General features: G+C 39.6%; 53 protein-coding genes and 1 tRNA gene (2 of these 54 running past the window's edge). 25 read left to right on the top strand and 29 right to left on the bottom strand.

The features are described 5' to 3' along the window. The 9 genes from CLV81_RS07470 to CLV81_RS07510 form a co-directional block, all read right to left on the bottom strand. A protein-coding gene (locus tag CLV81_RS07470; protein ID WP_106144398.1) for a nuclear transport factor 2 family protein crosses the window boundary here: on the bottom strand, nt 1-81 show its 5' portion. It extends 345 nt beyond the left edge of the window; the window shows 81 of its 426 coding nt (coding positions 1-81); its start codon is at nt 79-81; the stop codon falls past the left edge of the window. 267 nt (nt 82-348) lie between these two features. Further along, on the bottom strand, nt 349-1,632 hold the full coding sequence (locus CLV81_RS07475) for a Kelch repeat-containing protein (RefSeq protein WP_146129858.1): 1,284 nt from the start codon (nt 1,630-1,632) through the stop codon (nt 349-351). Nucleotides 1,633-1,752: 120 nt separating this feature from the next. Next, a complete protein-coding gene (locus tag CLV81_RS07480; RefSeq protein ID WP_146129859.1) occupies nt 1,753-2,823 on the bottom strand; it encodes a leucine-rich repeat domain-containing protein in 1,071 nt (356 codons plus the stop codon). A 30-nt stretch (nt 2,824-2,853) separates the two neighbouring features. Further along, nucleotides 2,854-4,179: a leucine-rich repeat domain-containing protein gene (locus tag CLV81_RS07485; protein ID WP_106144401.1), complete on the bottom strand. Its 1,326-nt coding sequence runs from the start codon at nt 4,177-4,179 to the stop codon at nt 2,854-2,856. Nucleotides 4,180-4,207: 28 nt separating this feature from the next. Continuing rightward, on the bottom strand, nt 4,208-4,972 hold the full coding sequence (gene mddA, locus CLV81_RS07490; RefSeq protein ID WP_106144402.1) for a methanethiol S-methyltransferase: 765 nt from the start codon (nt 4,970-4,972) through the stop codon (nt 4,208-4,210). An 18-nt stretch (nt 4,973-4,990) separates the two neighbouring features. Then, nucleotides 4,991-5,644 (bottom strand): cupin domain-containing protein, encoded by a 654-nt coding sequence (locus CLV81_RS07495; RefSeq protein WP_106144403.1) that lies wholly within the window; start codon nt 5,642-5,644, stop codon nt 4,991-4,993. Nucleotides 5,645-5,950: 306 nt separating this feature from the next. After that, on the bottom strand, nt 5,951-9,967 hold the full coding sequence (locus CLV81_RS07500) for a hybrid sensor histidine kinase/response regulator transcription factor (RefSeq protein ID WP_146129860.1): 4,017 nt from the start codon (nt 9,965-9,967) through the stop codon (nt 5,951-5,953). 455 nt (nt 9,968-10,422) lie between these two features. Next, nucleotides 10,423-12,729, bottom strand: coding sequence for a relaxase/mobilization nuclease domain-containing protein (locus CLV81_RS07505; RefSeq protein WP_106144405.1), 2,307 nt, complete (start codon nt 12,727-12,729; stop codon nt 10,423-10,425). After that, nucleotides 12,726-13,112 carry a MobC domain-containing protein gene (locus CLV81_RS07510; RefSeq protein ID WP_106144406.1) on the bottom strand — a complete coding sequence of 129 codons (387 nt, stop codon included), beginning with the start codon at nt 13,110-13,112 and terminating at the stop codon, nt 12,726-12,728. The genes CLV81_RS07505 and CLV81_RS07510 overlap by 4 nt, the downstream gene beginning before the upstream one ends. 204 nt (nt 13,113-13,316) lie before the next feature. Between CLV81_RS07510 and CLV81_RS07515 the strand changes: the two genes are divergently transcribed. Beyond that, nucleotides 13,317-13,601: a hypothetical protein gene (locus CLV81_RS07515; protein ID WP_146129861.1), complete on the top strand. Its 285-nt coding sequence runs from the start codon at nt 13,317-13,319 to the stop codon at nt 13,599-13,601. A gap of 168 nt (nt 13,602-13,769) precedes the next feature. Here CLV81_RS07515 and CLV81_RS07520 read toward each other — a convergent pair whose 3' ends face one another. Then, nucleotides 13,770-14,024 carry a hypothetical protein gene (locus CLV81_RS07520; protein ID WP_106144408.1) on the bottom strand — a complete coding sequence of 85 codons (255 nt, stop codon included), beginning with the start codon at nt 14,022-14,024 and terminating at the stop codon, nt 13,770-13,772. Nucleotides 14,025-14,026: 2 nt separating this feature from the next. Then, on the bottom strand, nt 14,027-14,296 hold the full coding sequence (locus CLV81_RS07525) for a helix-turn-helix domain-containing protein (RefSeq protein WP_106144409.1): 270 nt from the start codon (nt 14,294-14,296) through the stop codon (nt 14,027-14,029). Between the two features lie 296 nt (nt 14,297-14,592). Between CLV81_RS07525 and CLV81_RS07530 the strand changes: the two genes are divergently transcribed. Continuing rightward, a complete protein-coding gene (locus CLV81_RS07530; protein WP_245911956.1) occupies nt 14,593-15,324 on the top strand; it encodes a DUF6577 family protein in 732 nt (243 codons plus the stop codon). A 24-nt stretch (nt 15,325-15,348) separates the two neighbouring features. Next, nucleotides 15,349-16,413 (top strand): nucleotidyl transferase AbiEii/AbiGii toxin family protein, encoded by a 1,065-nt coding sequence (locus CLV81_RS07535; RefSeq protein ID WP_106144411.1) that lies wholly within the window; start codon nt 15,349-15,351, stop codon nt 16,411-16,413. Between the two features lie 85 nt (nt 16,414-16,498). On the opposite strand, the gene CLV81_RS07540 is transcribed toward CLV81_RS07535, so the two are convergent. Together CLV81_RS07540 and CLV81_RS07545 are read right to left on the bottom strand one after the other, a co-directional pair. Next, nucleotides 16,499-17,020: an ImmA/IrrE family metallo-endopeptidase gene (locus tag CLV81_RS07540; protein WP_106144412.1), complete on the bottom strand. Its 522-nt coding sequence runs from the start codon at nt 17,018-17,020 to the stop codon at nt 16,499-16,501. A 2-nt stretch (nt 17,021-17,022) separates the two neighbouring features. Then, complete coding sequence (locus tag CLV81_RS07545; protein ID WP_158259094.1) at nt 17,023-17,361, bottom strand: helix-turn-helix domain-containing protein; 339 nt, start codon at nt 17,359-17,361, stop codon at nt 17,023-17,025. A 152-nt stretch (nt 17,362-17,513) separates the two neighbouring features. On the opposite strand from CLV81_RS07545, the gene CLV81_RS20645 reads away from it, so the two are divergent. Genes CLV81_RS20645 through CLV81_RS07560 form a run of 4 tightly spaced genes read left to right on the top strand, consistent with a single transcriptional unit; the run spans nt 17,514 to nt 20,564 of the window. Further along, nucleotides 17,514-17,687 carry a hypothetical protein gene (locus CLV81_RS20645; protein WP_170068328.1) on the top strand — a complete coding sequence of 58 codons (174 nt, stop codon included), beginning with the start codon at nt 17,514-17,516 and terminating at the stop codon, nt 17,685-17,687. 4 nt (nt 17,688-17,691) lie between these two features. Beyond that, the gene (locus CLV81_RS07550; protein ID WP_106144414.1) at nt 17,692-18,108 is read left to right on the top strand and encodes a lecithin retinol acyltransferase family protein; all 417 of its coding nucleotides are present in this window, start codon (nt 17,692-17,694) and stop codon (nt 18,106-18,108) included. Continuing rightward, entirely contained in the window at nt 18,101-18,928 is an 828-nt protein-coding gene (locus tag CLV81_RS07555; RefSeq protein ID WP_106144415.1) for an SMODS-associated NUDIX domain-containing protein, read from the top strand. The genes CLV81_RS07550 and CLV81_RS07555 overlap by 8 nt, the downstream gene beginning before the upstream one ends. A gap of 4 nt (nt 18,929-18,932) precedes the next feature. Next, complete coding sequence (locus CLV81_RS07560; protein ID WP_106144416.1) at nt 18,933-20,564, top strand: nucleotidyltransferase domain-containing protein; 1,632 nt, start codon at nt 18,933-18,935, stop codon at nt 20,562-20,564. Nucleotides 20,565-20,635: 71 nt separating this feature from the next. Here CLV81_RS07560 and CLV81_RS07565 read toward each other — a convergent pair. The 6 genes from CLV81_RS07565 to CLV81_RS07590 form a co-directional block, all read right to left on the bottom strand. Beyond that, nucleotides 20,636-20,712 (bottom strand) — tRNA-Asp (locus tag CLV81_RS07565). A 129-nt stretch (nt 20,713-20,841) separates the two neighbouring features. Next, nucleotides 20,842-21,771 carry a DUF58 domain-containing protein gene (locus tag CLV81_RS07570; RefSeq protein WP_106144417.1) on the bottom strand — a complete coding sequence of 310 codons (930 nt, stop codon included), beginning with the start codon at nt 21,769-21,771 and terminating at the stop codon, nt 20,842-20,844. A gap of 85 nt (nt 21,772-21,856) precedes the next feature. Further along, nucleotides 21,857-22,174 carry a thioredoxin gene (gene trxA / locus CLV81_RS07575; protein WP_106144418.1) on the bottom strand — a complete coding sequence of 106 codons (318 nt, stop codon included), beginning with the start codon at nt 22,172-22,174 and terminating at the stop codon, nt 21,857-21,859. 104 nt (nt 22,175-22,278) lie between these two features. Further along, nucleotides 22,279-26,664 (bottom strand): DNA polymerase III subunit alpha, encoded by a 4,386-nt coding sequence (dnaE, locus tag CLV81_RS07580; RefSeq protein WP_106144419.1) that lies wholly within the window; start codon nt 26,662-26,664, stop codon nt 22,279-22,281. A gap of 30 nt (nt 26,665-26,694) precedes the next feature. Next, nucleotides 26,695-27,396, bottom strand: coding sequence for a hypothetical protein (locus CLV81_RS07585; protein WP_106144420.1), 702 nt, complete (start codon nt 27,394-27,396; stop codon nt 26,695-26,697). 9 nt (nt 27,397-27,405) lie between these two features. Then, nucleotides 27,406-28,272 (bottom strand): DUF6734 family protein, encoded by an 867-nt coding sequence (locus CLV81_RS07590; protein ID WP_313790281.1) that lies wholly within the window; start codon nt 28,270-28,272, stop codon nt 27,406-27,408. A 248-nt stretch (nt 28,273-28,520) separates the two neighbouring features. Between CLV81_RS07590 and CLV81_RS20545 the strand changes: the two genes are divergently transcribed. Further along, complete coding sequence (locus tag CLV81_RS20545; RefSeq protein ID WP_158259095.1) at nt 28,521-28,682, top strand: class I lanthipeptide; 162 nt, start codon at nt 28,521-28,523, stop codon at nt 28,680-28,682. A gap of 55 nt (nt 28,683-28,737) precedes the next feature. Here CLV81_RS20545 and CLV81_RS07595 read toward each other — a convergent pair whose 3' ends face one another. The 5 genes from CLV81_RS07595 to CLV81_RS07615 form a co-directional block, all read right to left on the bottom strand. Next, nucleotides 28,738-29,622 (bottom strand): thiopeptide-type bacteriocin biosynthesis protein, encoded by an 885-nt coding sequence (locus CLV81_RS07595; RefSeq protein WP_158259096.1) that lies wholly within the window; start codon nt 29,620-29,622, stop codon nt 28,738-28,740. Nucleotide 29,623: 1 nt separating this feature from the next. Next, nucleotides 29,624-31,864: a lantibiotic dehydratase family protein gene (locus CLV81_RS07600; RefSeq protein ID WP_106144423.1), complete on the bottom strand. Its 2,241-nt coding sequence runs from the start codon at nt 31,862-31,864 to the stop codon at nt 29,624-29,626. Nucleotides 31,865-31,873: 9 nt separating this feature from the next. After that, complete coding sequence (locus CLV81_RS07605; RefSeq protein ID WP_106144424.1) at nt 31,874-33,088, bottom strand: lanthionine synthetase C family protein; 1,215 nt, start codon at nt 33,086-33,088, stop codon at nt 31,874-31,876. A 216-nt stretch (nt 33,089-33,304) separates the two neighbouring features. Beyond that, nucleotides 33,305-34,618: an HlyD family secretion protein gene (locus CLV81_RS07610; RefSeq protein WP_106144425.1), complete on the bottom strand. Its 1,314-nt coding sequence runs from the start codon at nt 34,616-34,618 to the stop codon at nt 33,305-33,307. Between the two features lies 1 nt (nt 34,619). Then, the gene (locus CLV81_RS07615) at nt 34,620-36,824 is read right to left on the bottom strand and encodes a peptidase domain-containing ABC transporter (protein WP_106144426.1); all 2,205 of its coding nucleotides are present in this window, start codon (nt 36,822-36,824) and stop codon (nt 34,620-34,622) included. Nucleotides 36,825-37,141: 317 nt separating this feature from the next. On the opposite strand from CLV81_RS07615, the gene CLV81_RS07620 reads away from it, so the two are divergent. The 5 genes from CLV81_RS07620 (at nt 37,142) to CLV81_RS07640 (ending at nt 41,583) form a co-directional block, all read left to right on the top strand. Beyond that, complete coding sequence (locus CLV81_RS07620) at nt 37,142-37,741, top strand: 30S ribosomal protein S16 (protein WP_106144427.1); 600 nt, start codon at nt 37,142-37,144, stop codon at nt 37,739-37,741. 11 nt (nt 37,742-37,752) lie between these two features. Then, nucleotides 37,753-38,277 carry a ribosome maturation factor RimM gene (gene rimM, locus CLV81_RS07625; RefSeq protein ID WP_106144428.1) on the top strand — a complete coding sequence of 175 codons (525 nt, stop codon included), beginning with the start codon at nt 37,753-37,755 and terminating at the stop codon, nt 38,275-38,277. Between the two features lie 5 nt (nt 38,278-38,282). Beyond that, a complete protein-coding gene (locus tag CLV81_RS07630) occupies nt 38,283-38,996 on the top strand; it encodes a tRNA1(Val) (adenine(37)-N6)-methyltransferase (protein WP_106144943.1) in 714 nt (237 codons plus the stop codon). Nucleotides 38,997-39,052: 56 nt separating this feature from the next. Beyond that, a complete protein-coding gene (locus tag CLV81_RS07635; RefSeq protein WP_106144429.1) occupies nt 39,053-40,231 on the top strand; it encodes an acyl-CoA dehydrogenase family protein in 1,179 nt (392 codons plus the stop codon). A 77-nt stretch (nt 40,232-40,308) separates the two neighbouring features. Beyond that, nucleotides 40,309-41,583, top strand: a complete 1,275-nt coding sequence (locus tag CLV81_RS07640; RefSeq protein ID WP_106144430.1) for an aminotransferase class V-fold PLP-dependent enzyme — start codon at nt 40,309-40,311, stop codon at nt 41,581-41,583. 2 nt (nt 41,584-41,585) lie between these two features. On the opposite strand, the gene CLV81_RS07645 is transcribed toward CLV81_RS07640, so the two are convergent. From CLV81_RS07645 to dinB, 3 genes are read right to left on the bottom strand one after another with little or no spacing between them, the layout of a single operon-like run. Next, nucleotides 41,586-43,895 carry an FdhF/YdeP family oxidoreductase gene (locus CLV81_RS07645; protein WP_106144431.1) on the bottom strand — a complete coding sequence of 770 codons (2,310 nt, stop codon included), beginning with the start codon at nt 43,893-43,895 and terminating at the stop codon, nt 41,586-41,588. Between the two features lie 51 nt (nt 43,896-43,946). Continuing rightward, nucleotides 43,947-46,964: a DNA polymerase III subunit alpha gene (locus CLV81_RS07650; RefSeq protein ID WP_106144432.1), complete on the bottom strand. Its 3,018-nt coding sequence runs from the start codon at nt 46,962-46,964 to the stop codon at nt 43,947-43,949. A 51-nt stretch (nt 46,965-47,015) separates the two neighbouring features. Then, a complete protein-coding gene (gene dinB / locus CLV81_RS07655) occupies nt 47,016-48,230 on the bottom strand; it encodes a DNA polymerase IV (protein WP_106144433.1) in 1,215 nt (404 codons plus the stop codon). 212 nt (nt 48,231-48,442) lie between these two features. Between dinB and CLV81_RS07660 the strand changes: the two genes are divergently transcribed. Then, on the top strand, nt 48,443-49,000 hold the full coding sequence (locus tag CLV81_RS07660; protein ID WP_106144434.1) for a nitroreductase family protein: 558 nt from the start codon (nt 48,443-48,445) through the stop codon (nt 48,998-49,000). On the opposite strand, the gene CLV81_RS07665 is transcribed toward CLV81_RS07660, so the two are convergent. Further along, nucleotides 48,997-49,509: a DUF456 domain-containing protein gene (locus tag CLV81_RS07665; protein ID WP_106144435.1), complete on the bottom strand. Its 513-nt coding sequence runs from the start codon at nt 49,507-49,509 to the stop codon at nt 48,997-48,999. The genes CLV81_RS07660 and CLV81_RS07665 overlap by 4 nt on opposite strands. Before the next feature lie 113 nt (nt 49,510-49,622). Here CLV81_RS07665 and CLV81_RS07670 point away from each other — a divergent pair, with 113 nt between their 5' ends. Genes CLV81_RS07670 through CLV81_RS07700 form a run of 7 tightly spaced genes read left to right on the top strand, consistent with a single transcriptional unit; the run spans nt 49,623 to nt 54,266 of the window. Further along, entirely contained in the window at nt 49,623-50,099 is a 477-nt protein-coding gene (locus tag CLV81_RS07670; RefSeq protein WP_106144436.1) for a hypothetical protein, read from the top strand. 1 nt (nt 50,100) lies between these two features. Next, entirely contained in the window at nt 50,101-50,652 is a 552-nt protein-coding gene (gene ruvC / locus CLV81_RS07675; RefSeq protein ID WP_106144437.1) for a crossover junction endodeoxyribonuclease RuvC, read from the top strand. Between the two features lie 4 nt (nt 50,653-50,656). Further along, nucleotides 50,657-51,406 carry a DUF3667 domain-containing protein gene (locus CLV81_RS07680; protein ID WP_106144438.1) on the top strand — a complete coding sequence of 250 codons (750 nt, stop codon included), beginning with the start codon at nt 50,657-50,659 and terminating at the stop codon, nt 51,404-51,406. Beyond that, nucleotides 51,406-52,542, top strand: coding sequence for a radical SAM family heme chaperone HemW (gene hemW, locus CLV81_RS07685; RefSeq protein ID WP_106144439.1), 1,137 nt, complete (start codon nt 51,406-51,408; stop codon nt 52,540-52,542). Before CLV81_RS07680 ends, hemW begins: the two co-directional genes overlap by 1 nt. Beyond that, complete coding sequence (locus CLV81_RS07690) at nt 52,539-53,291, top strand: cyclase family protein (protein WP_106144440.1); 753 nt, start codon at nt 52,539-52,541, stop codon at nt 53,289-53,291. The genes hemW and CLV81_RS07690 overlap by 4 nt, the downstream gene beginning before the upstream one ends. Next, entirely contained in the window at nt 53,288-53,650 is a 363-nt protein-coding gene (locus CLV81_RS07695) for a DUF4260 domain-containing protein (protein WP_106144441.1), read from the top strand. The genes CLV81_RS07690 and CLV81_RS07695 overlap by 4 nt, the downstream gene beginning before the upstream one ends. Then, nucleotides 53,643-54,266 carry a DUF4230 domain-containing protein gene (locus CLV81_RS07700; protein WP_106144442.1) on the top strand — a complete coding sequence of 208 codons (624 nt, stop codon included), beginning with the start codon at nt 53,643-53,645 and terminating at the stop codon, nt 54,264-54,266. The genes CLV81_RS07695 and CLV81_RS07700 overlap by 8 nt, the downstream gene beginning before the upstream one ends. A gap of 16 nt (nt 54,267-54,282) precedes the next feature. Here CLV81_RS07700 and CLV81_RS07705 read toward each other — a convergent pair whose 3' ends face one another. Next, the gene (locus CLV81_RS07705; protein ID WP_158259097.1) at nt 54,283-55,812 is read right to left on the bottom strand and encodes a serine hydrolase domain-containing protein; all 1,530 of its coding nucleotides are present in this window, start codon (nt 55,810-55,812) and stop codon (nt 54,283-54,285) included. Between the two features lie 186 nt (nt 55,813-55,998). On the opposite strand from CLV81_RS07705, the gene CLV81_RS07710 reads away from it, so the two are divergent. From CLV81_RS07710 to CLV81_RS07725, 4 genes are all read left to right on the top strand, one after another. Further along, complete coding sequence (locus CLV81_RS07710; protein WP_106144444.1) at nt 55,999-56,400, top strand: Dabb family protein; 402 nt, start codon at nt 55,999-56,001, stop codon at nt 56,398-56,400. Next, complete coding sequence (locus tag CLV81_RS07715; protein WP_106144445.1) at nt 56,400-56,759, top strand: MmcQ/YjbR family DNA-binding protein; 360 nt, start codon at nt 56,400-56,402, stop codon at nt 56,757-56,759. The genes CLV81_RS07710 and CLV81_RS07715 overlap by 1 nt, the downstream gene beginning before the upstream one ends. Before the next feature lie 110 nt (nt 56,760-56,869). Continuing rightward, complete coding sequence (locus CLV81_RS07720; RefSeq protein ID WP_106144446.1) at nt 56,870-57,268, top strand: response regulator; 399 nt, start codon at nt 56,870-56,872, stop codon at nt 57,266-57,268. Nucleotides 57,269-57,345: 77 nt separating this feature from the next. Further along, nucleotides 57,346-57,671: the 5' portion of a heme NO-binding domain-containing protein gene (locus CLV81_RS07725; RefSeq protein WP_106144447.1), read on the top strand. 217 nt of this gene lie beyond the right edge of the window; 326 of the gene's 543 nt are visible here — the first part of the coding sequence; its start codon is at nt 57,346-57,348; its stop codon lies off the right edge, out of view.

Consider the following 57,671-nt stretch of genomic DNA (forward strand, 5'->3'; position numbering starts at 1 on the left):
TTTTTCTTCTACCTTGCCGGGGCTTTGTGAATTTGCTGTAAACCAGAATGTCATGACGGAAATCAGTAATAAGTACTTCATTGTTAGAGTTTTTTGTTTAAGAAATCAGATATTTTCTGAGCACAAGTAGGTAACAAGCGTTTATGATTATTAATTATATATCCATTACAGGCACAATAAAAATAAATGACAAAATCACGTTTATTTTAGTTTACTTTTCAATCTTTGACATTTCAGGTTATTTTCTAATTGGTTCAGGAATATATTATTGGCATATTTCCTAATTGTAGTCCCTAACGTATATCGCCCTTCAGAATCATATCTATCGGTATAATCCCCTTGGCCCAGTTAATAGTCAATCTGCCAGACTCCGTTGGCATCACTGCCGCCCAATATCCAGATCTTTCCTTCGTGGAACAGTGCTGTAAAACCGCCTCCTTTTGCGCCAAATGAAGTTGACGGGGTGGCTTCAAACCACTCCGTACCATCTTCTGAATACCAGATGTCGTTTATGATGCCGCTATCACCACTTCTGCCAACAATCCAGATCTTGTCATCAATTACGAGGGCCTTGTGGCCAAAACGCGGTGAAAATTTGGCGTTGGCCGTTTCCAACTGCCATGTTATGCCATCGATACTGCTCCAGACATCATTTTTGGTCTCTTGGTTGAGGTTGTCATCTTCTTCTATACCCCCAATAACCCATAACCGGTCTTTGAAGGCCACGGTTTGGTGAAAGTTACGTTTACCAAAGGGGGCCTCTGCAATGGTCTGCTGCCATGTGGCACCATCGGCACTGTTCCAGACATCGGCCCGTTTTACACCGCCATTGCCCCCTCCGCCAATAATCCATAATTTATCTTGAAAGACAGTCAGCGTATGCTCGGCCCGGGCCACATACTGTTGAACTTGGTTAACCTCTGTCCAAGTAATGCCATCAGTGCTGGTCCATACATCGTTTAAAAAACCAGTGCCCACGCCCCCTATGACCCATAGGGCATCGTTAAAAGCAACGGCCGTGTGAAAAAACCGTGCGGTAAAGTCAGCAGTACCGTTTTGGTTCACAAACTCCCAATCATTGCCATCAGTACTGAACCAGACCTGGTTTGAGGCCCCGTTGGCATCAGAACCACCCAACAGCCACATACCGTTGAACGCTACTGCCGCATGATCACTTCTCCCCGTAAAGGGGTTTGTTGGGGTAATTCGTTCTGCATCGTTGAGTGTTCTCACCGTAAAACTGAAAGTTTCAGAAGCGGTCTCCCCGCCCTTACCATCCTTGGCCACCACTTTCCAGAAATACACTTTGGCCCGGCATAACGCCAAGGAATCGGGTACTTTAAAACTTGTGGTCTCAATGCCCTCGGCCATTTTGGTTTCGGGCTCGTTCAAGGTATCGAGAAAAAAATCATAGTTCAGAGTATCCCCATCAGGGTCTGTTGCAGCATCCCAGGAGAATAAAGGATTGGGTTGTATGCCCGTATCGCCGTCAGCAACCGATAACAAGTTGAAGGATTCAGGGGACCGGTTATCGGGGTCGGGCAACGGATTGTCCCCGGCTCCTCCATCATCTTTGCTGCAGCCCATAAAGAGCAGCAATAGCATCGCGAATATTATATGTTGTGTTTTCATGTGATAATATTTATTGTTTTTCAATTGTCACATGTAACATCCATATAATCATTTCGCTGTGTGACAAAATTTTTAGTCATGGATGTTTCATGATATTGTTTTAAAATTTCATTATTTACCTTAATTACCGATTACATCACCTTGGCAGTTTACCAACGGATTGGTGATGTTTGGACCCTTTACGATGTCGATGTCCACCGTGCCGCCATTGTCTTCATCAAGTTCGCAGATGCAATCATCTAAAATCATTGGTATGATATTACCTTCCAAGTACAATCGTTTCAAATTGCTTTCACATGATATGGTAAAGGGGTCTGAATTGACCATCGGAATATGATTGGTACTCAAGCCCTTCAAACTATTGTTTCTTAGATTAAGGATATGCAATTGGCCCAACAGCCCAATCTCGCCGGGGATCTCGCTTAAATCATTATTCTGTAATTCCAACGTAACCAAGTTTGTCAACTGCCCAATATCCGGATGGATTTCCTGAAGGTTGGTTTCGATTAAGGATAGCGATTTCAGATTAGTCATCGTCCATATCACCGGGGGAATAGTGTTCAATCGATTGAAGCTCAAGAATAGAGTTTGAAGCATTTTCAATCGCCCAATCTCTGGAGGTAACATTGTCAAGTTTCTAGAATCTAGAAGTAATTTTATCACTTTACCCTCATCGTCGAGAACTACCTCTTCCCAGTCACTCAGGCGGTCAGTTTCATTCCAGTCCAAGGTGTTGCCGGGGTTGGCTTCAGAGATCAATAGTAATATCTCTTTTTGACTGAGTGCCACGACTATGGTCACCAGATAGGTACGACTGGTACCGTCTTCAGCCGTTACAGTATAATTGATGGGGCTGCTAAAGTCTTGCGGACCTGTAGGTTCGTAGGTGGCCTTGTCCGATATTTCAACCTCAGGTTCCATGGCCGTGACATCGGTGTTTGGAGGCATCTCGGCAGCAATGGCCTTGCCGGCTTCATCGATCTCCGCTGGAATATCGATGGTTATACCATCTTTTTCAATACCGGTAAACCGAAAGCTGATCAACTGTTTTTCACTGCTTTTTTGTTCAGGTTCTTCCTGAGGTTCAGGTTCATTTATGGGCTCTGGTTTTGGGGTGGGCGCACCCTCATCTTTGCTGCAGGCCATAAAAAGCAGCAACGAGATAATAAAAAATAAATATTGTGTTTTCATGACAATTGTTTTTAAGATTCTTCATAAGCTTTATTTACCAATCACATCGCCCTGGCAGACTACCGAGGGATTTGGATTTTCCGGGTCGGGTGCCAGAACAATGTCTATATCCACAGTTCCGCCATGGTCTTTGTCTAGGTCACATATACAGTCGTCCAAGACCATGGGCTTTTTGTTTTCGGCCAACCACAAAACTTGCAAATTACTCTCGCAGGATATGGTAAGCGGATCTGAGTTAACCATTGGAATATGGTTAGTACCTAAACCCGACAGTTCATTATTCCTCAAATCCAGAACAACAAGATTGGAAAGCTGCTGAAACTCAGAGGGGATTTCGCTTAAATTGTTGCCCGCCAGGATCAATGCTCCCAGGCTGCTGAGCTGCCCGATCTCGGGAGGCAGGGTAGAAAGATCGTTGCCGGACAAATACAATACTTGTAGATTGGAGAGTTGACCTAGCTCCGGAGGTAAAGCAGAAAGCTCATTATCAGATAAATAAAGCCCCATCAAACTGGAAAGTTGCCCGATCTCGGGGGGCAAATCAGGTAGGTTATTGGTGGTTACAAACAATTCTCTCAGATTGGATAAGTTTCCAATTTCAGGCGGAAGATCAACCAGGTTATTCAGTGATAGGGATAAAGTTGTCAAGTTTTCCAATTGCCCAATTTCCGGAGGAAGGGCAGAAAGCCCAATGGCCGTCAAATCCAATTCCCTAAGATTGAAGATCTGCCAGATCTCAACAGGTAAAGTGGGTAAACTGTTGTCTTCTAAATCCAATATTATCAATTCAGAGAGCTGCCCGATCTCAGGAGGCAAAAAGGAAATATCCCGCGAATTGAGGCGCAGTTCAATGATATTTCCAATACTGTCCAGGCTTATCTCTTCCCAATCGCTTATGTCGTCATTCTCATTCCATGACAAGGTGTTTCCAGGGTTGGCTTCTGCAATTTTTAGTAAAATCTCTTTCTGGCTCAGGGCCACCGCTATGGTCACCAAATAGGTGCGACTGGTACCGTCCTCGGCGGTAACGGTATAATTGATGGGATTGCTAAAGTCCTGTGGACCCGTGGGTTCGTATGTGGCCTTGTCGGATATTTCAATCTCGGGTTCCATGGCCGTGATGTCGGTCCCCGAGGGGATTTCGGCCCCAATGGTCTTTGCTGTTTGGTCTATCTCTGCAGGAATATCGACCGTTATTCCATCCTTTTCAATGCCCGTAAACCGAAAGCTGATCAGCTGTTTTTCACTGCTTTTCTGTTCGGGTTCAATGATGGGTTCAGGGGTTGCCCCATCATCCTTACTGCAACCCACAAGGAGCAGCAATAGTATTGCAAAAATTAAATATTGCGTTTTCATAACATATTTTTTAAAAGTTCACAATTGTTTATATGGTGCGGTGTGCCTCTCTTTTCTTGTTATTCTTTCGGGGAAAGGGTAGAATTTTGGGCACCTTTTTTTGGTATTCCCGATACTTTTCGCCATGCATTTTTACCAGATCACTCTCTTCCAGATAGCTGATGGCTACCAAAATGTAAAGGGTGGTGGTCACTGCAAAAATCAGATGGCCCAACGTCATCACAGGTGTGGCCCAAAAGGCAATGATAAAGCCGAGCATGATCGGATGCCTTACAATACGGTAGAACAGGGTGAGCTTGAACTCAACGGGCTTGGACTCAATGTTTTTGAGGTATTCATAGACTTGCTTCAGCCCAAAAAGATCAAAATGGTTTATCATAAAGGTTGCGAGCAACACGATGAGCCAGCCAAGGGCAAACAGCACATATAAAATAACGATACCCACTGGGGAAGAAACTTCCCAAACCACGGTTTTCATTGGCACCCATTTCCAGTATAAGAGAATGAGGGCCAAACTTGACAAGAGCACAAAAGTACTTCGTTCTATGGGTTTTGGAACAAACTTTGTCCACCACCGTTTAAATCCCGGCCGTGCCATCACGCTGTGTTGCAGGGCAAACAGGGTCATCAGGGCCACATCGACGCCCAAAGCGGGCCAAAAATCAATTTCGGTTCCTGAATTGATGGTCTTTGGGACTAAAAAATCCCCTACAAAGGCGATGGCATACAAAAAGGTGCCCAAAAAGATTAGGTAGGCGACTATGCCGTACAGAAATGCGATTGCTTTTTTCATCACTACTTGTTTTCAGGTTTACTCAATTTTTTTGGTAGGTTTTAAAACCAAATCGTGCTCATTAGCAATTTGAGCAAATTCTTCAGGACTAAAAGTTCTCGCATCCTGTCCTGGATTGGCTCCAATTTTCTCAAAGAAGGATAATAATCCCGTTTTTTCATTGGGTATCACGGCAAAGACCAATTGTAAGGGTTCATTTCCAGTGTTGATAAAAGAGTGGTATTCCCCTGGGGGCGTGTACCATACATACCCATTTTTTACTATGGTCTCTGTCCTTTTTCCATTTACATAAGTGATAACAATGCCTTCACCTGAGAGGAAATAGGCAATCTCTTCCGTTCTGTCGTGCTTGTGTTCTGGCAAAGCCCCACCCACACCCAACTCATATTTAGCGAAACTCGCTGATGCGTGCGGATGGCTCTCATGGTCCATAAAGATCTGGAGCTTCCCCCCAGAGCCAAGGGTATCCTTGTTTTTGGGAAATATCCAAAGGTGCTTGCCATAATCGGCATGCATGACTCTATCAAAGTTTTTACTGTGCCTAGCATGAGTTGGATCATTCTTTGTGTCCTTCTGACCGTAAAGACTTATGGACAAAACGGAGCAGAAGGCCATGACGAATGTTGCTATATTTTTACCAGTATTAATTCTGGTTTTTTTTCTCGATTTCATAATTGTTCGTTTATGGTTTGAATTTCATTTTAGTATTCCCTGAGAGGGAACCAAGGATCTATTCCATCCTTGCGCTAAACATGGGATAAAAGTATAGTTCGCTTTATCCAAGAGCTTTCAGAAAGGTTCGGAATGTTTGCACAATGGTTCTGAGAAAGGGAAAGGGGATGGATCCTAAAATGAAGGCTGGAAATGACAAATGCATATGCTAATTCGGGAAGGTGTTTGCTTATTTGACGACCCCTTCCGTCTTACCACCGCGGGTGGTTAGCCGCCTTCCCCTGGTTAGGGGAAGGAGCCAATAAGTTATTTTTTATTTTGTTTTTGAACGTATTCAGAAGGTGACATGCCGTAGAGTTGCTTGAAGCAACGGGTGAAGTAGGAAAGGCTGTTAAACCCAGTATCATAGGCTATTTGTGAAACGTTGTCCGCTTGTTGTAACAAAAGTTGTGCAGCGCGTTTTAACCGGAAATTCCGTAGTAGTTCGCCGGGTGGATGGCTGGTCAATGCTTTTATCTTACTGTGTAATTGTGTTTTGCTCATTCCGAGTTCTTTTTGCATTTGGGGCAGACCAAAACCAGAATCGACATAGTTTTTCTCAAACAGTTGCAATAGCTGGGTCAAGAATTTTTCGTCGAGTGAAGTAACGGTGATCTCTTTGGGGTCTAAGGAGATATTTTTGGAGAACAGTTCACGCAGCTTTCTACGCGACTCGATGAGGTTTTTGGTACGCACCTGCAACTCACGGGCGTTAAAGGGCTTGGTGAGGTATTCATCGGCACCGGTCTCAAGCCCTTCCAATTTGTTTTCAATGCCCGCCTTGGCAGTGAGCATGATCACAGGTATATGGCTAGTGACCAAGTCTGTTTTCAACTTCTTGCAAAGGGTAATGCCATCCATTTGGGGCATCATCAGGTCTGTGATGATAAGTTCGGGCATTTCTTTTTGGGCCATCTTTAGCCCTTCCTTGCCATTACGAGCCTCTAATACGGCATATTGCTGCTCTAACTGCTCACGGATAAAATGTCGCATATCGTTGTTATCTTCTATGATCAATATTTTGTCTTCCTTATCGGTGGTGGAAAAGGACCCAACCGTTAGCCTGGGCTCCTCTATGAATCTCACCGCATACTCCTCATCTTCCTGAATTTGGCCCGATCTTATTTCTTCCAATGGAATGACCAGACGGAACAAGGTTCCCTTACTTAGTTCACTTTCAACAAAAACGATGCCGCCCATGAGTTCGGTCAATTCCTTGGTAAGCGCAAGTCCTATGCCCGACCCAGATTTTTCACGGGTATAGCTATCGTCCACCTGAAAAAAACGGTCAAAAATATGAGGTAGCTTATCTGGGGCAATGCCAACTCCAGTATCCGACACCTTTAACCGTAACCGGCCACTCCTATATTCGGCCTCGATGATGACCCGCCCCTCATCCTCGGTGAACTTAAAGGCATTGCTCAACAGGTTGTAAACGATTTTTTCCAGTTTGTCCCTGTCAAAAGAAGCCCATAACAGGTGGGAAGGGATTTTAATCTGGTAATCCATTTTGCGGGAGGCGGCGTGCGAGCTAAAAGCCGAGGCAGCCGCCCTGATACACTTCAAGACATCGCCTTCGGACTCATTCAACCGCAGTTTGCCACTGTCTAGCTTGGAGAGGTCCAGCAATTGGTTGACAAGATTGAGCAACCGGTTGGCATTGCGGCGGATCATTTTAATGTTGGGTGTGCTGATTGTATTTTTTTCTGCCGATTCTAACTTTTCAATGGGACCCTTGATCAAAGTGAGCGGGGTTCGGAACTCATGGGAGATGTTGGCAAAAAGGCGCGTCTTCATGGTGTCCAACTCTTTGAGGCGCTCGGTTTGGTAGCTGAGCTGTTTGTTCTTTTGACGTATCTCCTCGGTTCTACGTTTGATAATTCCCTCCAAAATCAGGTTTTTGCGGTGCAGCTGGTTGGAACGCCAGCGGGCAAAACCCCAAAGGAGCAATCCGGCTATAAGCGCATATCCTGCATAAGCCCACCAGGTCCGGTACCAAGGGGGTAAGATGGTGAAGCTATATCTGGCCGGTTCACTGATCTCACCAAAAATGTTTTTTGCTCTTACTTTGAAAGTAAAATCCCCTTCGGGTATGTTGGTAAAGTCTTTTTGGGTTTCCAGACTCCAATCAGACCAGTTAGTGTGAAAACCCTCTAATTGATATTGATATTTGTTGTTCTCTTGATAAAAGCTTGGAAGAGCAAATTGGAATCGAAATTGATTTTGTTTGAATGGAAGTTGAAGAACATTTGATGTTCCATATCCTCCATAGAGAACGGAATCTTCTCCATAGATAACCTTTGTTATCAGTGTATGCATTTTGCGATTGGATAAATGCTTTCTCTTTACCCTTAAATCTTGTCGAAAAATACCGTCCTTACCTGCATACCATACAACACTGTCCTTTTCCAAAAAAGGTAAAGCAGTTGGCCCAGTTAAAGAAGAAATTCGCTCAAAGCCCAAGTCCTCGGTCACGTATTCTCCGTTTTCCTGTTTCCATCCGACTATGAATTTGGATGTATTATCCGAATTATCAATCCTTATCAGGATATCTTCCTGTTCATTTGCCCCGTAAAAAAGAACTTTTTTTTCCGGTAGGCTCACCAATTTTCTAATAGTTTCAGATAGTTCAAATCGATTCTTCTGTGGATAAAATTCGTAGGTACTTCCATCTGTGAACGCAGAATAGAAAACCTTGTTTTTGAAAAAGTGAAAATGTCCGATTTCATCAGGTAATCCATCCTCAACACCATATTTATCCAATTTGAATTTGCTCATATGTTGGGCACTGTTTGGGTCGTCAAAAGAAACATGCCATACCTCACTACTGGAAGTACCAAGCCAGAGATTGCCATTTGTTTCCTCTATTATGGAATAAATTCCTGTGTTGATTCTCTCAAAAAACCCTTCATCGAGCCATTCGTCATTAATCTTATATAATGAGGTGAGTCCACCCGGTGTAGCTATAAAAACTCTATTTGTATCCAGTGAAGACCTTAAAAGAGCACTCACCATTATATCACCTATATGTTGAAGGGAATTGTTATCCCATACTAGGACATCTCCGTTCTGATCTTCATGAGAAATCAGGAGCTCATCTCCAAACAAAGCGAGATCCCAAATTCTGTAATCCGATCCTTGTATCTTTACAAAATGTGCTTGCTCCTTGCCTTCCTTTTTTAATCTGTAGAGACCTTTGACACCACCCGCATAGAATTCTCCCTTGAATCGTATCATAGATACGACCCGATCGTTTAGTCCCAATTGATTAAAATGTGAGAAGGATGAAGGGAAGTCTATTTTCGATACTCCGTACTCCAAACCTGCCCATAATGTTCCTGATCTATCCTGAAATAGGTTGAGTACAGGCGCTGGTAGGATTTCCTGACCTTCTAGCAAGAGTACTTTTTTACCCCGCCCATCCATCGCGGCCAATCCTTCTTTGTATCCCGCAAAGACGAACATGCCATTCCGCAACTTAAGTCCAGCATAAAGGTTATTTTCATTAATAAATCCATTCAAATCTGTTTGAAAAGACTGAACTTTATTTCCATTATAGATGTATAGTTTATCAAAAGTGGTAATTAGTAATTTGTCTGCCTCCATGGCTAGAATGGCCACTATTCGCTTGTCCGCAAAAAAACTGCCATTTCGGGCCATTTGTAACGAACCATTCTTCAAATGCATTAATCCCTCATTCTGTACCCACATGTAGTATGTGTGATTGACCCAAAAGGACTTAAATATTTTATTCCCATTAGGGGGCTTCCATGATTGAAGCATGTCATCCTTCCACCTGAAGATGGCTTCCGTGCTTTGAAAATAAATTCCTTCTGAGGTCGCATGAGTCTGCCAAACAACTCTAAAGTCTGAATCCGGTTTGCTCAATGAATCGGATAATGATATATAGGTAGGAGTGCCTGATGTTTGGGGTCGTAGATAGCCAAACTCGTTAGTGGCGCCCACGTATACATAGTTGTCTTTATCAATGGCAATTGATTTAACATGACTCTGTTTGGGCAATTCAAAAAGATCCCAGTTAACCCCGTCATATATCAAGACACCACCACCATTAGCAAAATACATGCGACCAAGACTATCTTGAGCGATGTCCCAATTTTGATTAAGCGCTTCATATTGGTCGGGGGTGTAATTTTCAATAATAGGGAGACCGCTCTCCGTATATAGTCCGCCTTCAGGCTGGCCGGCAGATGACTGTGAGAATAGAGTGGAGTATGACAGACAGCCTGTAACCAGCACTAATATGACAGTTTTCCATTTCACTTTGACGGATTTCTAGTAAAGCACTAATAAGTTACCGATTTTCAACTTATCGCTTTTAAATCGGCCTAGAAAGATTGAAGAAATACTGCTTTGTAATTTTCACCATAGTGCCAAATGTTTGAACAATAGCGCAAGTTTTAGAATCTTTTTATAGAAATAACAAAGTTTAGGGGACAAGGGGAAAAACCATCACATTTAAAATAATCTAGGATATACCGTTCCTTGAAGAACACGGTTAAGCTTATGGATAGGTTCAAATAGGTTTAGGGGCATCTCGAAAGTCTTGGCAAACCGGAATACCCAGCACTTTTTTTATCGTACGGAAAGGGTGGGTTGAATGTTGTTGGATTTTCAGCACGAGCCGATTAAATTATCCCTTACTTTAATGGATATGCACAAAACTACCATGATCCTATTAAACCAACGTTTTTCGGCACTTCAATTAACCGCGGATTTTAGAATGAAAGTCCTCTGCCCTTCTTTCGTTTGCGCTTCGTCCAATCGGTCAGCTCGTCCTTGAACCCATTGTAAGCTTCTTCACTTTCACCCCTGCTGTTCGATACAGAGACAACGTTATGAGCACTTTTTCTGAGCACTCGATTTTGTTCCATAATGGATTTTTTGGTGATGGCTTCCCGTATCGCTTTTTGAAGGCCATTCTCCATGTGGTGCTGGACTATTTCCTTGTGCAGATTTGGCTCGATGTTCTCATTGGTCACCATATAGGCGACGCTATTGTAAAGTCCCTTTTCAGTTAAATAACCCGCCCATAGGTTTTTGAGGTTGTCCCTGCGGTCTTCTGCCAAAGTACTGATGACCCTATCCTGATCTCGCAGTACTGCAGTCAAATTAGGAATGGAATCCAGATAACGGCCCGTCCTTTTCGATAGGCTGTAGCTAGCATTTTGGTCCGTGTAAATCGATTTGACCCTGAATCCTTTTTCTCCCTTTTCAAAATAGAATCCTTTGGCATTGAAAAAACCGACGTAGTCCTTTGGGGATTTTTCAAAAGGTGCATGCACCCGTTCGGCATATTGAACATAGGCTTCCAAGGAAATAGAATCAAACTTATACCTATAGGCAGGATTCACACGCTCATAAAGCCGTGGAAATACCATGGGCAGGAAAATGGCGGCTGCCGTGGGCTTTGATGTATTTCCTGGACTTTGTTCCGTGAGCATTTCCAGTATCAGATGGTTTTGGCGTACAAAGAGCTTGGACACATATTCTTGCATATCTTGGGGAAAGTCCAGCTTTCCGATATGGGCGGGCAGGCTATGTTTGTCGGAGTCCGCAAATAACAGCTTGTCGTTGTGGTAGCGAACCCCAAGCGATTGGAACAGATGCCGAACACTTCCCCCTTTTTTGCCCACATTGAAGACTTGCTTTTCCAATACCTTGCCGATAAGCCTGAACTTGTTCTTTAAAGTTTCTTCCTCTCTTTTTGTTTCCCGTTCATACAGTTCGTCCCTGACCTTTGGATAGGCATTGGCAAAGGCCATTTTGAGATGTTCCTTTTGGTCTTTTGGAACGTAACGGTGCAGGAACTGAAAGCCTTTGGATTCCAATAGATGCTTGGAGACATCTTTAGGATGGATGTTGGCAATGTAATCAGAGAACAGTCCTCTCTGCTTTTTGGATTTTATATAGGACGAGCGGAAGGCTTCCTTTAGCAATTTTTGGACTTCCAGTTTAAACTGTTTGCTCTCTGTGTCGATTGTCGTGGGTTCGTCATCATTCCCGAAAATGTCCAGACGGTTCAACATGCGGATGTTCTTGCTCAATTCCCTTTCGCGGAATATATATCTAGATTTATCATAGATGGTATATCCCTCGATGGTATCGCCATTTGTATCGAGTCTTACATCTATGTTCTGGTATTCTCTCAGCACTTCTTCCAGATCGTGCGGCTTGATAGTTTTGAAAAGATTATAAGTGGTCTCTATCTGTTTGAGTAAGCGTTTCCGGTGCATCGGCAACTGCTTTGATCTTAAATGGATATCAAACACCTTTTGCAGTTTTGGGCCGCTCAACTGTCGGTGCACGCTGGAACCATTGATAAACCTTGTTCGGTAGCCCTGTCGATTGTTGAGGCCAAAGGCTATCCCTATCCTTCCTGATTGGCTCTTTGTCTTTTTTACTTCGATATGATAAGGCCTTACCAGTCTCGCCAATTCTTTGAAGCTCCGCACCTCATATTTCTGTAGTATCGTTTTCAAAACGTCCTGAATATAGAACCTCGTTCCTTGGGTATTGTCCACATCGATTTTCAACTCTGGTAATCTATAAAGCGGGAGTTCCTTTTCTTCTTTTGCCCGTTGTGTGGGAATTAGCCCGTATTTCTTTTCAAGGTATTGGGTGGTGGCCATGTTCTTTCGATAACTGTTATAGATACCCAGCACTTTGCCTTCTTCGTTCACGTTGGTCGTTACAATATGGACATGCTCATGTTTGGTGTCGTTGTGCCTGACGATTACAAAAGGCTGTTCCCCATAGCCCATTTTGTCCATGTACTCATTGGAGATTTTAAGGAAGGTAGCATCATCAAGGTGTTCGCCATGGGGAAGGTTCAGACTGATATGGGCATAGCGGTTCTTGGTAGCATTTCGCTGTCCTTGAAAATGTAGTACGTCGCCGAAGAATCGTTTAGAGATGTCCTGTGAGTATATATTTCCATACCCCAGAATGCGCATACCCTTCTTGCCGAAAACATAGTTCAATGTTCCCTGACAGGTTTCCCCATAAATGATACTCCCTATCATTCCAGTTTGTTTTTGAAAGTAACCTTGATGAGCGAATCTAAAAGTTCGTTGGTCTTTTTGATCTCAACTTCCAGACTACTGTTCGGGCTTCTCAGGCTCTTGTAGTGTGCCAGTTTGACCAGCTGATTAATGTTATTGCCGATTTTGTTCATATGGTAGGCAAGGTTTGAGGTATCTGGGAGCTTATCCTTTTCCTCTGCTTGACCGTTCAGGACCAACCTTCTTAACAAAGGACTTATCGTTCCCCTTTTGGAAATATCCAGATTGAAAGATTCACAGATGGCCTTCAATTTGGCATATTCAATATCATTGAAACGGAGCATTACGTTGTGGTATCGCTTTTTGTTTCCCAACTGTTTTCGCCCCCTCTTCTTTTGTTTCATTTTCGTTGCTTTTTAAAGCAGAACACTTCGTCAGAAGTAGATAATTCTAAGTTACTTAGAATTCACCTTGCTATCCGTTTCACGGATAAATATAAGTGATTGATTTTGATTATAACTAATTAATAATCAAATATTTATATTGTAAAATCATATAGAACCATATGAGTTCAAATGGGTACAACATTGATTTTTAAATGGTCTAATATGGGACTTAAAAATCTTGGGAAAGGGTATAAAATTGACCTGATTTTTGTGGGTAGGGAGAAAAAAGAGCAAGCGGCTTTTCGCCGCTTGTTCTTTTGCGCTGGCCGAGGGGGTCGGGAAACTAAATTGGTTTCCCGACTTCCGCAGGTGCTTGGAACAAGAACATCATCGGTGAAGTTTTGGAGTTACATCGCAGTATCAAAAAAGGTTCATATTCTGGACAGAGCATATTTGAAATTTACAATTTGGGCCTGCCTCATTTTTGGTCTTCCCAATCAAATATGATTGGGAGCGCAGTCCTTTCATATCATCATATGATAATATGTACATTTGATTATTGTTATATATGATTATATAAATCTATATAGCAATGAAGTTATATCGTTTAAGATTCATGCCGAATGAACAATGGTGATTTTTAGGCGAGAATTAACGACAATGTTTCTTTAAAGATTATAGCTTTGGCCCCCTTCTCCTTTCGTTCGAGTTTTCCTCGGTATTTCGTTCTATTGATTTTCCTTGTTCTTGTTTCTTTAAGAGACCGTTTTCTTCCAGATACTGTTTCATTCCAAGGTGCATTGGACTGTCCAGCATCATTTTTTCCTCGTTTTCGAATATGAAGGTTTTCAATTGCAGTTCCTCGGCTATGCGATAACCAAGATTGAATTTTTTCTTAAACCCTTCATCAATTTTGTTTTCCTCTTCCATACTTAAAATGTTTCCCTAACGTGTTTCTCAATGTATTCGTTAATGGAATCCCTATCGTAGAGGATAATCTTCTTTTGGGGCTGGGAGTACCTGATTTTCCCCTCGTCCCTCAATTTCTGCAATGTGGTAGTCGACTTGATTTTCAAAATCGACATTGCTTCTTCCCCGTCTATCCACTTTTCAACGTTGTCCTTTCTTTTGGATTCGACATGTTGTACCACCTTATCGAAAAGGGCATAGAACGCTTCTTCTTGTAGACAGACGACTTTCATTGCGTTTTGTTGGACAGATTGTTTACCATTTCAATATAGGTCATTTTGATTCCTTATACAACTAATGGCACATTCGAAATATGCCATATTAACTCTTTTGACTGTACCAATAAAAGTGGCATATTGGAGAAGAAAATTTTAAGAATTACCAAATAGGTTGTCGGGTTTTGGAACTATTTATACGGTCATAAATATTCACTATCTAAATCACAAAGATTCGGCAATAACATTATATTATTGCCGAATCTTAGTTTTTTATATCTTTGTGAAAATTTATTGCCATCGCCGATAAATCCTTGCATATTAATGATTTGAAAGACACTTTTGCAGGCAGTCAAAAAATTACCATACAGGATATTATTAAATTCTATGAACAGTTTGAAAAAACAACGAAGCGGTCTACTGTAGATTGGAGGATACATATACTTGTTCAGAACGGAATACTTTACCGAATTTCAAGAGGAGTGTATTCTCTTTCCAAGAAGGAGGCGAAAGAATACATTCCGGAAATCAATAGATTATTAAAGAACCTTTCAAGAAAGATCCACAAACAATTTCCATTTATAGAAACCTGCTTGTGGTCTACTAAATGGTTGAACGAATTCATGCTTCATCAACCAGGCAGATTCTATGTAATACTGGAAGTAGAGAGAGAAGTTGCTGAATCGGTTTTTTATGCTTTGAGCGATAAAAGAAAGGATGTATTTTTCAGTCCCTCAGAAGAGATACTAAACAAGTACGTCATTAACTCGATAGAGCCCATAATCATCACAAATTTGACTACTGAGGCACCCACACAAGAGGTTCAAAATGTAAGTACGACAACTCTTGAAAAAATATTAGTGGACATCTATTGTGATCCCATTTTGTTTTCTGCATATCAAGGAGCTGAAATGAGAAGAATATATCAAAACGCCTTTGAAAAATATAATTTAAACGAACCAAAGATGATGCGTTACGCCAATCGAAGGGGCAAAAAGGATGAAATGTATGAGTTAATATGTCAGTTTAAAAAAGTTGATGATTAGAAAATACTGCCAAATCTGAGAAGGATGATACAAAAAGACTCATTAAAGGAAGAATGGATAAAAGACATTGCCAAAAGGCATAAGTCCGATCCCATACTGGTTGAAAAGGTAGTACGGGCATTGTATCTTTTGGAACAACTTCAAAATAGCGAACTTGATTTTATTTTTAAGGGTGGTACAGCATTGATGCTTCTCCTTCCAGAGCCTAAACGATTTTCCATTGATATAGATATAATTGTTTCCAAAAAGCCCATCAAAATTGAAGATACTTTCGATTCAATAATTGAAAAATCAGATTTCCTCGAATACAAAGAAGACAAGAGAAAATCTAAATCCAGTATAGAAAAAGCTCATTACAAGTTCTATTATAAACCGGTAACCAGTGCTCTAACGGAGAAAGAATACATATTACTTGATATCCTTTATGAGGATAGTCACTATGCAGATTACCTCAAAGAAATTGAGATTGTATCATCCTTTATTAGGTCAGAAGGCAAGAACACCTCTGTGACGGTTCCCATTTCCGAAGCGATCCTGGGCGATAAATTAACGGCCTTCGCACCTAACACGACAGGCGTACCTTATGGCCTGGAAAAAGAAGTTGAAATCATCAAGCAGCTATTTGATGTTGGTCATCTTTTTGATATGGTGGAAAAAATAGAGGCAGTATCGGCAGTTTTTGAAGAATTTGCAAAAACCGAGTTGGCTTATCGCGACTTCAAAGATGTAGGTTCAGAAGAAGTTCTAAAAGACATCCTAGAAACTGCTATGGTGATAGCGACTAGAGGAAAATCAGGCCATGGTGACTTTGAAGAACTACAAAGAGGAATACAGAATATCAAGAACTATATTTTTTCGGAAAACTTCCATTTGGAACGCGCTATGGTACCAGCCGCTAAAGCTGCGTACATATCCGCAATTTTACAAACCAACAACAAGAAAGTGCATCGTTTCTCCAATCCAATCGAAGTTGAAGAATGGGTAATAGAACAACCCTTTGAAACCAGGCTTAACAAATTGAAAAAGTCAAATGCCGAGGCTTTCTTTTATTGGTATAAGGCTTTTGAACTTTTAAAGGATAAGACTTAATTGTTAGAAACACATTTAGTGTCTCAAAATGAATTTAATATAGTCGCCAGGCAATCCAGCTTTTAGCATATTGAAAATTCAATTATCAATACAATCCGACATAACCAAGGTTCGCAAGTCTAAAATTCATGGCTTGCTCGCTAACCTTAAACTTATTTGCTAAATAGGTGACAATATCCTCGGTATTTTTTGGAGCTTTGGCCATGGCTTTTTGAATAAACTCTTTTGGCATAAGTAATGAGGCTGCAAAGGCATTAGCCTCGCGCTCTTGACGAAATTCTCCCGTGGTCGAGTCACCATCTCGATACATTATCTTTTTGCTCTTATCAACAAAAAGTGGCTTGGATTCTCTATGAAGTACGAAATGCCCTAACTCGTGAGCGATAGTAAACCTTTGCCTTTTCTGACTTTCATTTTTGTTGTATCTGATATGGGGTTTACTATTTTTAATTACAAATAAGCCTGAGATTTCATAATCCATATCGACTGCCTTCACATCAACTCCAAGATGTTTAGCAATTTTATTCACATTAATTTCGCTTGGAACGGTAATATTCAAATCCTGTAGGATTTGTGCTGTAGTTCTTTCAATTTTTTGATTGAGCATTTCTAAATGTTTTTAAGGACATCACTTAACTTTTCTTTTTGCTCTTCCTTTAATTTAGAAGATTTAAGGAAGTTTGAATAGTCGGCTATTTCTGATGTGGCAAAACTGACTATTTCGCCATAAGTAGGGAGAAACTCTTTGGTATCAAGTTCGAGTACCCTTGATATCTCATATAATACGTGAAGCGGAATTTGATGTCTGCCCACTTCTATATTTGAAATAGACGACCTACTAATATCCAATTTTTCTGACAATTTGAGCTGACTAATATTAAGGGATTCTCTTTGGGATTTTATTCTCTCCCCTATTATTTTATATATAGCTTCTTTGTACTCAGCCAATGTTTGTTGCTTGGGTTGAATTTTGGCGCAAATATACAAAATGTTTATCAATCTGTCAATAGTCTGTTGACGATTTTAACACATTCGATTTGGTTATCAAAAAAATGCTTATATTTGTATCACAAAAGTGTTAGAAATATAAACATATAGAAATGGCAAAAAATAAACCCATAGGAGATAACGCCCGAAAAGGAGCTGTTAAAAAAAGGTCGCAAGTACTTAACCCTAAAACAAAATTATACGTAAAAAGAGACACTGAAACCGGACGGTTCATGGATGTCAAAACATCTGGAGGTAAATTTAAGGGAGTAAGAAAAGAAAAGTAAAAGCATGAAACACAGGCTACTCAATTCACCTAACTTGTTTCCCGGTGATGTAATCGTCGCAAAAAAAAGAAGGGGTATAAGTAGGGTTCTTGACCATTATGTTGTGTTTGTTGGCAACGGCACTTTTATCGGCAACCTGAAAGGTTCCGTTAGACTGTTGCTAGGTCAAGAGCTACTACAACTGCTGGAAGACTATGAACCTGTTAGGATTAGGCATTTTATTGGCTCCGCCAATGAACGTCAGCATGCGATCAATCGTGCATATTCAAAATTAGGGCATAGGTATAGTCTCTTGGGATATAATTGTGAACATTTCGCTAATTGGGTGCAATTTGGTAAGGCTGAGAGCAGTCAGGTTACCAATGGGTTTCTAATTCTTATAGGGGCACTTGCTTTGAGATTGGCAGTTAGTGATGAGTAGCGAATCAAAAAGATTTTTTGGGTATACAATAGTTTTTCTAGTGGCTTCAGGATATTTGATTTACCGATATTCTTTCCTAAACCATGTCTCTGATTTTCACAAAGAAACGTTGGTTGGTTTAGCTCTAGGGGCAATTACCACCTGTATTGTAGGAATTTACGAAACAATAAAATCCCATGGCAAATATTTTTGGACTGCGGTACGATGTGCCCTAGTGTTACCGAACAAAAAGGTGTACGTTTCGCTTAGCTATTTGTTAAGGATAAAACTTCCTGGGGCAGAAAAGTATTTTTTAATTAAGGGTTCAAAAATTGACCAGTATCAACCCGTTGGTGGTGTTTACCAACTCGTTGGAAATAAGGACATCTACAAGGATTGGAAAGCATCACCCAAAGCCGATATTGACAACCCTAAAGATCTCAGATTTTTTGTCAGCGCCAAATATATCCCCAAGATAATCGAATGGTTTAAATCCGGAAAGGACAGGGAGATTGGGATTTGGCGAGAGTTTTATGAAGAATTGGTTGAGACAGAAATCATAAGCAAGGAAAACTTCCAGACTATCAGGGCTGAGTTTTTAAAATCCAAGGAAGAGATATTGATCAAGGAAACACGGTTCACAGACGAAAGCTTTCACTTGAGAATATTCAATATATACCAAATTGAACTGACATCTGAACAACTGGAAGAAATCAGGCAATTGCATGATAAAAAACCAATTACTAAAAAATATGCTTTTGTAAGCAAAGACGAAATTGAAAAGGAATGTTTTGATGGCCACAAACGAAGAATAGGCAATCATACTAAACATATAATATAAAACTATGAATTTCCAACAATACCTTTATGACAAGGGTTACCAAAGAGAGGACCTACTAGCCCGGATTGCGGAATCCCTTGAACTTGATGAATCAAGATCCAAGAAGATGGAATCTGCCTATAGAGCAATTTATGATGTTCTTCAGGCTGATACAGTTTTCTTTTCCAAGGTAGATTTTTTGGTATACCCGCAAGGCTCAAAAGCAATTGGCACCACCACAAAACCAATAGGGAAGGATGAGTTTGACTTAGATATTGTTGTCCATATCAAGGACCCTTATTACAATTACACTTCATCAGAAATTTATGACCACCTTATTCGTGTTTTTAATGCCAATGATGTTTACAAACCAAAATTGGTAAAGAAAAATAGATGTGCACGTATTAATTATGCTGGAGACTTTCATTTAGACATTTTGCCAGGTTGTATTATCCTAAGTGGTGGAGAAAAGCTGATGGTACCTGATAGAGGTCTTAAATCATGGACTTCAAGCTATCCAAAGGGATACATTGGTTGGTTTCTTGAAAGAGCTGAAAATGTTAGGCAGCCAATATTAAAGAAAGCTTTTGGTGATTATGTTTTACTCTCTGAAGGCAAAGCCGAACAAGAAGATTTGCCTCAAGAGGACTACTATTCAAAGGTACCCTTAAAGAGAGCGGTACAGTTAACCAAACGATACCGGGACATCTTTTTTTCGAAAAAACCTGAGTATAGGACATCAAGCATAGTTCTTACGACCATATTTGGTGAGTTGTATGAAGGTGAGCCGTCAATTTATGAGACAATTGACAATGTGCTTAACAAAATTCTTGGCTATTATTCAGACTATCAAAACCTATATGAGACCAAAAGAATCTTCAAGCGAATAAAAGTTTTAAATCCTGTAAACGTGGATGAGGACTTTACCGAAAAATGGGATAATGACAAAGAATATTATCACCAGTTTATTGCTTTTGCAAAAAGTTATAAAGAAAAATGGGAAAGACTTAAGAATGGTGATTTTGGGGTGGCGGAAGAACTGTTCGGTAGTACCCGAACTAAAACAATACTATCTGAACAACTTAAAAATATGGGCAAAGGGAAAGGAAATGATTTAGAAAAAGCTGGAGCCACCATATTTAGCGGCAAAAGCTTAGTTGACAAGAAAGGTAACGTAGGTAATGAGGGTTACCCCAGTAAACCTAATCGAAACTATGGTGGTATAGAATTGGTCTTAGAAACGCGGAAACACAACTTATATCCTTCTAAAAATTATATCGCTGTTCATATCCAAAAAGAAATGATAGACAAACATTTTCCTTGGCTCAAAACCTTTGTTTCAGACGGAGTGCTTTACGGAAAAGGCAAGGTAAGACCGAGTGGATGTAAAAAGGAATATGAAATTGGAATAAAATATGACCCAAATATTATTGGAAGAAAAGAACGAGTTTTTATACTTAATGACAGCACAATCAAATTCGGCAAAACTCCTCATTTATATCCCGGAAACAGCCTGTGCCTCTATTATCCAAGAGATTTACCACTTTATTTAGACATGAACTTTGTAGATGTGATTCCTTGGATTTCCGAATGGTTAGTGAGCTACGAGCTTTGGAAGAAATACGGCGTATGGCTGGCAAAGGAGGTAAAACACTAAAATATCGCGTGCAATATGCGTGCAATGATAAAACAAAAAAGCCTCCGATTTCTCGGAGGCCTTTATTTTGTTGGCGGTCTGGACGGGACTCGAACCCGCGACCCCCTGCGTGACAGGCAGGTATTCTAACCAACTGAACTACCAGACCAATGATTTTATCTTGTGAAGACTCTGACTACAGTCAGATTCAAATCTTGTTCAAATGCTTTTTGCAAAGCGAGTGCAAATATACACTCTCATTCGTATCCAACAAAAAAAATTTTGAAAATTAGCGGAACTAAACAAACTTTTGTCGCTCAATCATAAACGTATTCAGAACTTGGGAAAACTCGTCTTTTATATCCACCCCTACATATTTTATTTTGTACTGTGCACATTTAAGCTTAAGCTCATCTTGGTATTCAATTATTTTCTTTTGATACCCCTTTTTGATGTTATCCGCATATAGATCTATGTGTTGTCCGCTTTCCACATCCACGTAGCGCTTCGGGGTGTTTTCAAAATTGAAATCGACTTCAAGTTCGTGGTCCAACAAATGGAAAAGGACTACAGCATGTTTATTGTATTTTAAATGTCGAAGAGCTTCGAACAGTTGTTGCCGCTCTGTTTCATTTTGAAACATATCTGAGAAGAGAAAAATCAAACTCCTACGATGTATTTTTTCCGCGATTTGATGCAGGTAAGAATAGGTCCTTGTGGTTTTGGAATCACTATTTTGTTTGACTACAGCATTCAATTGGGAATAGAGCATCTGAAAATGACGTTCGCTGCTTTTCTCGGATGTATGGAAGGTATATGTGTCTGAGTAAATACTGAGTCCCACCGCATCCCGTTGTCTTTTTAATAGTTGCATTAAAGCCGCAATGGCCAAAACTCCAAAACCAATTTTGTTCAAATCGCTTACTCCCAATTTCTGTACTTCTGGATAATACATGGACGCAGAATTGTCCAAAATCATGTGACACCTAAGGTTGGTCTCATCCTCATAACGTTTGGAGAACAATTTATCGGTTTTAGCGAAGAGTTTCCAATCTATATGTTTCGTGCTTTCTCCTGGATTATAAATTTTGTGTTCAGCAAATTCAGCAGAAAAACCGTGAAAGGGGCTTTTGTGAATACCGCTTATAAATCCTTCCACAATCTGGTTCGCTAGGAGCTCCAGATTCTGAAACAATTGTGCTTTGGAAAGTTCCGACCTTACATCCATAATTCAATTGTACTTACAATATAAAACAAAAAAAGGCTTGGCATTCGCCAAACCTTTCTTAAAATAATATTGTTTAATCTAAGGATTAAAGGACTGCTTCAATAGCGTCAGTGTATGCTTTTTTTGGAGATACGCCTACCTGTCTATTAACAATTTCCCCATCTTTAAAGACAAGAACAGTAGGTATATTTCGCACACCATATTTTGCAGCAAATTGTTGGTTGGCATCAACATCAACCTTGCCAACAACCGCCTTACCTTCGTATTCGTTGCTTACTTCGTCAATAATTGGACCTACCATTCTACAAGGGCCGCACCATGCTGCCCAAAAATCCACTACTACGGGTTTATCACTTTTAAGTACTACGTCTTCAAAAGTTGCATCTGTTATTTCTAGTGCCATTGTATTTTATTTAATGTTCGCAAAGTTAGTCAAATATTGCCCACATTCCTTACTTGTCAAGTATTCGTTTTCATTATCGCACCATTGGTGTACGTTATGGCTAATCAGTTGATTTTGTAGTATATATCATTCTCTTCCAATACATTTAGAAGCTCAGAACTAATCTTTATTTTTTGCTTTCTACTGGAAAGATTCAATTTAATCTCATCTTGCATCTCATACACTACAAAATTTAGTGGTAAATCGCCCTTAAAAGACCGTAATGTATCCTTTAGGGCCATAATTCGTTTCTCCTGTAAGCGATCAATGTCTAACTTGATGGTCAATTTTTTGGCGTAGGAATCCATGACATCTTGAAGTTGTTTAAAATCATTGAACTGCATTCGTGGGTCACCTTTTTTGCCTGTCTCTCGATTTACCCAGCCCTCCCGAATAAATATTTTAAGATGAACAAAGGAATTTATCATCAAAAAATGTCTGAATTTTAAATAATCCTCTCCAAAAATTCTGAATTCAAAAGAATCGGTGTAATCTTCCAAAGTAAAAGCAGCCCAGCCTTTTCCGTTTTTGGAAACTCTATGCTGCACATCCGTGATTACCCCAGCTACCGTCAATTCTCGGTTTACAAAATCTTCCAATTGATTAAAAGCAGAGACTACGCTATTGCAAAATGCGGTTATCTCTTTTTTGAAATCATCCAAAGGATGACCAGAAATGTAGATACCGACTACTTCTTTTTCTCGACGTAGTTTTTCCATGGTTCCCCAATCATCGCACGGCGGTACGACCGGTTCAGGAATCTGAACTTCACTAGCCTCCCCGAATAGACTCACTTGGGACGAATTCTGGTTTTCCTGATATTTTGCACCATACTTTACTGCTTTTTCCAAAAAGGATATACCATCACCGTCATGATGAAAATATTGAGCACGATGTGTATCACCAAAAGAATCAAAGCCACCCGCTAAGGCTAGATTTTCGAACGATTTTTTGTTGGCTGCACGAAGGTCGACACGTTTTGCCAAATCGAATACAGAACGATAAGGTCCATTTTGCTTTCGGTCTTCAACAATGGTCTCAACAGCCGAACGTCCTACCCCTTTAATGGCTCCCATGCCAAATCGAATGGCGTTGTTCTTGTTTACGGCAAACTTATAATAGGATTCATTCACATCGGGTCCAAGTACTTCCAATCCCATTCGCTTGCATTCTTCCATAAAGAACGTCACCTGCTTAATGTCGTTCATATTGTTAGAAAGCACGGCTGCCATATATTCGGCAGGGTAGTGGGCTTTTAGGTATGCAGTTTGGTAAGCAATAAATGCGTAGCAAGTGGAATGACTCTTGTTAAACGCGTAAGACGCAAAAGCTTCCCAATCCTTCCATATTTTTTCCAAAATATCCCTTGGATGGCCATTCTTTTCCCCACCGTCCAAGAACTGTGGTTTTAGCTTTTGAAGCAGGGCAAAAATCTTTTTCCCCATAGCTTTCCTGAGTACGTCTGCATCACCTTTGGAAAAGCCGGCAATTTTCTGGGAAAGACGCATTACCTGCTCTTGGTACACCGTAATCCCATACGTATCCTTAAGATATTCCTCCATCTCTGGAAGGTCATAGGTGATCTCTTCCTCTCCATGTTTTCTCGCAATAAAACTTGGAATATATTCCATGGGTCCAGGGCGATACAACGCATTCATGGCAATGAGATCATCAAAAACCGTAGGTTTGAGATTTTTCATGTGCTTCTGCATACCCGGAGATTCATATTGGAATATCCCCACAGTATCCCCCCGCTGGAAAAGTTCATAGGTTTTTTCGTCATCCAAAGGGAAATCATCCGGTATAAGCTCAACCCCCGTTCTGGCCTTAACAATTTTGACCGTATCCTTAATGAGGGTCAAGGTTTTTAGTCCTAAAAAATCCATTTTTAGTAGCCCTGCATCCTCAACTACGGAGTTGTCAAATTGCGTAACATACAGGTCTGAATCCTTTGCGGTGGCAACTGGAACAAAATTGGTAATATCATCTGGAGTTATGATGACTCCGCATGCGTGGATACCTGTATTTCGTAATGAACCTTCAAGAACACGGGCCATATTTACCGTCTGACCTTCCAAATCTTCCTGCTCGGAAATATTCAAGAGTTCATGTACTTTTTCCAATTCATCCGACCGGAACTTTTTCTTAAGGTCAGACTCCTCCATGCCGAAAATCTTATGGAGTTTTCCCATGGTCGGAATCAATTTGGCAATACGGTCCGCATCATTTAATGGAAGGTCCAACACACGTGCAGTATCACGAATTGAAGATTTGGCGGCCATGGTTCCGTAGGTGATGATTTGTGCCACCTGATTGGCTCCGTATTTATTGATAACATACTCCATTACTTTTCCGCGTCCTTCGTCATCAAAATCAATATCAATATCGGGCATAGACACCCTATCCGGATTTAGGAATCGCTCAAAAAGGAGGTCATACTTTAACGGGTCAATGTTGGTGATGCCAAGGCAATATGCCACAACTGAACCAGCGGCTGAACCCCTGCCTGGTCCTACGGAAACCCCCATATTTCTAGCTTCGCGGATAAAATCCTCAACGATTAGAAAGTAACCTGGATACCCTGAATTTTCAATAGTCTGTAATTCAAAGTCAATACGTTCGGTAATTTCATCCGTGATTTCACCATACCGACTTTCGGCTCCTTTGTAGGTAATATGTCGTAGATAAGCATTTTCTCCTCTTTTACCTCCATCCGCTTTGTCTTCTTCAACTTTGAACTCATTTGGAATATCAAATTTGGGTAGAAGAACATCTCGAGCCAGTTCAAAGGGTTCAATTTTATCAATGATTTCCTGAACATTCAGGATAGCTTCGGGGAGGTCATTGAAAAGCGTTTTCATCTCCTCGGACGACTTGAAGTAGTATTCCTGGTTGGGCAGACCATAACGATATCCACGTCCACGACCAATAGGTGTGGCCTGTTTCTCCCCATCCTTTACGCAAAGCAGAATATCGTGGGCTTCTGCATCTTTTTTGTCGCAATAATAGGTGTTGTTGGTGGCAATCATTTTCACACCATGTTTTTTGGACAATTGAATAAGGCTCTGATTCACACGGTCCTCATCTTCCTGATTATGACGCATGACCTCGATATATAGATCATCCCCAAACTCGGATTTCCACCATAGCAACGCTTCTTCAGCTTGCTTTTCGCCAACATTCAAAAGTTTGTTGGGTACTTCACCATATAAATTGCCAGTAAGTGCTATTACACCCTCTTTATATTGTTCAATAACTTTTCGGTCGATTCTGGGAACATAGTAGAATCCATCCGTGTAGGCAATAGAGGACATTTTGGCTAAGTTGTGATAGCCCTTTTTATTTTTGGCCAAGAGTACAATCTGGTATCCGTAGTCCTTTACGTTTTTATTGTTATGGTCTTCACATACAAAAAACTCGCAACCAAGTATTGGAGTGATTTCTTGTTTGCTTGGTTTTTCGCCTTGCTCTTCTAACTGCTTATTTTCTTCCTTAACAGCTTTATTATGGTTTTTCACCTCTTTCACAAAATGAAAAGCGCCCATCATATTGGCATGGTCAGTCAGGGCCACTGCAGGCATCCCATGGTTTGCAGCGGCCTTGACCAGACCCTTAATATTCATTGTAGATTGAAGTACCGAAAACTGTGAGTGATTGTGAAGGTGGGCAAAGGGGGCATCCACCAAACTCTCAGCGTTGGTAGTAATTTCTTCTTCAGATATTTCACCAGTGGCCTTGTCCCAAAGCGCATCTGCAATTTTTTTGGAAGCTGCTTTAAGGTTGATATGTTTGAGCCCGATAAGCTCAATCTCTTTTGGATTTGCCTCGGAGAAATGTTCAAAATAGTCGGGTCGTACATCCAACTCCCTGATGGAGTAGTGTTGTTTTCGAACCAGTTCCAAAAAACATCGGGTAGTAGCTTCAACATCCGCAGTAGCATTATGCGCTTCTGCGAAAGGTTCGGCAAAAAGGTACTCGTGAAGTTCGGTCAGGGTAGGCAGCTTAAACTTTCCGCCTCTACCACCTGGAATTTTACAGAGCTCGGCAGTAGCCTCGGTACAAGTATCCAATACGGGCAATTCGGATAGGCTAGTTGGAATCCCCAACCTATAAAATTCACATCCCATTATATTGATGTCAAAATCCACGTTTTGACCAACCACAAACTTCGCCTTGGTAAGCGCTTCATTGAAAAGTTCTAAGGCCTGGCTAAGAGAAGCTCCATCCTTTTCCGCCAAAGCAGTAGAAATTCCGTGAATTTGCTCTGCTTCATACGGAATATTGAAACCATCCGGCTGAACCAACATATCTTTTTGTTCCACCAGATTTCCCATTTCATCATGCAACTGCCATGCAATCTGAATGCAACGAGGCCAGTTGTCTGTATCAGTGATGGGTGCATCCCAACGCTTGGGAAGTCCTGTGGTTTCTGTGTCAAAAATTAGGTACATTGTTGGTTTTGTTTTATTGAAAGGTATACCTTATAATGGTATAATAAACATTCTAAATATAAGCTCTTTAAGAATCTCTACGGCCCTGGACTTTATTTTTTCTTTCTCTTCCCGCGAGTCATATAAAAAGTTAGAACAAAAGTGATGAATACTTTCTGATAATGATTGTGTTTTTTCAAATAGTCTAAGAAAAAAATATTGATTTTCGTTTAAGGGGAACTCTAAAACATTGGTTTTGTTAACATAATCAAATCCCCCGGTCCGCTTAAATAAAAAATAAAAATCAGAAGGTGGGGAAGCAAGTAGTTTTGAAATATCCAATTCTTCGATGTATGAGTCACGAACTATCCACTTCCAGTCTGATTCATAAGTGGTAACCAAAGGATTTAGTGCAAATTCTCTGTTTTGATAGCTCAAAAAGTTTTCAGAGAGTAAAACACTTCTTTCGATATACAGTATTCTTTCATTCTTATATATTGTTTTTATGTTCTCTTTGGTATCTGACGAGGAAAACTTTTCAATTTCAATCTCCAAGATTTCTTTTAGAGGCTTTGCGAATTCCGTGTTTGCTTTTGGACTAAATGCTACTAATTTCCTCAGCTGATCAGGGATATTGTTTTCCCCGGATTCTTCAGTTGTTTTAATTGTGTTGAAGAATTGTTTGGGGTCTACATTGTTGAATTGCAAAACAAGGAAAGTTCTCTTAAAGTGGAAATTCAAATTTTCAATCATTCTGATTTCTTAGTCAAAAAATGAACATATTCTCTCATGATAATCTGGATGTTCGGTCAAAAGCTGCATTTCCATTTCGTGATAACACTCTAAACTGGACTTGGTTTTAGCTAAAAGATGTACATACTTTTTTGATAGGTATCGATTAAAAAAATCACTCAAGTGCATAATTCCGGTATCATTGTACTGGATTAAATGATTTATCTCGATATCCCATTTTCTGGCCAATGCGCTGAACATGTATTGTTCATATATGATCGCAAAAGAAGAGCCATTGATTTTATTATTTACTTTTTCCAGATTTTTATCCACAAAGTGAAAAGCTCGATCAACGTATTCTTGAAAAAAGTCTATGTTTTTTCCACCTAGAATACCAGCATTGGTAGAATTAAATCTTTTAAGAATCGCAAAGTCATCTTTAAGTTCTTGTGGAATTGAAATGTTATTTTTTTCAAGATGGTGCATACTAGTATGATAATGATTTTCTTCATTATCCAGATGTTGTCCAATCAGTTCGGATTTTTCCAAGCTTGAATTGAATCTTTTCCAGATGAAAATGTCGCCATCTACATGAATAAACGGGGTATCTTGGATTTTGTAGGCATATAGTTTTCCTAAAGCCCACAATTTCTCTGGATAGTGATTGATTTTATTTAACTCTACCGCTACAGAAGTGTATGGGAGATTGAAAGTATCAATAAGCATTTCTTTTCCTTTACTATCTGTAACAAGCTGTACATCGTTATAGTGCTTTTTAAAAGTCAAACAACTTAATGCCCAACCCATATAATGGTATTTTGGGTGTGGCCATCCACCATGAACTTTCTCTAGGCTGGATACCCCAACTAAAGATGGTTTTGACCAAAAGCTATGCACTATTTTCAAAGGGAAATTGTTTTATGCAAAAAAAATGACTCTTAAATTTAGCTATTTATCCACATACAATTCATACAAAAATCCTACATCAACTTATTAATAATCCTTAACTGAATCATAAGTAAAAATAATGATTATCATTATCACGTTTAACAAAAATTTAGTAGTAAAAACTTTACTTAATAGGTAACTTTATCTGGCATGCAACTATATCATTAACCCTTTTATTTTAACAAAAATTTAGAAAAATGAAAAAAAAGAAGTCCTTGAATTTAAGTTTGAACAAGAAAAAAATCAGTGAGCTGAACATTAGCCAAATGGACAAAGTTAAAGGTGGGTACCCAGGATGGGGTTCTGCCGGAGGAGGTTGCGCAAGCTGGATGTGCACTGGCGGTTGGTCTAACTGTTAAACCCGAACAGTATATTTAGATTAGTAACACTCTTGATAGGCCGTCGAGGGTGTTTTTATTTTCTTAGTTTGGCATTTGCACTTCTATAGTATCTATACAGAAAGTCATAGCATACCAATTCATTTAGACGATTTTTTGACTTGAAAAGACGATTCATTGACATATGAATATGGCTTGGTAAAAAGTTTTTCAGAAAAAGAGATTCATTCTTTTCTTTATATTTTTGACTTATAGATTTGGCAATTTTTTCGATTCCTTCATCACGTTGTTTTAAAATCTCAAGTATTGGTAACAACTCAGGATTCTTCATTTCTCCAATTTCCAAAAAAGATGCGATTTTGTTGGTATGAAATCTATATTTTTTGTCCAGTTGTGATTTTAGATTCCTCCCCATGTTGAATTCTCTACCAAACGCGATCTTTAGTTCTTCAAGTAACCTCATCTTATCCTCAAAGGAGAATTTGAAATTGTCCAGAAAGTGATTTATGAGTTGTAATCCAAAAAGCCATCGTATTTCTTCTCCTTCATCACCCTCGATAAGATTGAGGAAATTTATAATAGCTTCACTGTCATAATAAAAAATACGTTCTGATAATTGTATTGTATCGGGTCCATACCTTTCGATTTCTCTATTATATGTGTCTATTTGTGTTTTCCATACCCTTTCGTTGGTAACCCAAGGACTGATTGATTTGTAGATTTTGTCAACCACTGTCCCCAATTTTTTTGTATCCTGAATTTTGAATCTAATTCTTAGGTGATGTTCTGGGTCTGCATACCGAATAAAGAACCATTCTTTAATTAAATTGTTGTTTTTTAATTCTCCAACAAGTGGCCTAAGGACTTCGGTTAAAAGTATGTCACTGGTTTTATGGCCTGTATAAAGTTTATAGTACAACCATTCACTTCCAATGATGAAACTCCTTTGCGTAAAATCCATATTAGTTTTTTGAAGTCTTTCTCGCATTCAAAAAAGATATTATAAGTTGATTGGAATATGGGTTTCCCTTTTGGTCCTTAACTATGCCTGACTCATTAAAAAGAAATTCTCTCAGCACAAATTTTTCTTGATATTTTACAGAGTCTAAAAACGACAAAACAGATGTTACACTATGGAAGTTGATAAGGAGTTCCCTATCGCCGTTTTGTAGTACAGCAAGTTTCGGTATACCCTTTTCCTTTCTGAGACAAGTCACTTCATCCATCAGCGAAGATTTTTCAATTTTCGGGTCTAAAAGGTGTTTGATATTGTCCGTTGGTACACTCCATCTTGCACGAAATAAAATTAGCCTGTCATATTCAATTCTTGGTATAAATTCTTTCTTTCCAATAACTGGCCCGACATCCAAAAACAGTTCATTCCTCATCCCCTGATTCTGTAAATCACACAAAAAGTGATAAATCGGAATTGAATTGTTCAGATAATTGTGTGCATTTGTTAATCTTGGGATTACTTCTTTATTGTGTTTTTTTGAACGCAACACAAGCTTATTGTTCCGAAATGATAGATAAAGGTCATCAATGGTTAATTGATAGTTTGCTGATTTTAGAGACTTGGACATAAAAGGTATTTCGAAATGGCGGAATTGTGGTCTACATAGTATATTGCCTACCCTGGCCTCCGGAAGATGTAAAATCTCTGCTGTTATTTTATCTGATTCAATGCTGTTTTCAGCTTGAGCGATTCGATACGCGTGTTCTTGAATTTCCTTGCTTCCATGGCAAAACCTTGAAAACAACCTGGCTGCGGTTGGTCCAACTAAACTGGGGCAAGAGATTTTTGTTTGGCCTTCAACATTTACCAACTGAATCATTGTTGACATACTATCTGGCAAATCATCCCAGTTTGAGGGAAAAGCCTCGAAGTCCTCTTCTTTCAAGGAAATTACATGTACGCCCTTCCTATGGGCTTTCATAATTTGATTAAATAAAATTTGATGTATTTTGTTGGTATCTTCTACTTTGGATTCGAAAACATCAGTTTCTGCTAAGATTAAAAGGTCATCTATGAGTGGATTGGTATCCCCGATATCTCCATCTTGAAGATAGCCAATACCTATTTCCGTATCCAATACTGTGGCAAGAGGCATCTCTCTGGTCTCATATCTTTGGACAAAACGCGTCTTAAACTTAGAAAGGTTAGAATCGGAAAAACGTGGGGTTAATTTGTTTAAAAGGTTTATCCCTTTCTTAAGTTCATCAATTACTGAGTACGATAATGTGTTTTTAGAAGTTGTGATTTTTAAATCAGCTTGATATAAATGTTTAATATCAAAGGTGGTTTCCAGTTGTTTAATTTTTTCACTTAAATGATAATACTTTATTGGGGGATTGCCTATTTTTCTGTCAAGGGTATCAAGGCTATTTTGTATCTCTTTAAGAATCGAAACTTCTCTTTCCAGGCCGTTTTTCCTTTTCAAAAGATCAATTATTTGGTTCATAAAGGGTGGGCCTGATAACGAAGGTTCCAGGTCACTTAGTAAGAGTTGACTGTCAATAATTTCCTCAATAAAAGGGAGGGATTCATCTTTTTCTATCCCAATCACTTCTAACTCTTTTACCAAATCGCTAATTAAAACTCCCTTTTTGGCTAGCTGAATAATCCTTTCCAAATAGATTGAGTAGTCAACCTCTATAATTCTATGGAGTCGCCTGTTGTTAAGATAATAATACTCTACAAAGCGATAGGTTTTCCCTGTCTTGTACAAGCTGGTATTTGGGTGGTACAAAAGCTGGCATTTAATATGCTTTTTTTTTGCTAAATCTTTTGCCAGCGCCACAAGATAATTCATATCAAGGTCCGTTTTTCGCTTTGCGTTTTCCGCTGTTTTGGTAATGATTTTGGTTTCTTTGCCAAGTGTACCTACGGCGCATCCGGCAAATAGACCAAAGGGGGTGGCCCTAGAAGACATCCTGGCGAGATATTTAAGGACGGATATCTTTGTTTTTTCTTCTCTTTTCTTATTCAACTGATTTTTGACAAGCTTAGTAACTTCTGAGTAGAGCGAAGGAGAGGCTAAAAAAAGCGCTTCAGTAAAAACAGGATTCTCTAGTAATTTTTTAATCTGGGCGTTAGAAAAATCAGAGCGTTTTGTCGCTTCACTAAAAAAACTTAAGGGGAACAGAGGAGTTCTTAAAACAAAGTTGGGCGTACTTTTGTAAGGGTTCGATTTGTCTTTCATTTTAACCACTTAACTGATTAATAAACATTCGTCCCATGTATTATTCTCGCTAGAAAGATAATCTACCATGACAAGTCCTATTCCGTTTACCCCCTCTAATATGGACAAAAGAGGTTCCCATTGTGGTGGATTGCCCATCAGTTGTTTAAATCCTGCATAACCATCGCTATGTACAGCTTTGGAAATACCGTCTTGCATCCAGAATTCATAAGTATCTTCAAATCCTAAATTAGGGTACAACTGACTTACTCTTTTAAAAATCTGTGCATTGCCGAATGATCCATGGCAGAATCCTGCATCACTGACAAGCGTGTCACTGGCGGCTCTTCGAGCTGCGGAATGATTAAATATCCTAAGTGCCAAATTGTTTTCATCATTGCATCCCATTATTTGGTTCATTTTTTCCAAAGTAAGACCTATGCCCAAGTCTCCGTAACACCATGCTACTCTTCCATTGTAGTCATAAGGTTCGTTTTTTGAAGTGGAATGAGGGAATAGGGAATTTCCTGGAGTGTTATTGTTTTCAGTTTCTAAAATGAACCGAACTCCTTTTTGAATCAAGTCTTTTGTGGTTTCTTGAAACCCAGGAAATTCATTTAGCCGTAACAATATGTTGATGATAGAAGTCATTCCATGAGACAATCCAAAACTGCAATCAATGTGGTTGCCAAGTTCTTTAGGGTAATTCCACTTTAGGCCACTTACCGTGGAACTGGAAATCTCTCTTGTTTTATTAATGCTGTTTTTAAGAAAATCGAAATATCTAGACTTCAGATTGTTGTTTTTTGTGTTTTTGAAGCGTGTGAAAAAGTAAAATACATATCCTAGCGCACCATGGAGGAAATCATAATTACCGCTTTGAAAATCAGAAATCATCTGGGCATACAGGAAATCATCCAAAGAAGTTAAAAAATCATCGGTGTCCAAATCAATGAATTCGTTTTCATAAAGGTGTTCAATGGTCCATGCAAATCCTGCCAATCCATTGCAAAAAGAAGGATAATTATATCCGTCGTTTATTTTTTCTATGCATTCGGAAATAATTGATATTCCGAGATCTGCCTGTGAATTATCATTTAAAAGTTTTGCATAATAAAAATGAAATAGGGCGATTCCCGGCAATCCAGATAACACCCCAAGATTATCAGCCAATTCTTGATATCTACTTTCTGAAACAATTGAAATTTCTTCTAATTTTTTTAATAATTTACCTTCAAAAATCATTAAGTAAAATCTTATTAATTTTTAAGAAGATAATGATTTTCTCGCGTTTAAAAACTACTTTTTTGGTTGTTTCAAAGGGAATTAACTAAAATTTCAAATTGAAGGATTATTGGAGAATGATTACCAAGTTGTATTGAGGTTAAGGAAAAAATGAACTCTAAGTTCTTATAAGACAAAGTCAAATCTGAATTTCACAAAGAGCTATTCATTCAAAACTTAGACAAACAACTTTCTAATTTCGTAAAATACTCTTTCCAAAATACTCAATTCCTCCAGCACGATTTCAGCAGTCCCTTGCATTTCCTGCCTGAAAGAGATTTCTTTTCCAAAAGAAGTCGTAAGACCATCTATGGCTATATATAACGTGTAAAGTGCTTGTTCTCCACGTTTAGGCACTTCCGAAATACTTTTTACTTCTCCTGCTAGGCTACCCCATTCTTCAAAAGGATAGTTGTCCAGTTTAATTATTACCCGCTGGCCCACTTTTACTTTTCCTGAGTTCCGAATTGGTAAAGTAACCCGACCAATCATTCCATCCGTATTTTTGGGTACAATAGTAAACAAGACCTCACCTGCCGCCACATTTTGAAACTGATTCCAGACATCGAAAACAGTTACTACACCATCAATAGGGCTAACGATCAAATATTTCTGTTCCCAAGCTTCCAGCATAGTAATCAGGTTTTGTTTTGCATTTTCCAGTTCTTGGATATACGCGTTTTCGAATTCGGTTCCTTGAATCTTGGCTTTTGTCAGCAAATTGTCAAAATTGGCAATGGCGATTTGGGTATTCGATATATTGGTTAGAAAACCTTCGTACTGTTGTTGGTCTGCTAAATAAGACCTCGAAGCCTCCTCGTATTCAGCCTTGGAAATAACGCCCTTATCAAATAGCTCTTTATTACGCTCAAAGTTGTTTTTTGAGAGCGCTAAATCCTGTTCAAATAATAATAGTTGCCTTTTCTGATTTTTGAGGAACCGTTGCTGCTCTTGTAATTGTCTTCCAATTACTTCAGCTTCTTTAATGTTTGGAGTTAGTGTGCGGAACAAAATAATATTTTGGTAAACTGCTAAATAATTTCCATAAGCAACTTGTAGTTCACCCAACTCTAGAGAAGCTGGAAATACTTTTTTTAAGGTATCCAGTTCAAGAACAATTGCTTGTCGGGTATTCAACTGATCTTTGAGGTATTGTATATCCTGAAATCTTGCGGTACTTTCAATTTCTGCCAGTACCTGTCCTTTGTTTACCTGTTCATTTGCGGCTATCAATACTTGTTCCAATCTTCCGGAAGTTCGTCCCACTAGATACACCGGGGGGTTTTTGCTGGTTATAACGATTCCAGCTGGAATAATGTCATTGTAGCTAATGACGGCAGTTCCCAACAGAAGCAATATGACAATGCCCGAAATCAATGAAATTCCCCATTGAATCATCCAATTAGGAGTCTTTCCTAGAATTTCTTTTACCTGATCGGATCTCTCGTTCGGTAAATCCAACTTTGTATTTCTAATCTCTTTTTCTACCATCTTACTGACCTAGTTCTAGTTGGTTTTTAACCAAGGAATAATAAAGCCCCCTTTTAGAGGTTAACTGTTTATGGTTTCCCCTTTCGGCTATTTTTCCTTTATCCAAAACGATGATTTGATCGGCGTTTTTTACGGTACTTAAGCGGTGCGCTACGACCACAACTGTCTTTCCTTTGTAGAAAGACTCTAGTTTTTCCATAATTACCTTTTCGTTGTTTGCATCTAAAGCGCTTGTGGCTTCATCGAAGAAAAGATAGTTGGGATTTTTGTAGACGGCCCTTGCAATTAAAACGCGTTGTTTTTGTCCTCCGCTGATACTTATCCCAGAGCTACCAATTTTCGTATTAAAACCGGATGGTAATTGTTCAATGAATTTTGATATGTTTGCAATATCTATGGACTTTATTAGACTCTTACGGTCGATGATGCCCTCCGAATTCGATTCTGTAATGTTCCTTGCTATGGTGTCACCAAATAGGAAACCTTCCTGCATCACAGTACCACAATTTTTTCTCCAGAAAGTGGTGCCCAGATTTTTTAGTTGAGTTCGTCCCACAAAAATATTTCCAGTTGTGGGCTCATAGAATTTTAACAATAGTTTTATCAATGTGGTTTTTCCGCTACCGCTGGCTCCAACAATGGCTGTAATCTTTCCTTCGGGAATTTTAAATGAAATATTGTCCAGAATCTTAGGCGAATTTTTACCTCCATATTGAAAAGTCAAATTGTTTAACTGAATCGTTCGATTTTCCGGCAGTTCCTTTATGGGCTCAAGATTTTCATTTTCTTCATCATCCTTTTCATGTATTTCTGAAAGTCTCTCCAAACTTATTTTAGCGTCTTGACCCGTTTGGATAAAAGTGATAAAGTTGTTTATAGGTAGATTCAATTGGCCAATTATATATTGCACCGACAACATCATACCCAAAGTTAGATTACCATCTATGACGGCCTTAGCCGCAACAAATGTGATAAGGATGTTTTTTAGCTCATTAAAGAAACGGCCACCTACATTTTGGGTTTGTGTTAAAGCTAAACTCTTTAATGAAACCTTAAAGAGCTTTATCTGAATCGCCTCCCATTCCCATCTTCTGCGTCTTTCTGAGCCATTTAGCTTAATCTCCTGCATTCCCGAAATGAGTTGGTAAATACTACTTTGATTATCTGCTGCCTGGTCAAATCTTTTGTAGTCCAAGTCAGCACGTTTTTTTAAAAAAAGCATAGTCCATCCGACATAAACCAAAGAACCAATCATGAAGATGGAGAAGATCATCAAATTATAATAGGCTAGGACTACTCCAAAAACTATAATGTTGAATGCTGAAAAAATTGTATTCAAAGTAGTGCTGGAAAGAAAATCTTGGATTCTATCGTGATCGTAGATACGTTGAATAATGTCACCAGTATTCTTAGAATCAAAAAAAGCAATTGGCAGGCGCATGAGTTTGATTAGAAAATCGGAAATCAAATTAATATTGATACGGCTGGTCACATGCAGTAGAATCCAGCTTCTAATGACTTCTACGGTCGTTTGCGAAACGAAGAGGGTTAATTGTGCAATTAATATCAGGTAAATGAAATTGATGTTTTGGTAATTGATGCCATAATCAACAATTGACTGAGTTAGAAATGGAAAAACCAGTTGTAAGATGCTGCCTATGAGAAGACCTAAAAAAAGCTGTACTATGTACCTTGAGTAGGGTTTGAAATATGAAGTCAGAAACTTAAAACCCATTTTTGGTTCTTCCTCTTCACCAAAATCAAAAAATTTAGGGGTAGTCTCGAACAGAAGTAAATATCCGTCAGAATTCTGATTGGCTCTTTTTCCTATCCAACCTTGGATAAAATCGTTTTTGGAGTATGTCACCAATCCATGCGCGGGATCGGCCACATATACTTTGTCCTTGGATATTTTATACACAACGACAAAATGGCGCTGTCGCCAATGTGCTATGCAAGGGAGTGGGACCTCTTCGTAAAGCGTTTTGAAATCGACACTTACCGCTAAGGTGTGAAAGCCGATAGTTTCTGCAGCCTCTGCTATTCCACCAATAGAAACTCCCTCACGGGTGATATTAGATTTTTTTCGTAAAAAATCTACAGAATATGATCTTCCATAGTGTTTAGAAATCATTCGCAGACAGGTAGGACCACAGTCCATTTGGTCAAGCTGTCTATAAAAAGGAAATGACCCTACACGAAACATACTGAAAAATACGATTTGGAAAGTATAATATTACATCAAATACAGAATTTTCCCTTTATTTTAACAGTATTATTTCATTCTATTGTTTACTTCATCCTACTTTATCAAGATTTAGAAGTCATTCTATTTTAGATTTTCGCGAAGGCATTTCCATTAATCATACCTGTAATGAAAGCATTTATCCAAAAGGATTTACTTCTTTAACTTTTGATGTAGGTTGGTTCTTTAAAAAGAACTATATTTGCACCCGCTTTTAGCGAAAAACAATTTTGAAAGAATTAATAATAAGGGTCGGGCACCCTACAAATTAATGTGATATGCCAGTAAAAATTAGACTTCAGAGACACGGTAAAAAAGGTAAACCTTTCTATTGGGTAGTTGCCGCCGATTCAAGATCAAAAAGAGATGGTAAATTTTTGGAAAAGTTGGGAACTTATAATCCCAATACAAATCCTGCTACCATCAATTTAGACGTTGATAGTTCCGTAAAATGGTTGCAAAACGGAGCACAACCTACCGATACCGCTCGTGCTATCCTTTCGTATAAGGGAGTGATGTTAAAAAACCATTTGTTGGGTGGTGTGCGAAAAGGCGCATTAACAGAAGAGCAGGTTGAAGAGAAGTTTAATGCTTGGTTGGAAGAAAAAGAAAAAGGTATCCAAGCTAAAGTAGATGGTTTGGACAAGGCTAAAGCGGATGCAAAAGCCAAAGCGTTGGAAGCTGAAAAAGAAGTAAATGAAAAGCGAATTGCCGCTGCCCTTCCTGAAGTAGAAGAAGAAGTTGCAGAAGAAGGCACTCCTGCTGAACCTACGGAAGCCGCTGCAGAGGAAGCAACTGAAACAGTTGAAGCTACTGCTGAGGAAACTGCTCCTGCTGAAGAAGCTCCGGCTACTGAGGCTTCTGCCGAGGAAGAATAAATAAGATATCGATGCGCAAGGAAGATTGTTTCTACCTGGGCAAAGTCGTATCAAAATATAGTTTTAAGGGTGAAGTATTGGTAAAATTGGATACCGACGAACCCGAAATCTACGAAAACATGGAATCAGTTTTTGTTTCATTGGGAAACAACCTGGTTCCATTTTTTATTGACCGCTGTCGATTGCATAAATCCGCATTGCTTCGTATTGATTTTGAAGAAGTAAAGGATGAGGCCACCGCAGATAAAATATTGGGGTCAGAGTTATATCTTCCCTTACAAATGCTCCCTCCTCTTTCCGGAAATAAGTTCTATTTCCATGAAGTCATAGGCTTTACATTAATGGATGAAGTACACGGGAATATCGGTGTCATCAAGGCTGTAAACGACAGTGCTTCCCAAGAACTTTTTGAAGTGGACAAAGACGGGAAAGAATTGCTGATTCCTGTTAATGATGACATCATCACCAAAGTGGATAGGGAATCAAAGACCATTCATGTCAGAACCCCGGATGGTCTGGTGGAATTGTATCTTTAAAGATGATGTCAGACCCTTTTAAATTCAAACAATTTACCGTTCACCAAGATAAATGCGCCATGAAGGTGGGAACGGATGGTGTGCTTTTGGGTGCATGGACTTCTTTAGAACGTCATCCCAATAGTATTTTGGATATTGGTGCAGGTACGGGAGTAATTGCTCTACAAATGGCGCAGCGCTCAACAGCTGAGTTGGTTGATGCCATTGAATTGGATGACAACGCATATGAGCAGTGCGTAGAGAATTTTGAGCGGTCACCCTGGGCGGATAGGTTGTTTTGTTATCACTCTGGCCTGGACGAGTTTGTTGACGAGATGGACGAAAAGTATGATTTAATCATTTCCAATCCGCCTTTTTACGAAGAACAGGTTTCTAGTGGGGATGCTCCACGAGATGCTGCTCGTCAGAATCAATCCTTACCTTTTAATGAGTTGCTGAAAGGAGTATCCAAGTTGCTTGATAATGAAGGATTGTTTTCCGTCATTATTCCATTTAAATCAGAAGAATCATTCAATAAAATTGCCAAGGATAAAGGTCTTTACGCTAACCGTATAACCAGGGTCCGAGGGAATGCTTCTACCGAAATCAAGCGCAGTATGATGCAATTTGGATTTGCCAAAGTGACTCCAAAAGAAACTGAATTGGTGATTGAGAAATCTCGACATCAATACACGCGGGACTATGTTGAGCTGACCAAAGACTTCTATCTAAAAATGTAATTCACACATCTTGTAGTGTTGTATTTCCTTCCTACCTTTGGTCAAAACAGTTTTGCATGAAACCTGATTTGTTTGAAGCCCCTGATTACTATAATCTAGACGATTTACTTTCCGAAGAACATAAATTGGTTCGCGATGCGGCCAGACAGTGGGTAAAGCGAGATATTTCACCCATTATTGAAGAATATGCCCAGAAAGCGGAATTTCCCAAGCAGATTATTGGTGGACTGGCAGAAATTGGGGCGTTCGGGCCATACATTCCTGAAGAATACGGTGGGGCCGGACTGGACCAAATCAGTTATGGGCTAATCATGCAGGAGATAGAAAGAGGAGATAGTGGTGTACGTTCAACTGCGTCCGTACAGTCTTCTTTGGTCATGTATCCCATTTTTGCTTATGGTACCGAGGAACAGCGAAAAAAGTACTTGCCAAAATTGGCTTCAGGTGAATGGATGGGTTGTTTTGGATTGACTGAACCAAATCATGGTTCCAATCCAGGTGGAATGGAGACCAAATACAAAGATACGGGCGACCACTATTTGTTGAACGGGGCCAAACTCTGGATTTCGAATTCACCCTTTGCTGATGTTGCCGTAGTTTGGGCCAAAAACGAAGAAGGCCGTATCCATGGACTGATTGTGGAACGGGGAATGGAAGGATTTTCCACTCCAGAAACACATAATAAATGGTCGTTACGCGCTTCGGCAACCGGAGAACTGATTTTTGACAATGTAAAGGTTCCCAAAGAAAATCTACTACCGAATAAAACTGGGCTTGGAGCTCCGTTAGGTTGTTTGGATTCCGCTCGCTATGGAATTGCTTGGGGAGCTATTGGCGCTGCGATGGATTGTTATGACACCGCATTGCGCTATGCAAAAGAGCGAATCCAATTTGGGAAGCCTATTGCGGCTACCCAATTGCAGCAGAAAAAATTGGCCGAAATGATTACCGAAATCACCAAAGCTCAGTTATTGGCATTTCGTTTGGGACAATTAAAGAATGAGGGCAGAGCAACTACGGCACAAATCTCAATGGCCAAACGAAACAATGTGGAAATGGCCATCAAGATAGCAAGGGAAGCCCGTCAAGTATTGGGTGGAATGGGAATTACTGGGGAATACAGTATTATGCGCCATATGATGAATCTGGAGAGCGTAATTACTTATGAAGGTACCCACGACATCCACCTTTTGATAACCGGAGCTGACATCACAGGACACCCCGCTTTTAAGTAGGATTTTGCTATCAATGGCGACTGTATTGTTTGTTTTCAATTCTTTTTTCGCTAAAACTTCCCCGTAAATTTGAATGTATGGATACCAACCCTAGGAGAAAATTCTTAAAGCGGATGGGGCAGGGTGCCTTGGGTTCTTTGACACTCCCTGTTTTTGGAAATTCGTTGCAAACGCACTGGAATTCCATTGGACTAAATACATCTGAAGAGGGTTCGGAAGACTTTTGGCATTTGGTAAAATCTCAATTCAATTTGGCAGAAGGACTTCATTACTTTAACAATGCTTCACTAGGTGCGTCTTCAACCCACATACAACAGGCAACTCATCATTTCAGAAATGTTTTGGACGGTTTTCCCTCTAGATACATGTGGGGTGGTTGGGAAGACGAAAAAGAGGAAGTTCGAAAAAAAGTGGCTGATTTGTTTTCAGTTTCTTCCGAAGAAATCGCCTTGATTCATAACACTACCGAGGGTATGAACCTAATTGCCCGTAGTTTTGACCTTAAACCTGGTGACGAGGTGATATTAGCAAATCATGAACATGCTAGTGGTACTATTCCATGGGAGGTTTGGCAAGAAACTAAAGGGATTAAATTGGTGCGTCCAGAATTACCCATTCTTCCTGAATCAGTATCAGATTTGATAAATGTTTATGAAAAAGCCATCACACCAAGGACCAAAGTAATTTCCATGTGCCATATCGTCAATACCAATGGAATGATTTTGCCTGTTAAAGAGGTTTCAAAAATGGCTCATGAAAAAGGTATTTTGGTAGGTGTGGACGGTGCACAGTCCGCGGGGATGTTTACCATTGATTTAAAGGAATTGGATTGTGATTTCTACACCGCAAGCTCCCACAAATGGTTGTTCTCCCCAAAAGGTGTTGGTATTTTTTATGCGAAAGAAGAAAGCCAAGAACAACTTAAACCCTTAATGGTAGCGCGGGGTCATAAAGACAAAAGTATACGCAGATTGGAGAACTACAATACTAGAAACCTTGCTGAAGTTTTAGGATTGGGAGCATCAATAGACTTTCATAATACCCTTGGTACAAGCCGTATTCACCAGCGTACATATGAGCTAAAAAAATATTTCCGTTCAAAAATTAAGGAAGACCAGAGGTTCACCATAAAAACTCCGGCATTGGATGAACTTTCAGCGGCAATCCAGGTCGTTGAGGTCAATGGGAAAGATGTAAAAGCCGTGAAGGAAGAACTTTGGAACAAGTACGGTATTGATTGCCGTCCCATGTCGAGCCATAATTTAAATGCACTACGTCTCTCCTTTGCCATTTATATTACCAAAAAAGATATTGATTATCTTGTGGATGCTCTGCAAGACTTAGCTGGATAATTCTAAACTACTGCTTTTTCAATGGTAACTTTTATCGATTTGCTTATGGGCGTCTGACTCCTATCGGCAAAGTGATTGTGAGGAACCAACAGATTGGTTTCAGGATAATAGGCAGCTAAATTCCCTTTGGGGATATCATATGGAATTACTTTGAAATAGGTTGCTTTTCGTTCCTTGCCATCATACTGGCTGGTAAGGTGAACAGCATCATGTTTTTGCAGTCCTTTGGATTTCATATCAGATTCGTTCATGAACAATACCCTTCGCTCATTGTAAACTCCTCGATACCTATCATCCATTCCATAAATCGTGGTGTTGAACTGGTCATGGGAACGAACCGTCATGAGCATTAGTTCATTCGCACCTAAATCGTGCTTGGGCAGCTGATTGATAGTAAGTTGAGCCCTTCCATTGGGTAGATTACTAAAATCCAATTCCCTAACATTATTGGGTAGATAATATCCAGAACCTTTTGATTTGTTCTCAGTATCATCAAATCCCTTTGCGATTTTGTCGATATACTCTCGAATCAATGCATAGTCATTCCCCAATCTGCTCCAAGGAACTGAATGCAAACCCTTGAAATAAGCATTGGCTATCTCTGCAATAATCTTTGGTTCACTTTTGATACTTCCTCGAGTCGGTTCAAAAAGTCCTTTAGACCAACGCACTTTTCCCATACTGTTTTCGGTGGTGATGAACTGCTCTTTGCCATTTTGTTCGTCTTTTTCTGAACGTCCCAAAGTAGGTAGAATCAAGGCAGTTTTTCCAGTGACCAAATGGGAACGATTCAGTTTCGTGCTTATCTGAACGGTTAATTCACAGTTTTGAATCGCCTCAGCGGTGTATCGGGTATCCGAAGCGGCCATCAAGAAATTACCGCCTAAGCAAACGAAAACCTTTGTCTTTTCTTCATGCATGGCCTGTATGGTCTCTACCGTATCGTAACCGACTTTAGTTGGTGCTTTAAAACCGAAGTGTTTTTCAATCCGCTCATTCAAAGTAGGATTTACATAATGATGGATGCCAACACTTCTATCGCCTTGTACGTTGCTATGCCCTCGAACAGGGCAAGTTCCTGCATTGGGTTTTCCAATGGCTCCTTTTAGAAGAAGTAGGTTCACAAACTCCCGAATGTTTTCTACTCCGTTCTTATGTTGGGTCAAGCCCATGGCCCAGCACACAATGATTTTTGTTTTTTTGGACAATAGCTCCACTGTGGAATCAATTAATTGTTGATCTACCCCGCATTGTTCCAAAAGATGAGCTTCTTCGAATTTTTCAAGGTCAGCGACAAGTTTGTCATAACCTTCTGTGTATTTTTCTATAAATGCATGGTCAAAAATTTGCCCTTGATTTTCTAAATCTAAATGAAGTAATTTCTTTAGCAGTAGTTTCACCAAAGGAATATCTTGATTGATATTTACCTGCAAGTGGATATCAGCCAAAGCTACTCCGTTGCCCAACCAGCCTTTTATTTTTTGGGGATTTTTGAAATTGACCAATCCAGCTTCCTTTAATGGATTTATGCTGATGATTTTTCCTCCATTTTTCCTGCAAATTTCCAAGGCAGACAACATTCTTGGATGGTTGGTGCCTGGATTTTGCCCTGCAACGATAACTACCTCTGCATGGTAAAAATCTTCAAGTTTTACCGAACCTTTTCCTATACCCAGGGTTTCGCTCAGCGCTACGCCACTGCTTTCATGGCACATATTGGAGCAATCGGGCATATTGTTAGTGCCCAATGCACGAGCAAACATACCGTAGAGAAAGGCAGCTTCGTTACTCGAACGTCCGGATGTGTAAAAGATGGCTTCGTCTGGGGAATCCATTTTGCCAAATTCGTCGGCTATAAGCTGATAGGCGCCTTCCCAAGAAATAGGTTCGTAGTGCAAACTATTTGGACGCAAAATCAAAGGTTCAGTGAGTCTTCCATGCTTATTCAATTCAAAATCGGATAGTAAGGAAAGTTCCTCAACCGAGTATTTTTGAAAGAAGTCGGCCCCAATGCTTTGGTGGGTCACTTCATCTGCCAATGCCTTCGCGCCGTTTTCGCAATATTCCACACCAGCTTTTGGTTTTTCGGGGTCGGGCCATGCGCAACTTGGACAATCAAACCCATTTTTTTGATTCATTTTCAACAGTCCCTTCAAACCTTTTGAGACGCCCATTTCCTTGAAGGTATGTTGTAAGGCATGTTGGACTGAGGGAGAACCTCCCGCATACCCTAAGGGTTCTTTGAATTCTCCTTTTTTAGAAAATGAAAGTGGACCTGTTAGGGAAATATTGCGACGGAACTTGGATGACATGTGCGAATTTTCAAATGAAATATGATATAGTGAAAATACGCATTATCGATATCATTCCTTAAGCTCGCTGTTTGATTTTGTATTAAGCAGCTTTTTGCTGGTCTTCATATCGGCATAGCGAGGGTCTGGGATGTAATCCTCTTTCTTCATTTTTATCACTTCAATACTCAGAAATCCAAACTCTTCCACGACTTTACCATAAAAACGATAGATTCCTTTTCCCCTGAAATAATATTTGGCTGCTACAGGAGGGAAGAGTACGGTGTCGAATACTTCCCCATGCTGATCTACCAGAGTAGCAAAGTGCATCCGCTTTCCAGTGTGTGTGCTTGTGTTTTTTACGGTCACCAAATAGCCATAAATGTCGATGTTTTTGTTCAGATAGTGTTGCAAATCGCGTTGCCCGTTGGAGTTTTTAGGAGGCTCTGCCAATAAATCAAAAGGACTGCACAGACAAAACCCCAAGAGTTCCAATTGTTCAAAAGCAGTTTCCAAGCTTGTTGTATTTAGTTGGGGAATCTGAAACTTTTGATGTTTAGGTGGAAATAATTTAGGATGCTCCAGACGGTCATTTTTGGATAGCATTAAATGGGTTTTCCACAGTAGTTCATGTTTATTGACACCTGTAAATCGAAAAGCATCAATGCGAATCAGAATGGAAAGTTGTTCCACAGAAATAAAAACCCGGTCCAAAAAATCTTCCAGTGAACTGAAGTTCCCATTATGGAATCGTTCAAGGATGATACGTTCCATGACCCGTTTTTCCAAATCACGCAGATACATCATGCCCAAATAAATATGCTTCCCTTCAATCCGATTTACGGCCATACTATTATTGATACAAGGAGGATGTATTGTAGCTCCCAGCATTCGGGCATCATGGATATAGAATTCCGAGCGGTAAAAGCCACCACCGTTGTTGAGCACGGCCACCATATATTCCAAGGGGAAGTAGGCTCTGAGAAACAAACTCTGATAGCTTTCCACAGCATAGGAAGCTGAATGACCCTTGGCGAAGGCATAGCCTGCAAAACTGGCCACTTGGTTCCAAATCTCAAAAATTAAGGTGTCGGGATACTCCTTTTTTCTACAGTTGGAAATGAACTTGTCCTTTACTTTCTGGAATTCTTCACGCGAACGAAATTTTCCACTCATCCCCCGACGTAGCACATCGGCTTCTCCTAAATCTAAATCAGCAAAATGGTGGGCTACCTTAATCACGTCCTCTTGGTATACCATCACACCATAGGTGTCGGGCATAATATCCAACATCACGGGATGGGCTTTTTCTTCGGCACGACCTTCGTTTCGATGTCTTAAGATGTATTCCCGCATCATACCACTTTTGGCGACCCCTGGACGAATGATGGAACTCGCTGCAACCAATCCCAGGTAATTGTCGACTTCCAATTTTTTGAGCAACATTCGCATTGCAGGGGATTCCACATAAAAACATCCCATGCACTGTGCCGTTTTGATGAGGTTATTTATGGCAAGATCCTTTTTAAAGCCCTTGATGTTATGGATATCGACTTTGTCAAACTCCTTGGGTTGGTTATAAGCGACAATCTCCAAAGCCTCTTTGATTTTACCCAATCCTCTTTGACCCAAAATGTCAAACTTGTAAAGCCCCACATCTTCAGCAATCACCATATCATACTGAGTGGTTGGGAATCCTTTTGGGGGAAGATGGGTGGCTGAAAACCAATGTAATGGTTTTTCACTGATGAGAATACCACCCGCATGAATACTTAAATAATTGGGTTTCCCTTTGAGGAGTCTACCATATTTAAGGACAAGTTTAGAGACCCCATCCAGTTTTGATGGGTTGTAGCGTCCCTCTATCAAAACATCAATTTCTTGCGGAGGAAGTCCAAATACCTTTCCCAATTCACGGATAACACCTCGCTCTTTAAAAGTAACATAGGTGCCCAAAAGTGCTACATGATTAAACCGTTCAAAAATATATTGGGTCATGGTAGGGCGGTCTTTCCAGGAAAAATCAATATCAAAATCGGGGGGATTGGCACGATATAGATTAATGAAGCGCTCAAAATAGAGGTCTAGCTCCATGGGGTCTACGTCGGTAATTCTCAACAAGTAGGCTACAATACTGTTGGCGCCGCTCCCTCTGCCGATATAATAAAAACCCCTGCGGTGTGCTTCTGAAACAATGTCCCAGTTGATTAGGAAATATGAGACGAATCCCATTTTTTTGATGAGTTCCAGCTCTTTTTTTAAGCGACTCTTTATGGGAGCATCTATTTTTTCGTAGCGGTAGGGAAGTCCTTCGTAGCATAATTTTTCTATCAATTTTTCATCTTCTTTAATGCTGCCTGTATAGCTTTTCAAGTTCTGGGGCTTTCGCCCTTTTGAAAAGTCAAAATGGATACTACATTGATTCAATAGGCGTTCTGTGTTTTCCAAAATGAAGGGGTATTCGGAAAAAGCGATTGCCAAATTTTGAATGGGATACATTTTTTCATCTTCCTCTGCTTCCTCTTCTTTTGGAAGTTTGCTCAACAGTACGTTATTGTCAATAGCTCTTAGCAACCGATGTGCATTGAAATCCTGTTTGTTTCTGAAAGTCACCGGTTGTTGTGCCACTAGCTTGTCCTTAAATTCCATCAATCCAGAGAAAGGAAGTTTTCGAAGATTGTTTAGGGAAATGCCGATGAATTCATTATCTCCAAAATCTTGTAATTCATTCAAAAGAACTTGTTCAAAAGGATATACCACAAAGACTTCTTTGAAAATGGGGGCTTTTGTAGGAATCTCTAATTCATGGTGAAGATGATGGGACAAAAAATCATTGAGCTCCAAATAGCCTTCGTTGTTTTTGGCGATGCCCACAAAACAGGGTTTCACACCATTCCTAAAATCGATACCAAGTATGGGGCTAACGTTAAATTCGGGAGCCTTCCGAACAAAATTCAAACAGGCAGAGGTGTTGTTAATGTCCGTCAACACTAATTGGGTCACATGGTTTTGTTGGGCCAATTGTAACAATTCAATTTCGGAGAAGGTTCCGAAACGCATGCTATAGTATGTGTGACAGTTTAGATACAATGGTCAAAATCTCAAATTCCAAATAACAAGTGCCAAAGTTTTCTAGATGACTTATTGTTTTCTATGGGCCAAAACCACCGGCGGCAATCCATTAAAAGGATTGTGCATTCTGCCAATGGTTTTTGCTCCCATAGTCGATGCCCTAAAAACACTTCGGTCGCCAAAACGCTTTCGGACATAATCCATGGCTTGATAAAGATTCAGGGTTTCTTCGGTATCCTCAAATAGGTTGATTTGATAATTTCCCGATACAAGATGGCTGAATCGGATACCAACCAAGCGCACCAACATTCTTTTATTATACAGACTTTGAAATAGTTCCAGAATCTTGGAGATAAGAATATGGTCTGCACTCGTATAGGGAATTCGTAATTGCTTGGAATAGGTGTTGAAATCTGAATACCTAATCTTCACTGCAATACAAGCGGTGAGCTTGTCACCTCGGCGAAGTTGGTAGGCCAAGTTTTCTGTCATTGCAATCAATATGCCCTTGAGTTTGTTGACATCAATGGTATCCCTATCAAAAGTGCGTTCTGTGGATATTGATTTGCGGTCGTGAAAGGGAATGACCGGAGTATGGTCTATGCCATTGGCACGTTTCCATATTACAGCACCATTGGCTCCTAAAACCCGCTGCATGATATCCATGGGCATTTCTTGTATGGTTTGCACCTTGCGTATGCCTAAATTTCTTAGTGTTTGATAGGTTTTATCGCCGACCATAGGAATTTTTTTAATGGACAGGGGTGCAAGAAAAGGCTTTTCGCGTCCAAAATCTATCTTAAGCTGGTTGTTGGGTTTGGCCTCATTGGTCGCTACTTTGGAAACCACTTTATTGACAGATAGTCCAAAAGAGATGGGCAATCCGGTTTCATGAATGATTCTTTTCCGCATTTCCGAAGCATATCGATAACACCCAAAAAAGCGGTCCATTCCGGATAAATCAGCATAAAACTCATCAATACTCGATTTTTCAAAAAGTGGAACATGCTCTTTGATGATTTCGGTGACCACATCGGAATACTTACTATAAGTGCCTGCGTTACCACGTATGACTACGGCCTCTGGACAAAGCTCTTTGGCCATTTTCATGGGCATGCCAGAGTGTATACCGAACCCTCTCGTTTCGTAACTGCAAGCGGCAACTACGCCGCGGTCACTGGTGCCACCCACCAATAAGGGCTTATTTTTAAGCTCTGTATTGATAATGCGCTCTACAGATACATAAAATGTATCCAAATCCAAGTGTAGAATGGTCTTTTTCATTGTTCAGTTGAAGGAGGACAATATAAGGAATAATTCCATAATTATGGAAATAATCCAAAAAAAGTAAAACACATGTACGATGAAGTATCGTTTATCAAAAAACCTTTATATCTTTGGACAGTTGTGTTGTGATGCATCCATTGATGCAGATCATTGAAAGGCTTTCCTTATGGGAGGCTTTTTTTGTTAGTACCTTTGTGTAAAAATTATTCATGGACATTTTTGAACTCATCCAGAAGCGAAGAAGTATATTTCCAGTTCAGTATAACGATACACCGATTGAAAAAGAAACCATAGCCAAGATTTTGGAAGCTGCCAATTGGGCGCCTACCCACAGAAAGACAGAACCTTGGCGATTTAAGGTACTGCAAGGTGAAAAAAAGAAAGCGTTGGGTGTTTTTCTTTCAGAAAAGTATCAGGAAGTCGACTCCAAACCCAAACAGATAAAAATTAAAAAGTTACAGGAGAATCCAAATCGTTCCGCAGCGGTAATTGCCATTTGCATGCAGCGAGACCCGGCCGAGAGTCTACCTGAATGGGAAGAATTGGCCGCTACGGCAATGGCAGTACAAAATATGTGGCTATGCTGCACCGAACTGGGCATTGGCTCGTATTGGAGTTCACCGGGATTGATACAGTATATGGATGAGTTTTTTGATTTGAACGAAGGCGAAAAATGCCTTGGATTCTTCTATATGGGTCATTATGATGATAAGGTTGATGTCTCTCCCAGAAACCCGATAGAGGAAAAAGTGGAGTGGTTCGATTAGGAGAATGTGAAAATCTCTCCGGAGTACTCAACTGCTTTCCAGATAAAGAGTCCAAAATAAATCACGGCGATTAGGAACTTTAAAAAGGTGCCGGTCAAAAACCCAATAAAAGAACCGAATGCCGCTTTTAAGGCTGTTTTGTTATCAGATTTGTTGGAAAGTTCACCTACCAGAGCTCCAACAAAAGGCCAGATGATAATACCGAAAGGCCCAAGAATAGGGAAGAATATAGCGACAAGCAATCCGATAATGCTGCCCCACATTCCGGCCTTACTGCCCCCAAACTTTTTGGTGCCCGCTGCAGGAATTACATAATCCAATATGGTTACCGTCAATGCTATCACTAAAGTGATACCCAGTAGCCACCAATCATCTGGAATTGCCTTGGTAAGATATAAAAGCAAAAGCCCAACCCAACTCAACGGAGGGCCAGGGAGGACAGGCAGAAAACTGCCAAGTATTCCAACCAGCATCAAAATAAAACCAAGAACCAGTAAAACAATATCCATCTTTAGGGTTTATGGGATAAGACAAAGTTAGGGTCAAATTGTTACATTCACTATCAATACTAAATTGTAGAGTAAATATTTAAAATTGTAATTTCGATGAAATTTAAAGGTACATGCGGAAGTTGATATGGATATCATTTTTTGGGTTACTTACCGCTTGTGACTTTTTTGTTTCCAAGGAAGAAGCCACTCAAAAGTTGGTTGAAGAAAAGCTCTTACAAATTGATTGGGACGACGTCGACCAGTACCCCTTGTTCGATGCTTGTAGAGAAGATATGCTTAAACCTGAACAACGTGCATGTTTTGAAGATACAATGATGACCCAATTGAACAAAGCTTTGGAGGATATGGAATTTGAAGTTAAAAATGACCTGAACGACACAGTTTTGATTGACTTTTTAATCGATGAACATGGATTCATTACTATCCAAAATGTGGAGGAAAAAGCTAAAGTTCTGAAGGAAATTGAAAATTTTAACTCAGAAGTTACCCGAAGATTGAATGACTTGACAACAGTGGCTCCAGCCATAAAACAAGGCATTCCTGTAAGCGTACGTTTTAGACTGCCTATTATACTTAACACCCAGTGATTTGAGCAAGGAAAAAATCATTTTAGGGATAGACCCCGGTACCACGGTCATGGGTTTTGGCATAATTAAGGTCATGAACAAACAAATGCATTTTGTGCAGATGAACGAGTTGATGCTGAGGAAGTATGACGACCCCTATATTAAACTTAAACTCATTTTCGAAAGGACCATTGAACTCATAGATACCTTTCATCCTGATGAAATAGCCATTGAAGCTCCCTTTTATGGGAAAAATGTACAATCCATGCTAAAATTGGGAAGGGCCCAAGGTGTTGCGATGGCAGCCGGACTTTCCCGGCAAATTCCCATTACCGAATATATGCCCAAGAAAATTAAAATGGCCATAACTGGAAATGGAAACGCAAGCAAGGAGCAAGTGGCCAAAATGCTTCAAAGTATGCTCAAGCTGAAAACCTTACCCAAAAATTTGGACAGTACGGATGGTCTTGCAGCTGCAGTTTGCCATTTTTATAATGAAGGGAGAATAGACAGTGCGACCCGATATACTGGGTGGGAAGCGTTTGTAAAACAAAATAAGGAACGCATAAAGTAAACTTGTGGTAGATTCTGGCCCAATTTCTTGTAAAAACTGTGGCGAGCGGGCGGAAGGCTCATTTTGTAAGGTCTGCGGACAAAGAACATCGATTGGGAGGGTAACATTCAAAGAAACCTTTCATGACTTTACCAATATTTTGTTTTCCATTGGGGCTCCACTTCCTGTAACTCTTGGAAAGCTGATTTCGAATCCTGGATTTTTGTTCAGGGAATATCTTGCCGGAAAACGAAAAAAATACTACAAGCCCATTTCGTTCTTTGTTCTGTTTACTCTAACATATCTCTTTATCAAATGGGTTATCCAATTTGAAGATTATATGGAAGTTGCTGTTGTGTCCAATTTACCTAGAATTGATTTGGAGCTGTTTTCCAGAGCTAGGGAATACATGTTCGAAAACATCAAATCCATGGCGTTGATTCTTGTTTTTACTATGGCGATATTTTTGAAACTCTTTTTCAGAAAGCAATATACACTGGCAGAATATGTAGCTATTTCCTTTTATCTGAATGGTTTTTATTCGCTGCTTGCCACTCTTAATTTAGTATTCATAAAGTACGCCAATCCCGCTGTTCAATATTTGGCACTAATGGTTATGTGTGCCTATTTCGTTTATGCTATTGTATCGTTTTTTCAAAAACAAAAATTGAAGGTAGTACTGAAGTCTTTTTTAGCATTTTCGATGGCATACGCAGGTTATTTGTTCTTAGCACTGAACATTTCCTATTTTATAGTAATGATTAAACAAGTCTGATGTCCGGAATCTACATCCATATCCCTTATTGCAAACAGGCATGTCATTACTGTGATTTTCACTTTTCTACCCAAACGCGTACAAAAAGTGCCATGCTCAATGCTTTGGTTAAAGAAGTGGAACTTAGGAAAAATGAACTTGGCAACGAGATGGTCGAAACCATCTATTTTGGGGGTGGAACCCCTTCACTCTTGTCTGCTGATGAACAGAACACCTTAATATATTGCATCTACGACCATTTTAAGGTTGTGGATAATCCTGAAATTACTTTGGAAGCCAATCCAGATGATTTGTCAAAGTCCGTTTTGAAGGAATTGTCAGAGAGTCCGATAAATAGGTTAAGTATTGGAATCCAATCCTTTTTTGAGGAAGACCTAAAATTGATGAACCGAGCGCACAATGCTAGACAAGCTATTGATTGTCTTGTGGAGGCAAGAAAATATTTCAACAATATTTCCATTGATTTGATATATGGAATTCCAGGAATGGACCATAAGCGTTGGAGGGAAAACATTCAAAAAGCTTTGGATTTGGAACTACCGCATATATCGTCCTATGCTTTGACGGTTGAACCCAAAACTGCACTTAAAAAATTCATAGAAAAAGGTCTGGTTCCCAATGTGGATGATGAACAGGCAGAAGAGCAATTTCATATTCTTCTGGAAACATTGGAGGGCGAAGATTATGTCAATTATGAAATCTCCAATTTTGGTAAACCCAATTTTTTCTCCAAAAACAATTCTTCCTACTGGAAAGGAAAATCCTATTTGGGAATTGGTCCCTCAGCCCACTCTTTTGATGGTTCCACACGAAGTTGGAATGTTAGAAACAACATCAAATACATTAAGGCCATTGAAGAAAACAAGTTGCCAATTGAAAGGGAAGAGCTTTCAGTTACGGACCAATACAACGAGTATGTTATGACGGGTCTGAGAACCATTTGGGGAGTTTCCCTTGAAAAGGTTGAACGTGATTTTGGAAAGCAGCACCTGGCTTACCTTCAGATGCAGTCTGATAAACACATTAAGGAACACCTTTTGTATCTGGATGGAGATAGGCTGTTGGTTACCAAAAAAGGGAAGTTTTTGGCGGATGGAATTGCTTCGGACCTATTTATGGTTAATTTGGTAATATGATTGCCACAATTACACGAGGCTCAACCCAGTATCAAATCGATTTAGCAAATCCTATTGACATTTCCATTCCGCTTGTAGGGGGTAAAGACAATGTCAATGCCTGGTATTTGGAACCACCGATCATTGAACCCGTCAAAACAGAAGGATTCATTGGAAAAGTTGCCGAAGGAGGTAGTGTCAATTTTAATATGGTACACTTCAACCCCCATTCGCATGTGACCCATACAGAATGCTCGGGTCATATTACCAGAGAGGTGCATTCCGTGAATAGACATTTGAACAATTATTTTTTTTGGGCCAAATTGGTGACGGTTGCTCCTGAAAAAATAGGAGATGATTTTGCGATTTCGGCCAAGCAACTGGAATATGTATTGGACGACAAAAGTACGGAAGCCCTTATTATTAGGACTATTCCAAATGTTGAGGCTAAAAGGTCCAAGGATTATTCCAATACAAATCCAGCGTATCTCTTGGAAGAGGCTATCCATTTTTTGGTGGACCATGATGTAAAACATCTTCTTGTGGATCTTCCTTCGGTGGACAAAGAGCGGGACGGAGGACAACTGGCATCGCACAAGGCATTTTGGAACATAGGTGGAGAGGAACGTTCGGATGCTACAATAACAGAGTTGATTTATGTTCCCAATACCATTGAAGATGGAATGTACTGGCTCAACTTGCAGGTGGCACCTTTTGAGAATGACGCTGCACCGAGTAGACCAGTTCTATTTAAAATTTTAGAAACATGAAAACCGTACTTAAGCTAGAAGAGTTGATGATGTTCTTACTGGGATATTTTCTTTTCATGCAAATGGATTTACCATGGTGGTGGTTCTTTGCATTGTTATTGGCACCAGATATTGGAATGCTTGGTTATATTTTTGGAAACAGGGTAGGCGCATTTACTTATAACATTTTTCATCATAGAGGATTGGCCATACTTCTTTACTTTATTGGAGTAAGCCACTTATATGTTCCAGAAACAGAACTAATAGGAATTATTTTATTTTCACATATCGCAATGGATAGGATGTTTGGTTATGGACTCAAGTATGAAAAAGGGTTTAGATTTACCCATCTCGGTGAAATAGGAAAAAAACATGGATAACCTTATCGATTCCATATTGGGCTTAATTTTAGGAGGCATCCTAATGTACTGGTTGTTCTCGTTGTTCAGAAAAAAACAGAATAAAGAGCTCACCGAAAAGCAATCCACAGTTTTATTGGATAAGATTAAAAGCGTTTGCAAATTGGTTTCGGTAGAAGGTGATTTTGCTGAAATCTATCACTATGAGAATACCAAGGAAAGTTTTATGAATCTATTCAGTAGCAAGAAAAAAGCGCTGATAATCGTAAAGGCTAAAGCCCATATTGGATATGACCTCAAAAAGTTGAAGCTGTCAGCCAATAATGAAAAAAAGAAAATTATACTGAACGATTTTCCCGAACCCGAAATACTGTCCATAGAACCGGACCTTCAATTTTATGATATTAAGAATGGTCTTTTCAACAGTTTTTCGCCAGATGATCTTACCAAGCTGAATGTGGAAGCGAAAGAACATATTAAACAAAAGATACCTGATAGTGGTTTAATGGACACGGCGAAGAAAGAAGCCTTGCAAGCCGTTCTTGTAGTAGAGAAGATTGTAGAGACAATAGGTTGGACTTTGGATTACTCAACATTGGAAATCTCTGAAAAGGACCAAAAGTTTTTGGATTCTTAGCTGTAGAAACTAAAAATCATTGATTATTTTGATTTTCTTTAAGCCATCTTTGGGCTTCCATGGTATACCACCAAGGGGAGAAGTTTTTGGCCTCTGCAATTTTTCTGTAATGATATAGACTACTGTCCTGTTGCTGTTTTATTTCAAAGTAGTTTGCCATGTAATAATTGGCGTAAGGATTGTCCTCATCATGCTTCAATACTTTTTGCCCCAGTGCTTTGAACTGAATGTCAAAATCTTTGAATTCTTGTTTACCGCGAAATGCATCCATCGATTTGCGCATGAACAAATTTCGCATAAGAACCAAGTCTCCATATTCTTTGTAGTCTTCAAATAAATCAAATGTTTGACCCAACAATTGTTTGCTAAGTTCACCTTCCTCTTTGGCGTAGCGATACATAAAAGTTGCAGCCAAGGATTGCGCTAACAACTTTTTTCTGTATAACTCGTGGTTGTTTTCCGTCAACCTTTCTTTTATGGCAGGAAGTGTAGATTGGTCCTCTAAAAGTGGAACATCACTTAGTTTAAAGACATAATTTTTTAAAAAGCTGAGTGCAAATAGAGAATAGGTGACATCACCGGCAATCAATCTGGCCGGATCGCTCATTAAATTGTTGTTTGCAGCAATAATGAATGTCAAGTCTTTCTTGGGCACTTTTAAGAACAAACTGGAATAGCAGTCGTATTGTCCGTAGCCCCATACGAGTTGCTCATTCAAAAACTCCTGTGTAAAGACCCCAAGGCCATACGGATTTCCACTACCAAATGGAGTGAACATTTTGTCTCTGGAGGTTTTGGTCAATAGGATATTGTTATCCAAAGCCGTGCTTAGTATGGACAGATCGTAAACAGTAGATGATATTCCAGCGGCGGCAGAATACCCATAATCTATAAAGCCAGGATAAGCTTTTCGTTCCATATATCCCTCAACCGGTTCCCCACCCAAGAAATAGGGTTGTGCCACTTTTCTTTTCTCAAATACCACCTGAACAGAATCTTTCAATAAATAGGTGTTCATCAGTTTAAGAGGATTTATGATTCTTTCATAAATATTAGTTTTGAAATCTTTTCCTGTGGCCTTTGCGATGACATCCTCAAGCATCATAAATCGAGTATTGTTATAGTAGAAGTGTTTTCCAGGAATACCTTGAGAGGTATGTGAAAGGACGTGCTTTATTTGAATAGAGTCACCCAAACTCTGGTTGTCAATGTATGTGTTGATGGGTTCATCCAACGATATCTTTTCCTCTTCAACCAATTGCATTATCGTGATACCAGAAAACATTTTGGTTAGTGACGCCATTTGAATAGTGGTAACCGAATCCACGGGAATCTTCAAATCAATGTCTGCCATCCCTGAATAATCTTCATAAATAATCTCATCTCCTTTTTTAATCAGTACACTCAAACCTGGTATTTGAAAATATTCCTGTAGTAGGGACAGTTCTTCCGAAAACTTTTCTTTGGGTTTAATTGGCTCACTTTCGGTGTTGGAACATCCAATAGTAAATAACAGGATTAGTGAAACGATTGGAAACCTATACATGGTCGGTCTAAATTTTGGGAAGCAATAAAATTTTAAAACGCTAATCATAGCGTTTAATAGAGTTCGATAATTTCTTTTTGTTACGGTATCTTTAAAAAATATTTCCAAGTTATAATGAATATCTTATTTGATTGAAGCAACTTTGATCATACTCATAAAATACTAATAGTTTGATTTGGCTGTATAATGAAAACAACACATATTGCGATTTTGATTTTTGGGTTCCTAACCATAAATGGCTTTTCCCAATCCGAAAAAGAAGTATTGACTTTTGACCCGGCTTTTGCCCATACCGTATACTTTTGGTTTAAAAACCCAGATGACGCAGATGGAAGGAATAGATTTGAAGCTTCCTTGAAGAAGTTTTTAAGGGATTCCAAATTCGCAAAAACCAACTTTATAGGTGTGCCTCCAAAATCCACTAGGGAAGTAGTGGATGATTCGTTTACGTATTCACTTATTGTAACGTTTGATTCTGCAGAATCCCAGGAAGGATATCAGAAAGAAGAAGCCCATTTGTTGTTCATTGAAGAATGCAAGGACCTATGGGATAAAGTGGTGGTCTATGATTCTTATGGTCTTAAGTAATGGATGTAGAATCGTTTAGAAGCTATTGCCTCAATAAAAAAGGAGTTACAGAAGAGTTTCCCTTTGATGAATCCACTTTGGTTTTTAAAGTGATGGGCAAGATGTTTGCTCTGGTCGCTTTGGAAAGACTTCCATCCCAATGTAATTTAAAGTGTGACCCAGATAGGGCCTTGGAACTACGAGAGGAATATGAAGGACTTATTATTCCAGGGTATCACATGAGCAAAAAACATTGGAATACCCTACTGCTCGATAGTCTCCCTCCAAACTTGATTATTGAACTTGTGGACCATTCCTACGACCTAGTCGTTTCCAAATTGCCCAAAACAATTCGTGAACAAATGCAAAATATGCCTTAATAATTCATCGAAGGGTTTTTGCCACTCGTCGATAGTTTTATTTGGGTTAACCTTTTTGTAGTCTTTTTCTTAACTTTATTTCAAACATTTGTAACCTAAAGAAAAGTACCATGAATGTTCTGTTCATTGAAGACGATATGATCGAGACCATGAAAATGCAAAGAGCTATTTCTAAGTTTCAATCCAAGCATAAAATAATTGAAGCTAAAAATGGCGAGGAGGCCTTGGATATTTTAAAACAAGGGAATCTACCAGACATTATTTTATTGGATTTGAACATGCCGCGTATGAGTGGTACAGAATTCCTTTCTGTTTTAAAAGCAGATGAGAAGCTTAAATACTTACCCACCATTATATTGACCACATCCGAAAATAGGGTCGATTTATTAAAATGCTTCGAGATTGGTATAGCAGGTTACATTATCAAGCCGCTCAAATATGAGGATTACGAAGCAAAACTAAAACGTGTTTTTGAGTACTGGGAAATCAGTGAATTGATCAAAGCCTAACAAAAATCCGCATTTCACAACATTCTTTTTAGACTAAGTAGTCCAATTCCTACTTTTAAATCATAATATTCTTTATTATGAAAGGAATTGTATTTACCGAGTTTTTGGAAATGGTGGAATCCACTTTTGGATTGCACGTAGTGGACACCATTATAGAAAACAGTGACCTTCCCTCAAGTGGAGCCTATACTTCTGTCGGAACCTATGATTTTAATGAGATGGTGGCCTTGCTTACCGAATTGAGCAAAGAGACCAATATTTCCATAAATGATTTATTGTACTCTTTTGGGCATTATCTATTCACGGGTTTGGCTCAAGCACATCCCGAAGTGGTTTCCAGCTACAAAACTCCCCTGGCTCTCCTTTGCTGTATCGAGGATCATATCCACATACATGTAAGAAA

The sequence above is a fragment of the Flagellimonas meridianipacifica genome (genome assembly GCF_003001695.1).
Taxonomy (GTDB): Bacteria; Bacteroidota; Bacteroidia; order Flavobacteriales; family Flavobacteriaceae; genus Flagellimonas; species Flagellimonas meridianipacifica.

Bases quoted from the DNA above. Each gene is read 5' to 3' on its own strand.
- CLV81_RS07475 (WP_146129858.1), bottom strand. From the start codon at position 1,632: ATGAAAACACAACATATAATATTCGCGATGCTATTGCTGCTCTTTATG.
- CLV81_RS07480 (WP_146129859.1), bottom strand. From the start codon at position 2,823: ATGAAAACACAATATTTATTTTTTATTATCTCGTTGCTGCTTTTTATG.
- CLV81_RS07485 (WP_106144401.1), bottom strand. From the start codon at position 4,179: ATGAAAACGCAATATTTAATTTTTGCAATACTATTGCTGCTCCTTGTG.
- mddA (WP_106144402.1), bottom strand. From the start codon at position 4,972: ATGAAAAAAGCAATCGCATTTCTGTACGGCATAGTCGCCTACCTAATC.
- CLV81_RS07495 (WP_106144403.1), bottom strand. From the start codon at position 5,644: ATGAAATCGAGAAAAAAAACCAGAATTAATACTGGTAAAAATATAGCA.
- CLV81_RS07505 (WP_106144405.1), bottom strand. From the start codon at position 12,729: ATGATAGGGAGTATCATTTATGGGGAAACCTGTCAGGGAACATTGAAC.
- CLV81_RS07510 (WP_106144406.1), bottom strand. From the start codon at position 13,112: ATGAAACAAAAGAAGAGGGGGCGAAAACAGTTGGGAAACAAAAAGCGA.
- CLV81_RS07515 (WP_146129861.1), top strand. From the start codon at position 13,317: ATGGGACTTAAAAATCTTGGGAAAGGGTATAAAATTGACCTGATTTTT.
- CLV81_RS07520 (WP_106144408.1), bottom strand. From the start codon at position 14,024: ATGGAAGAGGAAAACAAAATTGATGAAGGGTTTAAGAAAAAATTCAAT.
- CLV81_RS07525 (WP_106144409.1), bottom strand. From the start codon at position 14,296: ATGAAAGTCGTCTGTCTACAAGAAGAAGCGTTCTATGCCCTTTTCGAT.
- CLV81_RS07535 (WP_106144411.1), top strand. From the start codon at position 15,349: ATGATACAAAAAGACTCATTAAAGGAAGAATGGATAAAAGACATTGCC.
- CLV81_RS07540 (WP_106144412.1), bottom strand. From the start codon at position 17,020: ATGCTCAATCAAAAAATTGAAAGAACTACAGCACAAATCCTACAGGAT.
- CLV81_RS20645 (WP_170068328.1), top strand. From the start codon at position 17,514: ATGGCAAAAAATAAACCCATAGGAGATAACGCCCGAAAAGGAGCTGTT.
- CLV81_RS07550 (WP_106144414.1), top strand. From the start codon at position 17,692: ATGAAACACAGGCTACTCAATTCACCTAACTTGTTTCCCGGTGATGTA.
- CLV81_RS07555 (WP_106144415.1), top strand. From the start codon at position 18,101: ATGAGTAGCGAATCAAAAAGATTTTTTGGGTATACAATAGTTTTTCTA.
- CLV81_RS07560 (WP_106144416.1), top strand. From the start codon at position 18,933: ATGAATTTCCAACAATACCTTTATGACAAGGGTTACCAAAGAGAGGAC.
- CLV81_RS07570 (WP_106144417.1), bottom strand. From the start codon at position 21,771: ATGGATGTAAGGTCGGAACTTTCCAAAGCACAATTGTTTCAGAATCTG.
- trxA (WP_106144418.1), bottom strand. From the start codon at position 22,174: ATGGCACTAGAAATAACAGATGCAACTTTTGAAGACGTAGTACTTAAA.
- dnaE (WP_106144419.1), bottom strand. From the start codon at position 26,664: ATGTACCTAATTTTTGACACAGAAACCACAGGACTTCCCAAGCGTTGG.
- CLV81_RS07585 (WP_106144420.1), bottom strand. From the start codon at position 27,396: ATGATTGAAAATTTGAATTTCCACTTTAAGAGAACTTTCCTTGTTTTG.
- CLV81_RS20545 (WP_158259095.1), top strand. From the start codon at position 28,521: ATGAAAAAAAAGAAGTCCTTGAATTTAAGTTTGAACAAGAAAAAAATC.
- CLV81_RS07595 (WP_158259096.1), bottom strand. From the start codon at position 29,622: ATGGATTTTACGCAAAGGAGTTTCATCATTGGAAGTGAATGGTTGTAC.
- CLV81_RS07600 (WP_106144423.1), bottom strand. From the start codon at position 31,864: ATGAAAGACAAATCGAACCCTTACAAAAGTACGCCCAACTTTGTTTTA.
- CLV81_RS07605 (WP_106144424.1), bottom strand. From the start codon at position 33,088: ATGATTTTTGAAGGTAAATTATTAAAAAAATTAGAAGAAATTTCAATT.
- CLV81_RS07610 (WP_106144425.1), bottom strand. From the start codon at position 34,618: ATGGTAGAAAAAGAGATTAGAAATACAAAGTTGGATTTACCGAACGAG.
- CLV81_RS07615 (WP_106144426.1), bottom strand. From the start codon at position 36,824: ATGTTTCGTGTAGGGTCATTTCCTTTTTATAGACAGCTTGACCAAATG.
- CLV81_RS07620 (WP_106144427.1), top strand. From the start codon at position 37,142: ATGCCAGTAAAAATTAGACTTCAGAGACACGGTAAAAAAGGTAAACCT.
- rimM (WP_106144428.1), top strand. From the start codon at position 37,753: ATGCGCAAGGAAGATTGTTTCTACCTGGGCAAAGTCGTATCAAAATAT.
- CLV81_RS07630 (WP_106144943.1), top strand. From the start codon at position 38,283: ATGTCAGACCCTTTTAAATTCAAACAATTTACCGTTCACCAAGATAAA.
- CLV81_RS07635 (WP_106144429.1), top strand. From the start codon at position 39,053: ATGAAACCTGATTTGTTTGAAGCCCCTGATTACTATAATCTAGACGAT.
- CLV81_RS07640 (WP_106144430.1), top strand. From the start codon at position 40,309: ATGGATACCAACCCTAGGAGAAAATTCTTAAAGCGGATGGGGCAGGGT.
- CLV81_RS07645 (WP_106144431.1), bottom strand. From the start codon at position 43,895: ATGTCATCCAAGTTCCGTCGCAATATTTCCCTAACAGGTCCACTTTCA.
- dinB (WP_106144433.1), bottom strand. From the start codon at position 48,230: ATGAAAAAGACCATTCTACACTTGGATTTGGATACATTTTATGTATCT.
- CLV81_RS07660 (WP_106144434.1), top strand. From the start codon at position 48,443: ATGGACATTTTTGAACTCATCCAGAAGCGAAGAAGTATATTTCCAGTT.
- CLV81_RS07665 (WP_106144435.1), bottom strand. From the start codon at position 49,509: ATGGATATTGTTTTACTGGTTCTTGGTTTTATTTTGATGCTGGTTGGA.
- CLV81_RS07670 (WP_106144436.1), top strand. From the start codon at position 49,623: ATGCGGAAGTTGATATGGATATCATTTTTTGGGTTACTTACCGCTTGT.
- hemW (WP_106144439.1), top strand. From the start codon at position 51,406: ATGTCCGGAATCTACATCCATATCCCTTATTGCAAACAGGCATGTCAT.
- CLV81_RS07690 (WP_106144440.1), top strand. From the start codon at position 52,539: ATGATTGCCACAATTACACGAGGCTCAACCCAGTATCAAATCGATTTA.
- CLV81_RS07695 (WP_106144441.1), top strand. From the start codon at position 53,288: ATGAAAACCGTACTTAAGCTAGAAGAGTTGATGATGTTCTTACTGGGA.
- CLV81_RS07700 (WP_106144442.1), top strand. From the start codon at position 53,643: ATGGATAACCTTATCGATTCCATATTGGGCTTAATTTTAGGAGGCATC.
- CLV81_RS07705 (WP_158259097.1), bottom strand. From the start codon at position 55,812: ATGTATAGGTTTCCAATCGTTTCACTAATCCTGTTATTTACTATTGGA.
- CLV81_RS07710 (WP_106144444.1), top strand. From the start codon at position 55,999: ATGAAAACAACACATATTGCGATTTTGATTTTTGGGTTCCTAACCATA.
- CLV81_RS07715 (WP_106144445.1), top strand. From the start codon at position 56,400: ATGGATGTAGAATCGTTTAGAAGCTATTGCCTCAATAAAAAAGGAGTT.
- CLV81_RS07720 (WP_106144446.1), top strand. From the start codon at position 56,870: ATGAATGTTCTGTTCATTGAAGACGATATGATCGAGACCATGAAAATG.